The sequence below is a fragment of the Ascidiaceihabitans sp. genome (assembly GCF_039986515.1).
Lineage (GTDB): Bacteria > Pseudomonadota > Alphaproteobacteria > Rhodobacterales > Rhodobacteraceae > Ascidiaceihabitans.
Window position 1 is genome coordinate 1,075,638 of the sequence record NZ_JBDWQO010000007.1, and the last position, 57,050, is coordinate 1,132,687.

56 protein-coding genes (2 of these 56 cut by a window edge) are annotated in these 57,050 nt (G+C 55.3%); 24 read left to right on the forward strand and 32 right to left on the reverse strand.

Features of this window, described 5'->3' with window-relative positions; all coding sequences use genetic code 11:
* Nucleotides 1-1,375 carry the 3' portion of a calcium-binding protein gene (locus ABJL60_RS07965; protein ID WP_348288378.1) on the forward strand. The gene continues 416 nt to the left of window position 1, outside the view, so 1,375 of the gene's 1,791 nt are visible here — the last part of the coding sequence; its start codon lies off the left edge, out of view; it ends in the stop codon at nt 1,373-1,375.
* Between the two features lie 100 nt (nt 1,376-1,475).
* Complete coding sequence (locus ABJL60_RS07970) at nt 1,476-2,231, forward strand: lytic murein transglycosylase (protein ID WP_348288397.1); 756 nt, start codon at nt 1,476-1,478, stop codon at nt 2,229-2,231.
* Between the two features lie 73 nt (nt 2,232-2,304).
* On the opposite strand, the gene ABJL60_RS07975 is transcribed toward ABJL60_RS07970, so the two are convergent.
* Entirely contained in the window at nt 2,305-2,886 is a 582-nt protein-coding gene (locus ABJL60_RS07975) for a TetR/AcrR family transcriptional regulator (protein ID WP_348288380.1), read from the reverse strand.
* A 184-nt stretch (nt 2,887-3,070) separates the two neighbouring features.
* Here ABJL60_RS07975 and ABJL60_RS07980 point away from each other — a divergent pair, with 184 nt between their 5' ends.
* Together ABJL60_RS07980 and ABJL60_RS07985 are read left to right on the forward strand one after the other, a co-directional pair.
* Nucleotides 3,071-3,319: a hypothetical protein gene (locus ABJL60_RS07980; RefSeq protein WP_348288382.1), complete on the forward strand. Its 249-nt coding sequence runs from the start codon at nt 3,071-3,073 to the stop codon at nt 3,317-3,319.
* Nucleotides 3,320-3,609: 290 nt separating this feature from the next.
* Nucleotides 3,610-4,101 carry a glyoxalase superfamily protein gene (locus ABJL60_RS07985; RefSeq protein ID WP_348288383.1) on the forward strand — a complete coding sequence of 164 codons (492 nt, stop codon included), beginning with the start codon at nt 3,610-3,612 and terminating at the stop codon, nt 4,099-4,101.
* A gap of 28 nt (nt 4,102-4,129) precedes the next feature.
* On the opposite strand, the gene ABJL60_RS07990 is transcribed toward ABJL60_RS07985, so the two are convergent.
* A complete protein-coding gene (locus ABJL60_RS07990) occupies nt 4,130-4,873 on the reverse strand; it encodes a DUF3445 domain-containing protein (RefSeq protein WP_348373776.1) in 744 nt (247 codons plus the stop codon).
* 70 nt (nt 4,874-4,943) lie between these two features.
* Here ABJL60_RS07990 and ABJL60_RS07995 point away from each other — a divergent pair, with 70 nt between their 5' ends.
* From ABJL60_RS07995 to ABJL60_RS08020, 6 genes are all read left to right on the forward strand, one after another.
* Complete coding sequence (locus ABJL60_RS07995) at nt 4,944-6,161, forward strand: RHS repeat-associated core domain-containing protein (protein ID WP_348373777.1); 1,218 nt, start codon at nt 4,944-4,946, stop codon at nt 6,159-6,161.
* Between the two features lie 5 nt (nt 6,162-6,166).
* On the forward strand, nt 6,167-6,772 hold the full coding sequence (locus tag ABJL60_RS08000) for a hypothetical protein (RefSeq protein ID WP_348373778.1): 606 nt from the start codon (nt 6,167-6,169) through the stop codon (nt 6,770-6,772).
* Between the two features lie 82 nt (nt 6,773-6,854).
* A complete protein-coding gene (locus tag ABJL60_RS08005; RefSeq protein WP_348373779.1) occupies nt 6,855-7,133 on the forward strand; it encodes a type II secretion system protein GspG in 279 nt (92 codons plus the stop codon).
* Nucleotides 7,134-7,213: 80 nt separating this feature from the next.
* Nucleotides 7,214-8,557, forward strand: a complete 1,344-nt coding sequence (gene dddP / locus ABJL60_RS08010) for a dimethylsulfonioproprionate lyase DddP (RefSeq protein WP_348373780.1) — start codon at nt 7,214-7,216, stop codon at nt 8,555-8,557.
* Between the two features lie 491 nt (nt 8,558-9,048).
* Nucleotides 9,049-9,984, forward strand: a complete 936-nt coding sequence (locus ABJL60_RS08015; protein WP_348373781.1) for a hypothetical protein — start codon at nt 9,049-9,051, stop codon at nt 9,982-9,984.
* A gap of 962 nt (nt 9,985-10,946) precedes the next feature.
* Nucleotides 10,947-12,179 (forward strand): bifunctional alpha/beta hydrolase/OsmC family protein, encoded by a 1,233-nt coding sequence (locus ABJL60_RS08020; protein ID WP_348373782.1) that lies wholly within the window; start codon nt 10,947-10,949, stop codon nt 12,177-12,179.
* A 24-nt stretch (nt 12,180-12,203) separates the two neighbouring features.
* Here the strand turns inward: ABJL60_RS08020 and ABJL60_RS08025 are convergent, their stop codons facing one another.
* From ABJL60_RS08025 to ABJL60_RS08040, 4 genes are all read right to left on the reverse strand, one after another.
* The gene (locus ABJL60_RS08025) at nt 12,204-13,208 is read right to left on the reverse strand and encodes an ETX/MTX2 family pore-forming toxin (protein WP_348373783.1); all 1,005 of its coding nucleotides are present in this window, start codon (nt 13,206-13,208) and stop codon (nt 12,204-12,206) included.
* A 247-nt stretch (nt 13,209-13,455) separates the two neighbouring features.
* Nucleotides 13,456-14,055, reverse strand: coding sequence for a biotin transporter BioY (locus ABJL60_RS08030; protein ID WP_348290593.1), 600 nt, complete (start codon nt 14,053-14,055; stop codon nt 13,456-13,458).
* A gap of 79 nt (nt 14,056-14,134) precedes the next feature.
* Nucleotides 14,135-14,548, reverse strand: a complete 414-nt coding sequence (locus tag ABJL60_RS08035; RefSeq protein WP_348373784.1) for a DUF6314 family protein — start codon at nt 14,546-14,548, stop codon at nt 14,135-14,137.
* Nucleotides 14,545-14,886: a hypothetical protein gene (locus ABJL60_RS08040; RefSeq protein WP_348373785.1), complete on the reverse strand. Its 342-nt coding sequence runs from the start codon at nt 14,884-14,886 to the stop codon at nt 14,545-14,547. Before ABJL60_RS08040 ends, ABJL60_RS08035 begins: the two co-directional genes overlap by 4 nt.
* Nucleotides 14,887-14,968: 82 nt before the next feature.
* Here ABJL60_RS08040 and purB point away from each other — a divergent pair, with 82 nt between their 5' ends.
* The 5 genes from purB to ABJL60_RS08065 all read left to right on the forward strand — a co-directional run bounded on the left by purB (nt 14,969) and on the right by ABJL60_RS08065 (nt 19,871).
* On the forward strand, nt 14,969-16,276 hold the full coding sequence (purB, locus tag ABJL60_RS08045; RefSeq protein WP_348373786.1) for an adenylosuccinate lyase: 1,308 nt from the start codon (nt 14,969-14,971) through the stop codon (nt 16,274-16,276).
* A 271-nt stretch (nt 16,277-16,547) separates the two neighbouring features.
* The gene (locus ABJL60_RS08050) at nt 16,548-16,961 is read left to right on the forward strand and encodes a hypothetical protein (RefSeq protein WP_348373787.1); all 414 of its coding nucleotides are present in this window, start codon (nt 16,548-16,550) and stop codon (nt 16,959-16,961) included.
* 147 nt (nt 16,962-17,108) lie between these two features.
* Nucleotides 17,109-17,654, forward strand: coding sequence for a hypothetical protein (locus ABJL60_RS08055; RefSeq protein WP_348373788.1), 546 nt, complete (start codon nt 17,109-17,111; stop codon nt 17,652-17,654).
* A 109-nt stretch (nt 17,655-17,763) separates the two neighbouring features.
* On the forward strand, nt 17,764-18,843 hold the full coding sequence (locus tag ABJL60_RS08060; protein ID WP_348290605.1) for a FliG C-terminal domain-containing protein: 1,080 nt from the start codon (nt 17,764-17,766) through the stop codon (nt 18,841-18,843).
* 128 nt (nt 18,844-18,971) lie between these two features.
* Nucleotides 18,972-19,871 (forward strand): lysophospholipid acyltransferase family protein, encoded by a 900-nt coding sequence (locus ABJL60_RS08065; protein ID WP_348373789.1) that lies wholly within the window; start codon nt 18,972-18,974, stop codon nt 19,869-19,871.
* A 1-nt stretch (nt 19,872) separates the two neighbouring features.
* Here the strand turns inward: ABJL60_RS08065 and ABJL60_RS08070 are convergent, their stop codons facing one another.
* The gene (locus ABJL60_RS08070; RefSeq protein WP_108827971.1) at nt 19,873-20,565 is read right to left on the reverse strand and encodes a DUF1223 domain-containing protein; all 693 of its coding nucleotides are present in this window, start codon (nt 20,563-20,565) and stop codon (nt 19,873-19,875) included.
* 235 nt (nt 20,566-20,800) lie between these two features.
* Here ABJL60_RS08070 and acnA point away from each other — a divergent pair, with 235 nt between their 5' ends.
* Together acnA and ABJL60_RS08080 are read left to right on the forward strand one after the other, a co-directional pair.
* Complete coding sequence (gene acnA / locus ABJL60_RS08075) at nt 20,801-23,485, forward strand: aconitate hydratase AcnA (protein ID WP_348373790.1); 2,685 nt, start codon at nt 20,801-20,803, stop codon at nt 23,483-23,485.
* Nucleotides 23,485-24,186 carry an SDR family oxidoreductase gene (locus tag ABJL60_RS08080; RefSeq protein ID WP_348290610.1) on the forward strand — a complete coding sequence of 234 codons (702 nt, stop codon included), beginning with the start codon at nt 23,485-23,487 and terminating at the stop codon, nt 24,184-24,186. The genes acnA and ABJL60_RS08080 overlap by 1 nt, the downstream gene beginning before the upstream one ends.
* Nucleotides 24,187-24,446: 260 nt before the next feature.
* On the opposite strand, the gene ABJL60_RS08085 is transcribed toward ABJL60_RS08080, so the two are convergent.
* Nucleotides 24,447-25,016 (reverse strand): carboxymuconolactone decarboxylase family protein, encoded by a 570-nt coding sequence (locus ABJL60_RS08085; RefSeq protein ID WP_348290611.1) that lies wholly within the window; start codon nt 25,014-25,016, stop codon nt 24,447-24,449.
* A gap of 102 nt (nt 25,017-25,118) precedes the next feature.
* Between ABJL60_RS08085 and ABJL60_RS08090 the strand changes: the two genes are divergently transcribed.
* Nucleotides 25,119-25,691: a TetR/AcrR family transcriptional regulator gene (locus ABJL60_RS08090; protein WP_348373791.1), complete on the forward strand. Its 573-nt coding sequence runs from the start codon at nt 25,119-25,121 to the stop codon at nt 25,689-25,691.
* Nucleotides 25,692-25,713: 22 nt separating this feature from the next.
* Here the strand turns inward: ABJL60_RS08090 and ABJL60_RS08095 are convergent, their stop codons facing one another.
* From ABJL60_RS08095 to yajC, 10 genes are all read right to left on the reverse strand, one after another.
* Nucleotides 25,714-26,253, reverse strand: coding sequence for a DsbE family thiol:disulfide interchange protein (locus ABJL60_RS08095; RefSeq protein WP_348373792.1), 540 nt, complete (start codon nt 26,251-26,253; stop codon nt 25,714-25,716).
* Complete coding sequence (ccmD, locus tag ABJL60_RS08100; RefSeq protein ID WP_181364432.1) at nt 26,246-26,404, reverse strand: heme exporter protein CcmD; 159 nt, start codon at nt 26,402-26,404, stop codon at nt 26,246-26,248. The genes ABJL60_RS08095 and ccmD overlap by 8 nt, the downstream gene beginning before the upstream one ends.
* Nucleotides 26,401-27,132: a heme ABC transporter permease gene (locus ABJL60_RS08105; protein ID WP_108827966.1), complete on the reverse strand. Its 732-nt coding sequence runs from the start codon at nt 27,130-27,132 to the stop codon at nt 26,401-26,403. Before ABJL60_RS08105 ends, ccmD begins: the two co-directional genes overlap by 4 nt.
* Nucleotides 27,133-27,183: 51 nt before the next feature.
* Nucleotides 27,184-27,840, reverse strand: coding sequence for a heme exporter protein CcmB (gene ccmB / locus ABJL60_RS08110; protein WP_348290617.1), 657 nt, complete (start codon nt 27,838-27,840; stop codon nt 27,184-27,186).
* Nucleotides 27,837-28,457 carry a heme ABC exporter ATP-binding protein CcmA gene (ccmA, locus tag ABJL60_RS08115; RefSeq protein ID WP_348373793.1) on the reverse strand — a complete coding sequence of 207 codons (621 nt, stop codon included), beginning with the start codon at nt 28,455-28,457 and terminating at the stop codon, nt 27,837-27,839. Before ccmA ends, ccmB begins: the two co-directional genes overlap by 4 nt.
* Nucleotides 28,458-28,527: 70 nt before the next feature.
* A complete protein-coding gene (locus tag ABJL60_RS08120) occupies nt 28,528-28,881 on the reverse strand; it encodes an Mth938-like domain-containing protein (protein ID WP_348290621.1) in 354 nt (117 codons plus the stop codon).
* Between the two features lie 4 nt (nt 28,882-28,885).
* A complete protein-coding gene (locus ABJL60_RS08125) occupies nt 28,886-29,641 on the reverse strand; it encodes a sulfite exporter TauE/SafE family protein (RefSeq protein ID WP_348373794.1) in 756 nt (251 codons plus the stop codon).
* Nucleotides 29,634-30,599, reverse strand: coding sequence for a protein translocase subunit SecF (gene secF, locus ABJL60_RS08130; protein WP_348318717.1), 966 nt, complete (start codon nt 30,597-30,599; stop codon nt 29,634-29,636). Before secF ends, ABJL60_RS08125 begins: the two co-directional genes overlap by 8 nt.
* 2 nt (nt 30,600-30,601) lie before the next feature.
* Nucleotides 30,602-32,263, reverse strand: coding sequence for a protein translocase subunit SecD (gene secD, locus ABJL60_RS08135; protein WP_348373795.1), 1,662 nt, complete (start codon nt 32,261-32,263; stop codon nt 30,602-30,604).
* Nucleotides 32,264-32,308: 45 nt separating this feature from the next.
* Complete coding sequence (gene yajC, locus ABJL60_RS08140) at nt 32,309-32,587, reverse strand: preprotein translocase subunit YajC (RefSeq protein ID WP_108827959.1); 279 nt, start codon at nt 32,585-32,587, stop codon at nt 32,309-32,311.
* A 277-nt stretch (nt 32,588-32,864) separates the two neighbouring features.
* On the opposite strand from yajC, the gene serS reads away from it, so the two are divergent.
* A complete protein-coding gene (serS, locus tag ABJL60_RS08145) occupies nt 32,865-34,157 on the forward strand; it encodes a serine--tRNA ligase (protein WP_348373796.1) in 1,293 nt (430 codons plus the stop codon).
* Nucleotides 34,158-34,270: 113 nt separating this feature from the next.
* Here the strand turns inward: serS and ABJL60_RS08150 are convergent, their stop codons facing one another.
* Complete coding sequence (locus ABJL60_RS08150) at nt 34,271-35,365, reverse strand: DUF2235 domain-containing protein (protein WP_348373797.1); 1,095 nt, start codon at nt 35,363-35,365, stop codon at nt 34,271-34,273.
* A gap of 101 nt (nt 35,366-35,466) precedes the next feature.
* On the opposite strand from ABJL60_RS08150, the gene ABJL60_RS08155 reads away from it, so the two are divergent.
* A complete protein-coding gene (locus ABJL60_RS08155; RefSeq protein WP_348373798.1) occupies nt 35,467-36,171 on the forward strand; it encodes a TspO/MBR family protein in 705 nt (234 codons plus the stop codon).
* A 44-nt stretch (nt 36,172-36,215) separates the two neighbouring features.
* Here the strand turns inward: ABJL60_RS08155 and der are convergent, their stop codons facing one another.
* The 3 genes from der to ABJL60_RS08170 all read right to left on the reverse strand — a co-directional run bounded on the left by der (nt 36,216) and on the right by ABJL60_RS08170 (nt 39,871).
* Entirely contained in the window at nt 36,216-37,679 is a 1,464-nt protein-coding gene (gene der, locus ABJL60_RS08160; protein WP_348373799.1) for a ribosome biogenesis GTPase Der, read from the reverse strand.
* Between the two features lie 72 nt (nt 37,680-37,751).
* A complete protein-coding gene (locus ABJL60_RS08165; protein ID WP_348373800.1) occupies nt 37,752-39,125 on the reverse strand; it encodes a PQQ-binding-like beta-propeller repeat protein in 1,374 nt (457 codons plus the stop codon).
* A 62-nt stretch (nt 39,126-39,187) separates the two neighbouring features.
* Complete coding sequence (locus ABJL60_RS08170) at nt 39,188-39,871, reverse strand: hypothetical protein (RefSeq protein WP_348285113.1); 684 nt, start codon at nt 39,869-39,871, stop codon at nt 39,188-39,190.
* Nucleotides 39,872-40,211: 340 nt separating this feature from the next.
* Here ABJL60_RS08170 and ABJL60_RS08175 point away from each other — a divergent pair, with 340 nt between their 5' ends.
* The 3 genes from ABJL60_RS08175 (at nt 40,212) to ABJL60_RS08185 (ending at nt 46,054) form a co-directional block, all read left to right on the forward strand.
* Nucleotides 40,212-41,507, forward strand: coding sequence for an efflux RND transporter periplasmic adaptor subunit (locus ABJL60_RS08175; RefSeq protein ID WP_348373801.1), 1,296 nt, complete (start codon nt 40,212-40,214; stop codon nt 41,505-41,507).
* On the forward strand, nt 41,504-45,436 hold the full coding sequence (locus ABJL60_RS08180) for an efflux RND transporter permease subunit (protein WP_348373802.1): 3,933 nt from the start codon (nt 41,504-41,506) through the stop codon (nt 45,434-45,436). Before ABJL60_RS08175 ends, ABJL60_RS08180 begins: the two co-directional genes overlap by 4 nt.
* Nucleotides 45,437-45,601: 165 nt before the next feature.
* Nucleotides 45,602-46,054: a DUF302 domain-containing protein gene (locus ABJL60_RS08185; RefSeq protein WP_348373803.1), complete on the forward strand. Its 453-nt coding sequence runs from the start codon at nt 45,602-45,604 to the stop codon at nt 46,052-46,054.
* Between the two features lie 99 nt (nt 46,055-46,153).
* Here ABJL60_RS08185 and ABJL60_RS08190 read toward each other — a convergent pair whose 3' ends face one another.
* On the reverse strand, nt 46,154-47,998 hold the full coding sequence (locus tag ABJL60_RS08190) for an ABC transporter ATP-binding protein/permease (protein WP_348373804.1): 1,845 nt from the start codon (nt 47,996-47,998) through the stop codon (nt 46,154-46,156).
* Between the two features lie 126 nt (nt 47,999-48,124).
* A complete protein-coding gene (locus ABJL60_RS08195; protein WP_348373805.1) occupies nt 48,125-49,507 on the reverse strand; it encodes a LysM peptidoglycan-binding domain-containing protein in 1,383 nt (460 codons plus the stop codon).
* Between the two features lie 119 nt (nt 49,508-49,626).
* On the opposite strand from ABJL60_RS08195, the gene ABJL60_RS08200 reads away from it, so the two are divergent.
* Nucleotides 49,627-50,178, forward strand: a complete 552-nt coding sequence (locus ABJL60_RS08200; RefSeq protein WP_348373806.1) for a TIGR00730 family Rossman fold protein — start codon at nt 49,627-49,629, stop codon at nt 50,176-50,178.
* A 403-nt stretch (nt 50,179-50,581) separates the two neighbouring features.
* Here ABJL60_RS08200 and ABJL60_RS08205 read toward each other — a convergent pair whose 3' ends face one another.
* The 8 genes from ABJL60_RS08205 to ABJL60_RS08240 all read right to left on the reverse strand — a co-directional run.
* Complete coding sequence (locus ABJL60_RS08205; protein ID WP_348318719.1) at nt 50,582-51,181, reverse strand: superoxide dismutase; 600 nt, start codon at nt 51,179-51,181, stop codon at nt 50,582-50,584.
* A gap of 72 nt (nt 51,182-51,253) precedes the next feature.
* Nucleotides 51,254-51,691: a hypothetical protein gene (locus tag ABJL60_RS08210; protein ID WP_348290232.1), complete on the reverse strand. Its 438-nt coding sequence runs from the start codon at nt 51,689-51,691 to the stop codon at nt 51,254-51,256.
* A gap of 12 nt (nt 51,692-51,703) precedes the next feature.
* The gene (locus tag ABJL60_RS08215) at nt 51,704-52,156 is read right to left on the reverse strand and encodes a hypothetical protein (RefSeq protein WP_348373807.1); all 453 of its coding nucleotides are present in this window, start codon (nt 52,154-52,156) and stop codon (nt 51,704-51,706) included.
* Nucleotides 52,156-52,479, reverse strand: coding sequence for a hypothetical protein (locus ABJL60_RS08220; protein WP_348290228.1), 324 nt, complete (start codon nt 52,477-52,479; stop codon nt 52,156-52,158). The genes ABJL60_RS08215 and ABJL60_RS08220 overlap by 1 nt, the downstream gene beginning before the upstream one ends.
* Before the next feature lie 166 nt (nt 52,480-52,645).
* Complete coding sequence (locus ABJL60_RS08225; RefSeq protein ID WP_348373808.1) at nt 52,646-53,077, reverse strand: hypothetical protein; 432 nt, start codon at nt 53,075-53,077, stop codon at nt 52,646-52,648.
* Nucleotides 53,078-53,244: 167 nt separating this feature from the next.
* Complete coding sequence (locus tag ABJL60_RS08230; RefSeq protein ID WP_348373809.1) at nt 53,245-53,814, reverse strand: sarcosine oxidase subunit gamma family protein; 570 nt, start codon at nt 53,812-53,814, stop codon at nt 53,245-53,247.
* On the reverse strand, nt 53,807-56,821 hold the full coding sequence (locus ABJL60_RS08235) for a sarcosine oxidase subunit alpha family protein (RefSeq protein WP_348290223.1): 3,015 nt from the start codon (nt 56,819-56,821) through the stop codon (nt 53,807-53,809). The genes ABJL60_RS08230 and ABJL60_RS08235 overlap by 8 nt, the downstream gene beginning before the upstream one ends.
* Nucleotides 56,822-56,900: 79 nt before the next feature.
* A protein-coding gene (locus ABJL60_RS08240) for a sarcosine oxidase subunit delta (RefSeq protein ID WP_108827939.1) crosses the window boundary here: on the reverse strand, nt 56,901-57,050 show its 3' portion. The gene runs 180 nt beyond the window's last position; the window shows 150 of its 330 coding nt (coding positions 181-330); its start codon lies beyond the right edge, outside the window; the stop codon is at nt 56,901-56,903.

Genomic DNA, 57,050 nt, shown 5'->3' on the forward strand with positions numbered 1-57,050 from the left:
GCAGCCGCAAGCTGGGATCTATGCAAGCGGTCTTGATCTTCGGGTTGAGAACAGCGGTGACATCAACGGGCGCTTTGGCGTCAATCTGGAAGACGGGCATATCATAAACACCGGCGAGATTTCCGGCGCTATTTCTGGCATCACGGCGCGCGGCGATGCAAGTTCCGACGTGTTTATTTCCAACTCGGGCACCATCAGCACCAGTCAGGGCACGTCAATTGCATCCGGGCTTGGTGATCTTACGGTCAACAACACCGGCACCTTGCTTGGAACAGTCATCAATTCCGGCGGCACCTTCAGCTTCAATAACGCCGGCACACTTAGCGGATTGCTGTATTCGCAGAGCGGTGCAAACGTCATCGCGAACGGCGGCATGATCACCGGCAATATCTTTCTGAGCAATGTGGCCGACACCTTCGACAACGCAGGCAACACGCTTCAGGATTTGAACATGCGGGCGGGCAATGACACCTACACAGCATCAGGCACAGGACTTGTCGCAGGTGTTGTTTCAGGGGATTTGGGCAACGACACATTGATCGGGGCCAGTTTAGATGATCGCCTCGACGGCGGTGACGACAACGACTTGATCGCGGGCGGTGCAGGCGACGATGTCCTGAACGGCGGTGAAGACAACGACACTGTTCTGGGCGGCTCAGGCGATGATTTCATCGCAGGCGACGACGGTGATGACAGTCTTTCCGGTGGGTCGGGCAATGACGACATGAATGGGGGCCTAGGCGCTGACATCATGACCGGGAACGCAGGGGCTGACCTGATCGAAGGGGGTGCCGGTAACGATACGCTTTACGGCAACATCGGTGATGACACGATCAATGGCAACGAAGACACCGACATCCTCTATGCAGGTTCTGGCAATGACATCCTAAGCGGTGGCGACGAAAGTGACTTCTTGTTTGGAGGCATTGGCGACGATCAGTTGAATGGCAACAACGACAACGACCTGTTGCGCGGTGAAGCAGGCAACGACACGCTGATCGGTGGCGGCGGTGGCGACAAGCTGTTTGGTGGCGCAGGCGAGGATCTGATCATCGGCGGGGCGGGGCGCGATGTGATGCGTGGGAACGCAGGCGCCGACACGTTTATCTACCTGTCAGCCACAGATTCCACCACAACAGACGTCGACCGTATCCGCGACTTTGAACAAGGCTTGGACCGCATCGACATCTCAGAGGTCGAGGATTTTGTGTTTGTGGGCGACAGCGCCTTTTCCGGCACCGGGGCCGAGGTACGCTTTCAAACCACCGCCACAGGCTTGCGTTTCGAGATGGACGTGGACGGCAACGGCACCGTCGACATGCGCGTGAACATGAACAACGTCAGCACCATGACGGTGGATGATTTCATCCTATAACCTTTACGTGGCCGCGTAGAACGGTATCCTGAAAAAAGAGTATAGGAGAGTACCCATGTCCATTCTGCGCACAGCCCTTGTTGTAGCCGCCCTACCCCTGATGGCCACAAGCGCCCTCGCCGCCACATGTGGCAACACAGGCGCAGGCTTTGATGCGTGGAAAGCCGACTTTGCGCGTGACGCCAAAAAGGCAGGCGTCAAAAAGCGTGGTCTGGCAGCGTTGTCTTCGGCCCGCTACGCCACAGGCACGATCAAAGCGGATCGCAATCAAAAGTCGTTCAAATACTCGCTCGACAAATTTATGAAAGTGCGTGGCGCGACAACGATCGTGTCTCAAGGGCGCAAACGTAAAGCGGGCAATGCGAATTTCTTCGCAGCCCTTGAACGGCAATACGGTGTGCCAGCAGGTGTCATTCTGGCGATCCACGGTATGGAAACAGGCTTTGGCGGGTTCATGGGCGACAGCGCAGTGGTCTCGGCCATCACCACCCTCACCTATGACTGCCGGCGCTCGGACTTTTTCAAACCCCACGCCATTGGTGCGCTGAAACTGGTGGACCAAGGGGCCATCACTGCCAACACAAAGGGGGCGAAACACGGCGAACTGGGGCACACCCAGTTTCTGCCGGGCAACGCGTTAAAATATGGCGTCGATGCCAATGGTGACGGGCGTGTGGATTTCTACAACCAAACCGACGCGCTGGCCTCGACCGCGAACTTTTTGCGGCAAAAAGGCTGGAAACCCGGCAAGGGATACCAAGAAGGACAACCCAACTTCAAAGTGATCAAGCAATGGAACGCGGCGACGGTTTACCAAAAAGCCATCGCAATCATGGGCGCAAGGATCGACGGGTAACGCCGCACCACTCTTTCCTTTCGCATGAAGTACTTCGGGGGAGTCCGCAGGACGGGGGCTGGCCCCCTACCCCTCATTGTGCCAGTCCATTCAGCTGTTCTGTTAATGCTAGGGCGGCACTACGGATTTCTTCAGCCAAAGCAGGGTCGTCGATACTGCGGGATAAAACCATGCCACCCACACACAGCGCTGAAAGAGCCAACGCTGTATGGCGGTCTCCTGCGCTGTTGTGTTCAAACAAAAACACCATGGCCCGCAACAAGGTTTCGTAAGACTGACGCACAGCAGGTCCCGCGCGCGCCACATCGGAAGGCAGTGCAATCATGGGACACTGCCCCTCCAAATCCCCCAAATGTGCCGATGACAAATAGCTTTGCACCATGGCACGAACCGTGTCGGGGCCTGCATCGATAACACCGATGCCCGCCTCATCACGCCAGGTTTTGCCGCGCCCCTCCAAAAAGCTGGAAACCGCTTCAGCATATAGCTCATCCTTTGTGCGAAAATGATTGTAAAAGCCGCCACGCGTCAAACCGACCTCTGCCATGACCTGATCAATGGACACTTCGGAAAACCCGTGCCGGTTAAACAGCATACGCGCCGCTTCCACGATACGGGCACGCACTGCGATTTTATGGGCTGGACGGTAGGGCATGATGACCTCGCAAGAATTCGCATTCCAAGGAAACTAACACATCCCAAAAAATGTTCTTTAACATATTTTGGGAGCTGGCATGAAAGAGAAACCAAACATCAAAAAGGAAGACACTATGCCAGAATTTGCGCTTATATATCACGGTTCCCCTCAATTCTCTTCGGCTCAGGATGGACAAGACCACATGACCAGATGGAAAGCCTGGAGCGCAGGGTTAGGCGATGCGATGATCGTGCCGGGTGCCCCTTTTGGCCCGTCAAAGACGATCCAGTCCGACGGCTCAGTACAAGACGGCGCACCAGATCCTGCAGCAGGGTACACTGTGATCGAAGCGGCGGACATGGATGCAGCCATTGCGCTGGCCAAACCCTGTCCACATCTGGACGCAGGCGGTACGCTCGAAATTGCGCAAACCATGGACATGGAAATGTGATGCCTAGAAAGACGATAGAGATTGGAGCCTCAAGTTCTGAGCGTCTGCAATTTATACACCGATGCTTTTTACACTGAGCACTTTGGATCGGTGCCCTGTCTGCGTGTGACGGACAAACATGTTCCCGACGGGCGTGACACTTTGGACACGGCTTCGATTGCAAGGCTTGCAAAAAAGCGGAACAGCGCCTAACTGAGCGGCTAGGGTCCTGTGCCCCTGCCGTTCGCAACCATGGTGAAGCACGGGTGAAATGATCCTTCCCGACCTTACGTCGCCAAAGGACATCGGCAATGCGAACACCCGAAGATACCTCCGCGCGACATAAATCGGAGAACGACATGGAACAAAAACGTACAATGGCCTTGCCAACGCGGGCCACACTGAAAGCGCAAGCCAAACGCCTGCGCAGCGATCTGACAGCACAAGGCAAACCCACAACCCACGCCCAGGCGCTGGAAGCGATTGCGCATCAATGGGGTGCGCGGGACTGGAACACTTTGCACGCACAAGCCCCGGATACTTTGCAACGCAGCTTCACACCTGGTGAACGCATTTCCGGGCTTTATCTGGGACACGCGTTCCAAGGCACTGTGAAAGCCGCACAAATGGCGTCAACCGGCTTTTGGCGTCTGACAGTGGTGTTTGACGACGCCGTGGATGTGGTGGAAAGCCAGCACTTCACGGGTCTGCGAAAGCAAGTCAGTGCGACAATTGGGCCCCAAGGGCACACGGCCCAAAAAACATCAAACGGACAGCCCCACATGGTGCTGGATGCGTGGTGAAACGATGTAAGGTGGGGTTAACCCCACCTTACGCTACGTCCGCTTTATCCAGAACATAGGTGTGGATGGAAAACACCACAGCCTGTGTTTCAGGCAGGCGGAAAATGCACTGTCGTTCAGACCGATAATACTGCGCGTCCCCCGGCCCGTCGCGGATTTCGCGCGGGGTCACGACAGATCGCGGCTGATGCAGGGTCGGGTCGTCATACCAAAGCTGGTTAAAACGCCAAAGCGGGCGACCGACCTTGACCCCATCAAACATCCGCTGCACGCGCGCTGCCAAGTTGCCATCATACTCCGGCACCGGATCGTGAATGGCCGTCAGGGGCCGCCCCACCTTCTCCACAAGCCGCCAAGACGCCGGAAAACACAGGATCGCGCCCGTTAAGACATGCTCATTGCCTCTCTTCTGCAACAGGCAAAAATCCTCCTGCACCAACGCGCCCAATGTCAGCAAAGGCATGGTGCGCGACACGCACACCTTACGCCCATCAGGGCAGGTGACATGATCCCCATCAACCTCAAATCCAAGCCCCGGAAGCTGCCTTAAGATAGCCTCCAACAGCTCTTGCGCCGCAGGCAAAGCGTTTTCATCCAACCAATGCACTGCATCACAGCGCTCCGAAATCAAACGCAAGCGTTCCGCCATTTGCCCCGCATAAGCCTCATCAACGCACAGCCAATCACCATCAAGCAGGGGCTGAATCCCCGGCAAAGGACGCGCGGTGCGCATATCGGCGGGGAGACGGGTTTGCAGGATAGGAATGTTCATACTCGATCCTTCACACTCTCAAGCATCGAAAGCAACATGACCGTGGGCTTAAACGGCAAGAACAAGACCGTTGAGTGGCGAAAACCGCCCGCTCTCGGTCACGCTTGGGGTGAACACCTCTGGCTATGTCTACGGTGCAGATGGCACGCGGCTGATGAAGCTGGAACAGATCGGCACGCAGCCACAAAGCACGACGCTCTATGTCGGCGGTGTGGAAATCCGTGAGCCGGGTGTGAATGAGGTCGTGCTGGCCTATCCGCATGAAAACGTACGTCTCAAGTTCGCCAATGCGAACAGCACGCCCGAAGTCAGCTACCTGTTCCGCGACCACCTGAACTCGGTGCGTATGATCGCGGATGAGAACCAAGCCATCGAGGAACGCTCGACCTACAAACCCTTTGGTGAAGAAAACGAGACGATCTTGGCGTCATCGAAGGCCCAAGAAACCATCGGCTGGATCGGAGAACGACATGACGCAGGGGCTGGGCTGCAGTATTTGAATGCGCGGTATTACGATCCAGAGCTGGGGCTGTTCATCCAACCAGATTGGTTCGAGGTGACGAAGGCTAGGGTAGGGACGAATAGGTATAGCTACAGCTTCAATGATCCTGTGAATTTGAGCGATCCGGGTGGGAACTTTACTGAGTTTACTGAAGCGCAGATTGATGCGGCGCTTGCAGTCGCTGTTTCAACCGCTCGAACTGGAGCGAGGGCTGTTGCGGTAGCAGCAGGAGCGGCTGTGCTTGCAGCCGTTGCCATAGTCACACCAACTCAGTTGGCCGACAGTTCAATTGGCTACACACTGAGTGAAGATGAAGTAGCCGCAGGATGGACATACAATCCAAATACAAGAAACGTGGTGGACAAATCCGGAACCGCCGTGAAGGATGCTTGGGGTCATCACGTAAGAGATAGAAACTTTGGTAGAAAAGTGAGGGCAGCAAGCGGAAGGAAAGGTCAAGCGCATCATGTTGTAGAAATTGGCAATAAAAATGATGATGCCATAGCCGTAAGAGATATTTTGGATGGCTACCAAATAAACCCAAATGATCCGAGATTTGGGGTTGCTCTCCAAAACCATAAAGGAAGACACAAAAACAAGTACGCTCGGGCAGTTGCCACAAGATTGGTCGGCCTGAACACGAAACAGGAAATCGAGGAAGAACTGGAACAGATAGCGGCGGAACAAGCCGATATTGACGATGACATCTCGGCAGCAAAAGAGGCAGGAACACATGATGGAAATGATACAGCAACCACTTGGGCAGATGAACAACTTGAGGAATAAGAGCGGTGCCGCCAAAAGATCAAACATATTTTCGTGCTAGTTTCCAGTTTGACGAAGATGCGAATACTCTATGTGCAGAAGAGCCAAGACCCTCTTGGGGATTGTCACCGCATTACTTGACTGAAAGTGAGATATCGAAGTCTAAACATGGGCCGTTCAAACCAGAGTTGAGGCGATTGTATTGGGACAACGACGGTGGTTATGTACCGGACTTCATACCCCTTGACTACGGGGTATTGACGGCCGCACCGCATGTGTTTGATGCATTTGAATCCGCAATGAACCTAAAAGCCCAATCCGAAATTTTCGAGTCATATGTTGGTGAACAAACTTACGTGGTTTTGAAGCCACTTATTTTTTTGGATCTGATGAATATGGAAACTTCAACGTACCGACTGAGCTCCAAAGGAACCTTGATTAATCCCAAGTCTATAATCCTGAAAAGCGCACCACCGGAAGACATACATTATTTTGGCTTACTGCATAACGCTCGAGACATGCCATACATTTTTGTGTCTGAAGATTTCAAAAAAATATATGATGGCAATGGGTTTTCTGGGCTCAGATTTAAGCTATCTTGGCCGAACGTAGAAGGTTCAGAAAGCAAGTGAGGCCTTACAAAATTTGAAGAAGGACGCATCATACTAGCATTAAGAGTGTCAGCAAAAAACAAATCTGAAAGGCTTAGAGCATTTGGACATAAGCTACAAAGACTCTGGCATCTCCCTCCTCGAAGTCATGGTCGCTCTCGCCATCATCGCCATGGTCGCAGCCCTCGTCGCCCCCCGCGTCATGGGCAGCTTCGGACGTGCCAAATCCAAAGCAGCAGAAATCCAGCTCACCAACATCAAAGGCGCGTTGCAGCTCTATTACCTCGACGTCGGCCAATACCCCTCGGAAACCAACGGCCTCAGCGGCCTGCTCACCTGCCCGATCCGCCACAGATTTCGGCATAACACCCCGCAGCCCTAACCCAAAAACGCCCCCAAACGTCGCAAAACGGCAACCATACCCCCCAAATCCGCGCAACCGTGGACCAAAGGGAGGCCATCATGAACCAACACCACCGCGACACCCGCAAAATCGACCCCACACGCGGAAGCACCCTTGGCGACGGCACCCCCAACGACGCCGACCGGATTGAGATCGGCCCCACACAACTCGCCTTCAAAGAATGGGAAGCCGCAGGCCTCACCCTCCCCAACCTCGACAAAATGCGCCAATACCGCCACGTGCGCCTCACCCAACACATCATCGATCGCGGCTACGCAGGCCTGCTGATGTTCGACCCCCTCAACATCCGCTACGCCACCGACAGCACCAACATGCAACTGTGGAACACCCACAACCCGTTCCGCGCGGTGCTGATCTGCGCGAATGGCTACATGGTGATCTGGGACTATAAAAACGCGCCATTCCTGTCGTCCTTCAACCCGCTTGTGCGCGAGGTGCGTTCCGGCGCGGACCTGTTCTATTTCGATCGTGGTGACAAGATCGACTTGGCCGCAGACGCCTTCGCCAATGACGTGCGCGGCCTTCTAGAGGAGCATTGCAAAGGCAACACGCGGCTGGCTGTCGACAAGCCAATGGTGCATGGGCTGCGCGCCCTTGAGGCGCAGGGGCTGACGGTAATGGACGGCGAAGAGGTCACGGAAAAATCCCGCTCTGTCAAAGGGGTAGATGAAATTCTGGCCATGCGCTGCGCCAACCACGCCTGCCAGACCGCTGTGCAGAAGATGGAGGACTTCGCGCGGGCAAACGTCGGAGACGGCGTGACCTGCGAAGATGACATCTGGGCCGTGCTACATGCAGAGAACATCAAACGCGGCGGCGAATGGATCGAAACCCGCCTGCTCGCCTCCGGCCCCCGCACCAACCCATGGTTCCAGGAATGCGGGCCGCGGATCACCCAACAAAACGAGATCATCTCTTTCGACACAGACCTCATCGGCAGCTACGGCATCTGCATCGACATCTCGCGCTCATGGTGGATCGGCGACCAAAAACCCCGCCCCGACATGATCTACGCCATGCAACACGCCCATGAACACATCATGACCAACATGGACATGCTAAAGCCCGGCGTCACCATCCCGGAACTCACCGCGAACACCCATGTTCTGGACGCGCAATTCCAAGCGCAAAAATACGGGTGTTTGATGCACGGCGTGGGGCTGTGCGACGAATGGCCCCTCGTCGCCTACCCGGACAAAGCCGTGCCGGGCGCCTTCGACCACCCGCTTGAGGCAGGGATGGTGCTCTGTGTTGAAGCGGCTGTGGGGGCCGTGGGCGGAGATTTCACGATCAAGCTAGAGGACCAAGTGTTGATCACCGAAGACGGGTACGAGAACCTGACGACGTATGCGTTTGATGCTGACCTTATGGGACAAACCTAAAGCTCCCGCCTTTCAATCTACCCGCTCCCCTCCTAACGCAACAAAGGGCCGCGCCCGAGCCTGGGCTGTAGGCCGTCTTGCAAACTGTCCAGTGGACAGTTTGAGGCCGAAGGTGGTGATAGCCAAGGAAGCACGAAGTGCGCCCTCCCGGGGGGAGGCTCGGGCGCGGCCCGTGACGGGGTCACGGGCGAAGATGTGGGTTACAGCACTTGGCTGACCTTGATCAGTTCTCTCTTTGCCAATGCGCTGCTTCTCAAGGCGGACGCCTGATTGCGCACCAGATTTATGCACCATATCTATCGCCTGGTTTTTCTGGTTTTGAAAATGGTGCGTAGGTCATGAGTTTCGCACCAATCTTTGGTCATAGGTCGGAAACTGGAAGCTTGCTCTATTTGCACGCAGCGTCCCGTACAGGTTGTTCTTGCGCATCTAAGTGCGAGCATTAGAGTAGTCAAAGAAAACATATAACTTTTAAATTTATGAGCACCTGAATGGCGAAAAGAACTCGAAACAACATTGTCACGACCTCCTTTCACTATCTTGTTAAAACTGCGAAAAATGAAGATGACCCTGAAAACCCGATAGAGTCGGGGTTTACGCGCAACGAATTCCAGAGAGTTGTGGATCGGATCACTGATCTTACTCCATTAAATGAACGAGACGAAAATGTAATCGAGAGAATCAAAGCTGGAACCGACCTGCCATTTGGTGAGCATGAATTGGTCGATGAATCCCTACACTTTGGGCGTTTCGATGGAGCGTATTACGGGCAGCAGTTCAGAAATAACATGCTGGGGATCATTTCCGCCGACAGCCTTAATCTTAGGCCGTTTCACTACCTTATCACACAACTGCGTGATGGGAAGATCCTCATCGGCGTTACATATCACGGGCAGTTTGGCGACTATGAAGGCATGAGCAAATGTCTTATGCATATTCTCCGTGGCAACTATAACATTGACTCTCGTACTTTGCGCAGCTTGTCGGGTGAGATCGGAAATGGTGTTCCAGTGGAACTCAAACTTACATATCGACGCCCTGATGAGCGTCCAGAAAGGCAACATCTATTTGGTCGGTCAGGTGTGATTGCTATTAAGAACACCGAGTTCGGAGATGATTTCGCTGATCAAGTAGGCGCAGTAGCAGCCAGAGTTCGCGGCGATGTGCGGCACCGTAAGCAGATTCTTGCAGACATCGTGAACGACGGCGAGATGCTGGAACTTAATGACGAAGACATCATTGGATGCACTGCTGTTGTTCGGGAACAGGGGCGTACGCGCACGATCTACCTACTTGGGGAAAATAATTTCGCAACGAAGTTCCTGCTAGATGTGCAGTTCGATGCGAACGGCGTACCGCGGCAGAACCAAGTAAGAGACGAGATGGTACGAGTTCTACGTGAAAAAATAGTGCCGATGATGAACTAAGAAATGAAAGCACTCGTTCAAAAAAACTATGGCACCTATGTAGGTATCGCAACAGGGAGGAAAGAGAGACATTCTTTCCGCTTAGCGCTGTTTGTGTTTTTTGCAATCCTCTGTGCAATTTTCGCGAGAACTTCAATATATTCATCTTACTCAGTCTTAGTCACGTCGATCACCATCCTTACAGGATTTACCTTCACGGCGCTGTTTTCCGATCACACAATGGCGGATATTGGGCTGCCACGCCCACAAACCGAAAATGACCGAGCTGACCTGACACGCCTAGGAATATTGGGAGAGAATTTTAAGTTTCGTTCATCCTATTTTATCGCGTTGTCGATCATAGGTGCGGTGTTAATGACTGTAGCGTCATTGGAATTAACTAGCCCTAAGTTCCTATCTGGTTCAGTTGCAGTCCTTTGGCCAAATGTAACTGGTTTTTTGGGTCTCGATCCAAAGGTTTATATTTTGATCATTTGGAATATCGTTTCCACTATGATGATCTTGATTGTGGTATTCATATACCTAGAGTGTTTGTACACATTCTACAGATTGTCCGAGACGATACTATCGATTGTAAACCTTAGAAGAGCTTACATCAAACACTCGGAGAATAGCGCGTAAGCCCTTATATGCGATCTTACGTGTATCGCTAAGCCGCCTAATTTTCGCTGACTAGATGCCCCCTCTCGCCAAACCTTAACGCCCCCCAATCCCTACCAACCCGTTACCGCCCCAAAACCACCAAAAACGTACAAATATCCCCCCAAACTGTACGAAACGCCAAAATCACCCCCAAAACACCCCTCCAAAGCACCAAAAAACGTACAAAAATCACCCCCTTCTGTACAATAGGAGTCCCGACCCGCACCGCGCGCTGTGTTAACGCCTGCGTGAACGCACTGACACAGACCTTCACAAACCGCGCTGCGCCCCCCACACTAGGGGCAACCAAAGGACGCAAAATGCCCACCAAACGCATCACATTCCCCGGTCACGACTTTAATGGAAACGGGGGCGAAACCCTCGCCGCGCGCCTCGACATGCCCCCCGGCGCGCATCTGGCCACCGCCATCTTCGCCCACTGCTTCACCTGCGGCAAAGACATCCCCGCCGCGCGCCGCATTGCTGCCCGTTTGGCTGGCGCAGGCATCGCCGTTTTACGTTTTGATTTCACAGGCTTAGGCCACTCCGAGGGCGAATTTTCCAACACCTCTTTCACCTCCAACGTCGACGATCTGGCCGCCGCTGCCCGTTATTTACAGGGCGAAAACATGCCCCCCAGCCTGCTCATCGGCCACTCTTTGGGCGGTGCCGCCGTGCTCAAAGCCGCCACCGAAATCGAAGGCATCAAAGCCGTCGCCACCCTCGGCGCCCCCTTCGATCCCGGCCACGTGATTCACAATTTCGCCGACAGCCTCCCCGAAATCGCCCAACGGGGCGAGGCCGAAGTCTCCCTTGGCGGCCGCCCCTTCACCATTGGCAAAACCTTTGTGCAAGACGTGTCAGAGGCCAAGCTAAATCAAAGCGTTAGCAATATGAAAGCCGCACTGCTGGTCATGCACGCGCCACAAGACAACATTGTCTCTATCGACAATGCCGCCCAGATTTTCACCACCGCGAAACACCCCAAGTCCTTCGTCACCCTAGACGACGCCGACCACCTCATCACCCGTGCGGAAGACGCAGAATACGCCGCCGACGTCATCACCACATGGGCCACTAAGTATCTGAAACTAAAGCACCCTGCCCCACCCATCGGCGCACCCGAAGGCATCGTCAGAACCTGTGAAGCCGACACAAAAGGCTTCCTGCAAGACATCCACGCAGGCCCCGTCCACCACGTTCTTGCGGATGAGCCGCTCGCCTACGGCGGCACCAACAAAGGCATGTCGCCCTACGGCTTCCTGTCCGCAGGCCTTGGCGCATGTACCTCCATGACCATCCGCATGTACGCCCGCCGCAAAGGGTGGCCATTGGATCATGTCAGCGTCGATGTGAAACACGATAAGGTCCATGCGCAGGACGCCGATACGGGTGGCGCGGGCAGCAAAGTGGACGTGTGGAACCGGCGGATCACCCTGACCGGTAATTTAAGTCAGGATCAGCGTCAGAAGCTTTTGGAAATTGCGGACAAATGCCCGGTGCACAGAACGCTGGAACGCAGTTCTGATGTGATCACAGAGCTTGCCCCCTAAGGCGCAAGCCCTGCCACCGCGCGCTTACAGGTAGTCAAACGTGACTTGTGCGTCGTGCCCCGACACAAACACCGCCGTGCCTGTTGCTGTGCGTGACACAGGCCCCGCATGTGCAAACACGTCCGAGACCACGGACGTGAAATTGCCGGTAAACCGGTAAGACGTCACAGACATGCGCGCCACTACGGTTTGGTTGCCGTCCACCACAACGCGCGATTGAAAATCGAACCCTTTGGTGTTGGTGATGACACCGCCCACGTGAAATTCGACGCTGGTCTCGACACTTGCGGAAACTTCACCGTTCGCGACCAACGGAATACCCACACTGCCCTTTACTGTGCTGCCAACTTTGACACCGGCCGTAAAATCAAGCGACAGACTTTCGCTGAGTGACTCCGTGAAGGTGATGACCATCGTTTGGGCCTCAGACGTGTTGTTGACGGCTGTGCTGGTCGAAACCCCGTCCAGCGTCGTAAGCTGTGGCACATTCCATGCGTCGTATACGACGTCGGTCACAGCCTGATACAAAACAACGTCCGTTTTGTAGTAGAACTTGATGCTGGTGATCTGGTTGTCGGTTTGACTGGAGCTGATTGCCGTCAGGATCATGTCCTGAGGGGGAATGTCGTCTTCTTTGCTCGTGACGATCTGCCAGTCATCCGCGGTTGTTGGCGCCTCATTTCCGGGGGTGATATATTCGTTGCCCTTGGTGGTTTGGACATACATCGCCACAACGACATTCGACACCACACGCACCTGGATTTGGCGGATGCTGTCATTGGTAAAGGTCAGGGATGCATAGTAGGCGACACCGGAACTGGTTTCCCCAACATGGCTTTGAACACCATTGTTGAATTGGATCACCATGCCGCAAAAAGTATTGTTGCTTTTCAGGGTATAGAAAACGATGGCCTGAACATACTCCGCCGAGCGTTGATGCCAATTGTGCTGGCCGGTTGCACCCAATCGATTGGTCACTTGGTCGGGTTTATTGTACACGCGTTCTTGCGCAATTGTTTCGGCAGTCATCTGAAAATCCTTAATAAAAATGTGGAATCTGCAAGGAAAATACTTTGCAGGCTTTGGAAAAGGTCGTGATAAAAAGTGGTCGGTGTCGGGTTGTAAATTCAACCCCTCGTGGAATTATTCATACAATGAAGCAATTAAATTGTGAAGCTTTGCTTCAATACTTTGGGGCCACATTCCAGGATTGAAGAATAAAATGGGCGCGTGCAAAGTAGATGCACACGCCCAATTCATCGCTTGGTGTAAAAACTTAGTCGCGGGCGCGAGACACTAGTTTCCAGATCGTTGGAAACAGCGCTGCGGCCAAAGCCAGCTTGACCAAGTCGCCCACAAGGAACGGCGTGAGCCCCCAAGCTAGAATTGGTTTGTCCCAGCCATAAAGTGCGCCCAACCACAGCAGACCCGGCACATAGATCAACACGTTGCCCAACAGCATCGCCAGCGCCATTTTAGGAGCAGAACGATCCCAGCCCTGACGGGCCAAGCTGCCCAAAAGGACGGTCGCCAACACATAGCCCACCAGATAGCCGCCTGTGCCGCCCATCATATATTCAAACCCGGAGGCTTGCGCAGAGGAACCTGCAAACACGTCAAACCCAAGTGCCCCGACAATCATGTAGCCGATGATGGTCACAAGACCCAAACGTGCACCATACGCCGCGCCGATGCTAAGAACTGCGAAAGTGCCCATTGTGATCGGCACAGGCGACATCGGCACTTTTATCTTTGCTGCAACTGCCAAAAGCAGGATACCTGCCAAGACCAGAACAGCTTGTTTTGCAAGGCGAAGTGCCCCGTCATTCGCGCCCAAGACATCGCTCAGCACTTTGTTATTGATGGCAGAATTCATCTGCATGCACTCCTTGAATTGAAATCAGTGCGCGATTTCTGCCGTGCAGAGAGAGTTTCTGCAAGCGCATAATGAGGCCCTATGCGCTTGACCCCTTGCGGCTATAGTCCGTTATCATCAAATAGTCCTTGCGCGGCCCCAAGACCCGCCACGTCACACGCCAGCGCGGCCATTTTTCAAACAGATATGTCACGTAATAGTGGTCGGGATCACACCAATGCTCCGTCTCTCCGCCTGCGTTCGGGACGGAATGAAAAAACCGCCCGTCCTGAAAAAATACGTTCAGATCTTTGTCCCACACATAGCGCCGCTCTGACTGCATCGCCGTTTGCCCCGGGATCTGCAACTGCCCGCTTTCATGGTAGGCAAGCCCCCCGTCAGACCGCGCGAAACCACCTTCACCATTGAAAGCAGCCTCGGGTTGGCCCGATGGCATGATCCGCCGCGCGATCCGCCAGCGCCCTTCAAAATCGGCTAAAACCCGTGCGCTCATTCGCCCAAGTACATCCCGACCGTGATGTCGTCCCCCGCCCCGATGAACCGCAGCTTTTCGCCCGAACGATCCATGTGGTAGCACGCCCACAATCCTTGTGGCTGCCATTCGGAGCAATACTGATTGTTGTCCACGCGCCAGCTGCCCCAGCTTTCGCGTCCGCCCTGATTGTAAAGCGTCTTGCCCGATGCATAAAATGTCTGGCTGGCTTCGGCATAGACCAATGTGCGGTCCGTCAGTGCCGCGCTGATTTCGGTCCCTGTCATTGTGGTCCAGATCCCTTCCGCCTGACCGGACATGGGCAAAATCATCAAAGCGAGTGTGGCAAAGCGTGTCATCGCATCGTCCCTTGGTTGTCGTTTCCCGCCCATCAGTCTATGACGCCCTCGAACTGCCGGAAAGTCACAAAAAGGTGCGCCTATGATCCCTCGCTATTCCCGTCCCGAAATGGTTGCCATTTGGTCCCCTGAAACCAAGTTCAAAATCTGGTACGAGATCGAGGCCCACGCCTGTGAAGCCATGGCCGACATGGGCACAATCCCCCGTGAAAACGCGGACGCTGTGTGGAAAGCCAAAGACGTCGAATTCGACGTGGCGCGCATCAACGAAATCGAAGCTGTCACCAAACATGATGTCATTGCGTTTCTCACACACCTTGCCGAACACGTGGGCGCGGACGAAGCGCGTTTTGTGCATCAGGGCATGACATCTTCCGACGTGCTGGACACCTGTTTCAACGTGCAGCTTGTGCGCGCCGCAGACATTCTGATCGCAGGTGTCGAAGGATTGATGGGCGCCCTGAAACGTCGCGCGATTGAACACAAAGACACATTGCGCGTCGGCCGCAGCCACGGCATCCACGCCGAGCCCACAACTATGGGCCTGACATTCGCGCGCTTCTACGCTGAAATGGACCGCAATCTGGCCCGTATGCATGTCGCGCGCGCCGAAATTGCCACTGGTGCTATTTCAGGTGCTGTTGGCACATTCGCCAATGTCGACCCGCAAGTCGAAGACCATGTCTGCGCGGCCTTGGGCCTGAAACCCGAACCTATTTCCACCCAAGTTATCCCCCGCGACCGTCATGCCGCCTTCTTTGCAGCGCTTGGCGTTGTGTCTTCCTCTATCGAAAACATCGCCATCGAAGTGCGCCATATGCAGCGCACCGAAGTGCTGGAAGGGGCAGAGTTCTTTTCCATGGGCCAGAAGGGCTCAAGCGCTATGCCACACAAAAAGAACCCCGTGCTGACCGAAAACCTGACAGGTCTGGCCCGTCTGGTGCGTATGACGGTGATCCCCGCGCTGGAAAACGTGGCCCTGTGGCACGAACGCGATATCTCGCACAGCTCTGTTGAGCGCAACATCGGACCGGATGCGACGATCACGCTGGATTTCGCACTGGCCCGCATGACCAGTGTTATCGACAAGATGATCATCTTCCCACAGAACATGCTCGACAATATGAACAAATTCCCGGGTTTGGTGATGTCTCAGCGCGTGTTGTTGGCCCTGACCCAAGCCGGCGTCAGCCGCGAGGATGCGTATTCCATGGTGCAGCGCAATGCATTGAAAGTATGGGAACACCGTACCGACTTCCGCGAAGAGCTGCTGGCGGATGAAGATGTGTGCAAGGCTTTGTCTGTCGACGAGATCAACGAAAAATTTGACATGGGCTACCACACTAAACACGTCGACACGATCTTTGCCCGTGTGTTCGGCGACGTTTAGGCCCCAAACGTACACGATGCTGCCTTAAGCATCATTGAATTTTCCCGACTTGGGGAAGAATCACACGTCAATTCAACAAACCGCCTGCCCATATTAGCTGGGTGGGCGGTTTTCGTTTGCACGCCTGAATATTGGATTATGGCAACCTAATTCTCAAAAGCACATGCAACCTGCTCAAGAAAAAGTGAAACTACTACTGTGGGTTAGTGGATAAAAATCTGACCGCCCCGTACACTCTTAAATCTAGCGCACGTGTTTTCAGGGGATCAATTTGCCTGCTCAGTATCACATATACCCACAACTCCAGCTGAAGTTTGTCAGCATTTGGGGCAAAACTGAATTGGCCGAATTGATGGCCCTTGCCACGCGTTATAGCCTTGACCCCGACTTTGATTCCAAAAACAGAATGTTGGTCGATTTGTCCGATCTTCAGGATGCAAAGGCCACGTTTCGGGACGTGTTTGCCTTAAACGGGTTTTATGAACGTACCTTCGCAGCATCCGACACCCCGATGTCTGTCGCAATCAGCGCCCCCACCGGGTTGGGTTATGGGCTGGCACGTATGTTTTCAGCACTCACCTCTGGCAAACCCCTGATGCATGTCGAAATCTTCAGGTCCGTTTCTGACGCCGCGACTTATTTGAACATCGATCTGGGCAAATTAAGGGATACGCAGAACGCATAGGCCAAAACCATGTAGCCGTGCATTGCTATCGCTCCTTTCCACCCTAATTTTGCAAAAAGTCACTTTTTCATCACCCACACCGAATAAAGTCGCACGGTTCGGGGTTATTGAAGTATCGTCACAACAAGACCCTTGAGGAGAACACAAATGCGGACCTTTTTGATTGCAGCAGCTTTGACCCTTCCAATCAGCGTATCAACGCCCCTCTACGCTGCAGGTGGTGGCAACGAGACAGCGCCAAAGCCCACAAAAACCAGTAAAGACTGCAAAGGCGTTCGGGTCTGGGATGAGAAGAAACAACGCTGCGTGCGCCCGAAGAAAAGTTCGCTTGATGATAACGGCCTGTATGACGCGGTACGCGAACTGGCCTATGCGGGCCGCTACATGGACGCCCAAGGCGTCTTGGCCGCGATGTCCGACCAGAATGATGACCGCGTTCTGACCTACAAAGGGTTCACAGAACGCAAAATGGGCAACATCGACGTCGCCATGGTCTTTTATCAAGACGCCATTGATAAAAATCCCGGAAACCTTCTGGCGCGGTCTTACATGGCGCAGGGCATGCTGGATCAAGGCGACAAAATTGGTGCCATCGCCCAGTTGCGCGAAATTCAAGCGCGCGGTGGCGAAGGCACATGGGCCGAAGCGTCTTTGCGCCAAGCCATCGAAACAGGCGTGACGTACAATCACTGATCCTGATCCTGATCCTGATCCTGAAATCGGGGCTGAAAACCAGTTCTGATTTCAGGAAATCTTCATCTATTGCGGCCTAGATTGGAACAAATTCCAATTGAGGCCGCTTATGGATTTTCTTCCCATGGCTCCAATGGGCGATACGTCGTCCCTTGGTGGCACCCCTGCCCCCGGCAAACCGGATTTAACGCTAAGCCGCAAGGCAAAGGCCGCAATCGTTGTGCGGTTGCTTTTGAATGAAGGCGCCGACATTCCGCTGGAGGATCTTCCAGAAGAACTACAAGAACAGCTGACCAAGCAGATGGGTCAGATGCGCGTCATTGATCGTGACACCCTTCAACATGTTGTTCAGGAATTTGCAGAAGAAGTCGAACGCATCGGGCTTAGTTTTCCCGGCGGTATTGCCGGTGCGCTCAGCGCTTTAGATGGCAAAATCAGCCCCAAAACCGCAGCCCGCCTGGCCAAAGAGGCAAACGTGCGTGAAACAGGCGACCCATGGATGCGTATCAAGGATGTTGGCAGCGAACGCCTTGTGCCAGTGATGCAAGAAGAAAGCATCGAAGTCGCCGCAGTTTTATTGTCGAAGTTGGATGTGACAAAAGCCGCTGAAATTCTTGGTAAATTGCCTGGGCCCCGCGCCCGCCAGATCACGTTTGCGGTGTCGCAGACGGGTGGTGTAACACCGGACGCTGTAGACCGCATCGGGCGTTCCATCGCGGATCAACTTTCGGCGCTGCCTTTGCGGGCTTTCGATGAAGATCCCGTCGACCGCGTGGGTGCCATTCTGAACTCCTCGACCTCCATAACCCGCGACGATGTTCTGGAAGGTCTGGATGAACGCGACGAAGGGTTCGCCAATGCCGTTCGCAAAGCCATTTTCACTTTTGGCAACATCGCAGAACGTATTGCACCGCGCGATTTGCCACGGGTATTACGTGACATTGATCAAGCCGATCTGATCGCAGCGTTGGGTGGTGCTGAAGCCGCGGGCATGAAGGTGTCAGCCGACTTTATCCTCGAAAACATGTCCGGGCGTATGGCGGACCAATTGCGCGAAGAAATCGAAGAAGCTGGAAAACAAAAACCTGCAGACGTCGAAGCCGCAATGGGCAATATCGTTGCAACCATTCGTGCGCTAGAGGCCTCGGGTGATCTGTTGCTTATTTCACCAGACGAGGACGAAGAATAAGACACAAAACCGTCCTTGGCCCACGCATTCAAGACCAACGCATTAACGCCGTCGCTTGTGATTGCGCATGTGGCAAGCTATCTCTGACCCTTAGGGCGCTGTGCCCTGTTGTCACGCAATAGCAGGTCATGGCGAAAAATCCAAAACAGACTTTACCTTTGGGCAAACGGGCGGTGCTGTTTGCCACGAATGCCGTTGTTTACGGATTGATCCGTTTGGCCTTGATGCTGCCCTACGCCGTGCGCGTGCGCTGCGTGGGTGGGTTTATTTCAGGCGTTCTGGGACCGGTTGCGGGGTTTCGAAGTCGTGCGATGCAGCATATCGCACACATCTACCCGGACATGTCCCAAAGCGATCGGAAATCCTTGGCGTCCGCCTGTTTAAACAACTTTGGGCGCACCCTGATCGAAAACTATTCCACCAAAGACATGCTGTCGCGCATGCACGATCACGAGATAACTGGACCCGGATTTCAAGCCCTCAAAGAGGCCCGGGACGCCGGCCGGCCTGTCATTCTTGTTACGGGGCATTTTGGCAATTACGAGGCGACACGCGCGGCCCTTGTCAGTCAGGGTTTTGCCATTGGTGGGCTGTACCGCGACATGTCCAATCCCTATTTCAATGCGCATTACGTAAAAACCATGGAGGCCTTTGGCGGTCCCGTTTTCCCCCAAGGCCGCAAAGGCACGGCCGGGTTTGTGCGTCATTTGAAAGCTGGCGGACAGTTGGTGTTGCTGTTTGATCAGCACGTGTTTCACGCCCCTGTTATGGACTTTTTAAGCGAACCGGCGCGCACAGCCACATCCGCGGCAGATCTTGCTTTGCGCTTTGATGCCGCACTCATTCCGTTTTACGGAATTCGACAGGACGACGGTTTGGGATTTGAAACCACGCTAGAAGCACCAATTCCGCACAGCGACGCGCTGACGATGACGCAAGCCATGAATGATAGTATTTCGGCGCGCATACGGACCAACCCCGAACAGTGGTTTTGGGTGCCGCGCCGTTGGCGTCCTGATCAGATTTAGATCACCGCAGCCGCGCAGCGCCGACAATGGGACCCAGTTTGTCATGCTGCACCAGCACAACAATTGCAGCGTCCCCCGGCGCAGGGGCAGTCAACGTCAACGCAGACTGCCCGTTCCACTGGGCCAGCTCTTGCCAGTCCTGCGCAACATTTGCGTACTTCAATGTCTGACCCGCGTTTTCGCCACGCGTAATGCGGCTTTCCCGCAAGGGCTGATACCGCAACAGTTGCACGACATATGATCCCGCGGACTGTGCGTCTGCTTTGATTTGAACCGTATCGCCACTGCGGGTCAAGGATACTGCGACAGGCATAGGCTGTGCTGCATGCGCCGCAATCGCTGCAGAAAGCTTCATCGCTTTCGCGCCAACAATATCCGTTTGGCCGTTCACAATCATCTGGGGCGTGTACACAGACCGCCGCCCCCCGACACGGGCATATTTGCGCTGTCGTTTGGCGTAAGCAGGGTCTGCAAATTCGTCTTTCCAGCCGATATAGTCCCAATAGTCCACGTGCAACGCAATCGCGATCACATCATCGCGCACTGCCAGCTCATGCAACATGGCATCGGCGGGCGGACAGGATGAACACCCCTGCGATGTGAACAGTTCAACAACAACAGGGCTGTCCTGCGCCCAAACGGGTGTCGCAAAACTTAGGAATGCAGCAGCAAGACCGGACGCAATTTTCTTCATGACAGTAAAGAACCTATGATATGTTAACCTATGGCTATTCCCTTTCCGTCGAAATTACCAATCAAGGTTTCTTGAAAGAACCGTTATCGATGTTACAGACAGTTCACGTAAAATTCGGTACACAATGGTATACAAAATGCCACGGATACATGTTTTTAGGTTGATCCGCGCCCGATCCTAAGGCAAGACGCACCCAACACAGTGCCACATCTCAACCCAGAAGGGAGCGCCCGCCATGCCTATCGTTGTTGGTCAGGACACAGCCAAAACCCGCAAAACTCTTACAGTTGGTGATCAGTCGATTGCCTACTATTCGATTCCCGCTGCCACGGACGCCGGCCTTGGCGATTTTTCCAAGCTGCCCGCCGCGTTGAAAGTCGTTCTGGAAAACATGTTGCGCTTTGAAGACGGCAAGACTGTTTCCACCGACGACATCAAAGCTTTTGCCGAATGGGGCGCCAAAGGCGGCAAGAACCCTCGCGAAATCGCCTACCGCCCTGCCCGCGTCCTGTTGCAGGATTTCACCGGCGTTCCGGCTGTTGTGGATCTGGCCGCGATGCGTGACGCACTTGTGTCCCTTGGTGGCGATGCAGAACAAATCAACCCGCTAAACCCTGTTGATCTGGTCATCGACCACTCTGTGATGATCGACGAATTCGGCAACCCGCGTGCGTTCCAGATGAACGTGGACCGCGAATACGAACGCAACATGGAACGCTACACCTTCCTGAAATGGGGTCAGAACGCCTTTAACAACTTCCGCGTTGTGCCCCCCGGCACAGGCATCTGCCACCAGGTGAACCTTGAGTATCTGTCCCAAACCGTTTGGACGGATGCAGACCAAAACGGTGAAGAAGTCGCTTACCCTGACACGCTTGTCGGTACGGATTCACACACCACAATGGTCAACGGCGCCGCGGTTCTGGGCTGGGGTGTTGGCGGGATCGAGGCAGAAGCCGCGATGCTTGGCCAGCCAATTTCTATGCTGATCCCCGAAGTGATCGGGTTTGAGCTGACGGGCTCCATGATGGAAGGCACCACAGGCACCGACCTGGTGCTGAAAGTCGTTGAAATGCTGCGCGCCAAAGGCGTTGTTGGCAAATTTGTCGAATTCTACGGCGAGGGCCTGAACCGTTTGCCATTGGCCGACCGCGCGACAATCGGCAACATGGCACCCGAATACGGTGCCACATGTGGCTTCTTCCCCATTGACGGCGAAACGCTGCGCTACCTGCGCACAACAGGCCGCGACGAAGACCGCATCGCACTTGTCGAAGCCTACGCCAAAGAAAACGGTTTCTGGCGCGGCGATGATTACGCACCAATCTACACAGACACGTTGCATCTGGATATGGGCACAATCGTGCCTGCGATCTCTGGCCCGAAACGCCCACAAGATTACGTGGCACTGACAGACGGCAAAACTGCTTTCCACAAAGAAATGGAAGAGACCTTTAAACGTCCCATGGGCAAAGAAGTGGCAGTTGCGGGTGAAGATTACACGATGGAAAGCGGCAAAGTTGTCATCGCTTCGATCACGTCCTGCACCAACACCTCCAACCCCTATGTGATGATCGGCGCTGGCCTTGTGGCGCGCAAAGCCGCTGCGTTGGGACTGGATCGCAAGCCTTGGGTCAAAACATCGCTGGCCCCCGGTTCCCAAGTTGTGTCTGCCTATCTTGAGGCTGCTGGCCTGCAAGACGATCTGGACAAAATCGGCTTTAACCTTGTTGGCTATGGCTGCACCACCTGCATCGGCAACTCTGGTCCGATTCAAAAAGAACTGTCTGACGCGATTGCCGAAGGCGATCTGGTCGCGACCTCTGTTCTGTCCGGCAACCGCAACTTTGAAGGGCGTATTTCGCCTGATGTGCGCGCCAACTATCTGGCCTCGCCCCCCCTCGTGGTGGCTTACGCGCTGGCCGGGACGCTGGATATCAATCTGGCAACAGACGTGATCGCACAGGACAAAGACGGCAACGATGTTTACCTGAAAGACCTGTGGCCAACGACGCAGGAAGTCGCTGAATTGGTTGAACAAACCGTGACGCGCGAAGCCTTCCAGACCAAATACGCAGACGTCTTCAAAGGCGACGAAAAATGGCAGGCCGTGGAAACCACCGAGGCCCTGACATACGACTGGCCGCCACAGTCCACTTACGTACAAAACCCACCCTACTTCCAGGGCATGGGCGCTGAGCCGGGCAAGATCGCCAACATCAACGACGCCAAGGTGCTCGCGGTCTTGGGTGACATGATCACCACTGACCACATCTCACCTGCCGGTTCGTTCAAGGCGGACACCCCTGCCGGTCAATACCTGACAGAACGCCAAGTGGCCCCGCGCGAATTCAACTCTTATGGCTCGCGTCGCGGCAACCATGAGGTGATGATGCGCGGCACATTCGCCAACATTCGCATCAAGAACGAGATGCTTGATGGTGTTGAAGGCGGCTATACCAAAGGGCCCGATGGCACCCAAACGTCGATCTACGACGCGGCCATGGCGCATCAGGCCAACGGCACGCCGCTGGTGATCTTTGGGGGCGAACAGTACGGCGCTGGGTCCAGCCGGGACTGGGCGGCCAAAGGCACAGCCCTGCTGGGCGTCAAAGCGGTCATTTCCGAGAGCTTTGAACGTATTCACCGCTCAAACCTTGTTGGTATGGGGGTCATCCCGTTTGAATTTACCGGGGGCGACAGCCGCACATCTCTGGGCCTGACTGGCCAAGAAACGGTGTCCATCTCGGGTCTCGACACGATTGAGCCGCTGCAAGAAGTGCCGTGCACCATCACAATGGCCGATGGCACGGTGAAGAACATCACCCTCAAGTGCCGCATCGATACCGCGATCGAGATCGAATACATCGAACATGGTGGCGTGCTGCATTACGTGCTGCGCAACTTGGCGGCCGCATAATGCGGGTTGCCCTGATTACCGGCGGTGCGCGCGGCATAGGCCGCGCCATCGCCGAAGATTTGGGCGCAGACCAAAAGGTCGCTTTTACGTACAATACAACTGATCCCGGGCCGCTTTGTCATGAGCGGCCCGAATTTTTTGCAATTCACGCTGATCTGTCCAAACCGGAGCAAGCGCAAAAAGTCATCGAACAAACCATCGCACATTTTGGTCAACTGGATGTGCTGGTGAACAACGCAGGCGCCATCGCGATGAACGCGCCGGATGCTACGGACTTCGACGCGATAAACGACACATTCCAAGTCAATGTAACGGCCCCTATGGCATTGCTTGCCGCAGCCCTGCCCTACTTGAAATCAGGCTCAGCTGTGATCAACATTTCCTCAACGAATGCCGTGCTGCCGGCCATGGGCGCTTCTGCTTATTCCGCAAGCAAGGCCGCGCTTAACACTTGGACGCGGGCCATGGCCAAGGAGCTTGGATCAAAAGGCATTCGCGTAAACGGCGTCGCCCCCGGGGCCACGGAACTCACAGACACCCCGCGGCCAACAGAATTGATCGCCAAATTTGTAGAAATGACTGCACTTGGCCGCGTCGCACTGCCCCAAGACATCGCAAAAGCAGTGCGCTTTCTAGCCTCAAATGACGCAAGTTTCATCACTGGTGAGATTTTGAACGTAAATGGCGGATACAGGCTTTAAGTGTTTCTTCTTGCTTAAAATATCCCCGCCGGAGGCATCTTTTGGCGCAACAGAACACCAAAAGCTGTCAGCAATAGACGCCCAAACAGAAGCCCCACACGCCCGCGTTCACGAAGGGGCAACGAAGGTTGAACGCATTGCAGGGGCGCAACTGTCGGCACCACAAACGCAGCGGTGCCGACGATATCCAGGGATGTTACAGCAGCCTAGCCGGATCTAAGATGCGCCCGACGCTGTTTTCGCCCTTGTAGGTAACTGTCTTAAGCAGTGACAGGCGTTTTGCCACGGGTCCATGCCAGCGGCTTTACTGGTTCATCAAGCGGGGTCTCTGCGACATGATTGATGTAGTTCGACATCGTTTTTTGCGCGAGGCCAAGAATGACGTCTAGAACCGCACGGTGGCCGTAGCCCGCGTCAAAAAACTCTTTCATCTGTGCGTCCGTAACATTGCCCCGCCCGCGCAACATGCGCAGGGTAAACGTCCGCAGCGCTTCCAGCTTGGCAGATGGCAAGGCCGTTTCATCGCGTAACGCGTTAGAGATTTCGTCAGAAACCTTCATACGCTTCGCAATTCCGGTGTGGGCGGGAACACAGTAGTGACATTCGTGCTCAACATTGATGGCTTGCCAGACCACAGTCATTTCATCGGCGTCAAAGGCTGTTTCGGTAAAAAGCTTGTGCAGCACTTGATACCCTTCAAGCGCTTGTGGGCTTTCAGCCATAACTTTGTGCAGCCCCGGCAGACGCCCAAAGGCTTTCTGAGAGTTTTCAAGCAGCGGCTTTGACGCATCGGGTGCGCTGTCGATGTCGTGGGACGGGAAGTCGGTCATTGTGTTTCTCCATGCAAATGTGTCTTCAAGCCCGATTTACCCTTTATTGAACGATCACTCAACAATATAATTGAATGATCGTTCAGTGTTTAGTGATGACCCATGCCCAGAAAACCTTCCTATGACCGTGACGACTTGATCGAACGCGCCCGTGACATTTTCTGGCGACGTGGCTGGGCGGGAACTTCTCTTAAGGATCTTGAAAAGACGCTCGACCTCAGACCCGGAAGCTTTTATGCGGCCTTCGGTTCCAAAGATGCGCTGTATGAATTGGCCATGGACAAATATGCCAACGACGGAGTGATCCGGCTAAAAGAACTGGCCGACACGCTTGGTCCGCTTGAAGCGCTTAAATCGCATCCAAAACTGGTCATCCAGAACACCGAAAACGCGGCAAAAGCCTGCATGCTGGCCAAAACCTTTGTAGAACTGCATATCCACCGGCATCCGCTGGCCGCGCGCGCAAATGAACATCTGGCAAAAATGCAATCGCTTATCAGCGACCTGTTCACACAGGCGCAAGCCGCTGGCGAAATAGGGTCACAACATGACCCTGCGCAATTGGGCCGCCGATACCAGTCGGATTTGCTTGGTCTGCGGGTTTCTGCCGAACGCGATGATATTGATGCAGCTGCAATCGCTGATGAAATTTCATCAGGCTTGGACAATCTCTAAAAAGCGTTGCGCCCTTAGGTATTCATTTTGACAAGGCTTTGGTCAATTCAGGCAAAAAGCGGTTTTCATAGTCACTGCCAACCAAAGGCCCTGCAAAGCGATACAAAACGGTGCCATCCGCGTCCAAAATAAAGGTCTCGGGCGGGGCTGTGACCCCCCAATCGATGGCGGTGCGCCCCGCCGGATCAAAGGCCACCCCCACAAACGGGTTGCCATCGTCCGTTAGATAAGACGTCGCATCGCGGGCACTGTCTTTGAAATTCACACCGACAATCGGCATTCCGCTGGCCTGCATGTCCAGCAACGTCGGATGTTCCGCGCGGCATGGCGGACACCAGCTGGCCCAAAAGTTCACCAATGTGACTTCACCGCGCACCAAATCGTCTGCTGCCACTGCGGGGAATTCCCCTAACGCCTCTTGCGTGATCGCGGGGGCCTTTTGCCCCACCCGCGTACTTTCCAGATCGTCAGCACCTTCACGGAACATGCCAAAAGCAGCTAGTGCCACAAAGCCTGCAAAAATCAACGGCGGGGCAATCATCAAAGGCGACACTTTAGCCATTTTGCTTGGCCCTTTCTTCGACCGCATCCAACGCACGACGGGCTTTGCGTCCTTGCCGCAAAGTCATCCACAGCAATCCAAGTAATAGCGCCAAAGAGCTGCCATAGGCTGCCAGAACCGTGGTTGCGTATTTTCCCAAATCAGGAATCATGATTGCCCCTCTCGTGCCATCAACGCGCGGGCGCGGCGCAACCGGATTTCCGTGCCGGTACGGTACAAAACAAGCGTCACAAACAACAATCCAAACCCAACCATAGCGATCAGCAATGGCACAAAGAAGACATCCGAAACCGTTCTCTCACCTGTTGCAACAGGGATGGATGTGCCTTGGTGCAGGCCCTGGTTCCAAAAGTTCACAGCATAGCGCGACAGCACAGCAAAGACGGATCCCACAAGGCACAGAACAGATGTCAGGTCTGCGGCAGAATCCGGGTCTTCGATCGCCGCCCAAAGGGCCATGTAGCCCAGATAAAACAGAAACAGGATCAAAAACGATGTCAGGCGTGGATCCCACGCCCACCATGTGCCCCACATAGGCTGCCCCCAAATCGCACCCGTCACCAAAGCAATGACCGTCATGATCATCCCAACAGGTGCTGCCCCCTTCGCCGCCAAAGCGCTGACATGATGGCGGCGCACCAACCAGATAAGGGAGGCAATCAGCATCATGAACCACGCATTAATCGCCATCAAAGCCGACGGCACATGGATATAGATGATCTTGACTGTTGATCCTTGACGAAAATCGTCAGGCGTAAAGAAAAAGCCCCACACAAGTCCAGTGCACACGCATGCAATCGACGCCACCCACAGCGTTGGCAGCACCTTCTCGCTGAGGCGCAGAAACTTGACCGGATTGGCGTATTCCCAAAGTGACATGTCTTATTCCTAATCGTTGAAACACACAGTCTCAATTAAAATGCAACGTCTTCACCGAAGGTTGACGCGTAATACTGCCGCACTTGCAAATGGCATCAAAGCCAGAACGCCACATGTGATCCCCGACACCATCAAAAGCGGCGTGTCCAGCGCCATGCCATCCGCCCCGCGGCGTGCAACCTCTGCCCCGAAAATCAACGTCGGCACATAGAGCGGCAGAACAAGCAGCGACAACAACAGTCCGCCACGTTTGATCCCAACGGTGATGGCGGCCCCGAATGTGCCGATAACAGACAAGGCGGGCGTGCCGATCAGCAAAGCGACTGTGATCCAGAAAAACCCCTGTGCAGGCAGGCTGAGCAACACCCCCAAGACAGGTGCCGCCAGAACCAAAGGCAACCCTGTGGTGATCCAATGCGCCAGCGCTTTCACACTGACCACGGCCTCAAGCGGCAAAGGGGCCGTTGCCAGCAAATCCAGCGACCCGTCTTCAAAATCCAAGGCCAAAACACGGTCCAATGACAGCAAACACGCCAGCAAGGCCCCCAACCATAAAATCCCCGGTGCGACACGGCCCAACAGCTCTGGGTTTGGGCCAATCGCAAAGGCTGTCATCACCACAACGATCAGGAAAAACGCAAGCCCCAGCCCAAAGCCACCTCCGGCCCGGAACGCCAGCTTTAAATCACGGATCAGCAGCGCTTTCATAAAAATGCCTCGTCGCTGGCGCCGCTGCCTGTCCCCGCCACAGCCGCAAAGGGCGTCACATCCAGCACGTCAGCATCCTGCAATCCCAAATCGATATGCGTGGCGATCAGGGCCATACCGCCTTGCGCCAGATGTGCACGCACCGCATCGGCAAAAATCACCACTGACGCTGCATCCAGTGAAACCGTAGGCTCGTCCAGCACCCAGACTTTGCGCCCCGTCACCAACAAACGCGCCAACCCCAATCGCCGTTTCTGACCCGCCGACAACGTGCCTGCCAAACGGTCCCGCAAATCACGCAAATTGAACATAGAAAGCGCCGCTTCCACATCATGCTGCCCGAACACATCCGCCCAAAAGCTTAGGTTTTCAGCCACACTTAACATGGCCTTCAACCCGTCCGCGTGGGCCGCATATGCAATCTGGTCTTCCGCGCCGTCGATGTCGCCCTGCAAAGGGGACTGAAGACCCGCCACTGTGCGCAAAAGCGTCGTTTTACCTGCCCCATTGGGACCACGCAAAATCAAAGCCCGGCCCGGGGTCAGCTGGAAAGACAGCGCCGCCAGAATAGGCATGCCACCACGGGCAATGGTCAGATCAGTTACGGTCAGCGTCATGGGCTACGGCCTAACGCATTGCAGCGCTTCACGAAACCCCGTCTTCACGAAACCCCGCATCGTCGGGAATTCAAACAGGCAGCATCGCAAGCGCAATCCGCCGCCCTTCGCTCAGCAGCACATTATAGGTCCGTGCCGCTGCGGGTGACGACATCGCTTCGACGCCGATGCCTGCTGCTTCCAATGGGTCACGCACGCCCGTTGGGATATGCGCGACATCCGCGCCAGTGCCCACAAACAACACATCAACTTGGCCAGCCAAAGCCGCAAGACTGTCTACGTCGGCATATCCGCCCCAAGGGGCAACACCGGCTCCACTGACAAGAACAGCGCCTTCATGCACTTCACCGCCGATGCGAAAGAAGCCGGGACCGTAGCCTTCGATGGGTTGCGCATCATTGTATGTGACTTCGTTCAAACGCATCGTTTTATCCTTTCCAAAGGGGCAAGCCCAAAATAGCAGAGGCCGCAATAACGATATAGGCCACCGTGCGGAATTGTCCTTCGGCCTGCGGATTAAACAGCCGTGCACCCACCATATTGGCAATGATGTAGGGGCCAATCAACACCACGCCAATAACGACAGCCTTTAGGTCCAACCACCCAAGTGCCCAGAACGCGGGCAACATCACCAGATCCATGCCGAACAGATACAGCAGGAAATTTGCCCGTATCACGGCAATTGGCTTGGACGACGCCATGTAAAGCATAATGACTGGCGGTCCGGGCAACCCTACAAACCCGGTTGAAAACCCACCCAAAAGACCGGTGCCAAATATCATCCGTGGCCCCATAGGCCCCGTGTACCGCCACCCCGTCAACAAAATGCACAGCAACACCAAAACGATACCAGACACAGCCCATCCAAAAGCATCCGGTGACACCACGCTTAATGCAAAAAGCCCCAAAGGCAGCGCTACGATTGCGCCCAAGACAAGACGCGCGGTTTCGCCCAAATGCCCCGTTTGTAAGGCATTGCGCAGGTTGGGCAGTGGCCCAAAGAACTCGACCGTCATCAGAAAAACAAGCGCAGAGAACGGTGACAAAACAGAACTGGCTGCAGGCATAATGATCATCGCAGACCCAAAACCGGAAAAGCCGCGCACGACCCCCGCCGCCAAAATCGACAGTACCAACCAAAACAGCCCTTCGGTTTGAAGGGCTGTTTGAAAGGCATCAAGCATCGATATTTGCGTATTGTCCACCGCCATCGTTGGTCTTGGTCCAGTCGCGTTTGACGCCAAGATACAGCAGGATCGTGGAGGCCACAAAGACCGACGAATAGGTCCCCACGATCACCCCCCAGATCATGGCAAAGACAAAGCCACGGATCACATCCCCGCCCAGCACATACAGCGAAATCAACGCCAGCAAGGTGGTGACAGAGGTCATCACAGTCCGGCTCAGGGTTTCGTTGATCGAGATATTCAGCACCTCAGCCAGCGGTTTCTTCTTATACTTCCGCAGGTTTTCACGCACACGGTCAAAGACCACAACAGTATCGTTCAGCGAATAGCCTACGATCGTCAGAAGGGCCGCAATAATGGCCAGATCGAACTCGATCTGCAGCTCTGAAAAGATACCGATGGTCAACACCACATCATGCACAAGCGCCGCAACCGCACCCAAGGCGAACTGCCATTCAAAGCGCAACCAGATGTAGACAAGCACGGCCCCAATGGCGAGCACCACGGCGATGGCCGCCGTTTGGATCAATTCGCCCGACACTTTTGGGCCAACGGATTCAACAGACACGAACTTGATGTCTGGTACCGCTTTCTGCATCGCAACTTCGACCCGCTCGATTGTGTCCACCGCAACGGCTTCTTGGCCTTCTTGGGCCTGAATGCGGATCATCGACACGTTCTGGTCTGCGTCAAATGTGGGGTCGAACACTTCTGTGATGGACACATCACCCAGTTCCAACGCCTCCAGAGACGCGCGGTACAAACCGATGTCCACAGGCTGCGTGCTTTCGGTGCGGATCGTGGTACCGCCGCGGAAATCAATCCCGAAATTCAATCCCTGAAAGGCATAGGACGCAAAGCCCACAACCATCATCAACATTGAAATGCCCAACCACAGCTTCCAGCGGCTGAAGAAATCAAAATTTGTATTCTCTTTGACCAGTTTGAGACGCATGTTCAGACCTCGATTGTCTTGGGACGTTTGCGCTCAAACCACATCACCACCAAAAGGCGTGTGACGTAGATGGCGGTGAAAACGGATGTCAGGATGCCAAGACCAAGCGTGATAGCAAAGCCGCGCACAGGACCAGAGCCCATGGCGAACAGGATCACAGCTGTAATGAATGTTGTGATGTTGGCGTCGATAATCGCACTTAAGGCTTTTTCATAGCCCAACTCGATGGCGCGGGCGGGCCCTTTGGCATTTTTCAGCTCCTCGCGGATACGTTCAAACACCAGCACGTTGGCATCCACAGCCATACCCACCGTCAGAACGATACCCGCAATCCCCGGCAAGGTCAGCGTCGCGCCGATCATGCTGAGCAAGCCAAAGATCAGGCCGACGTTGATGATCAACGCAATGTTGGCGAAGATCCCGAACAACCCATAGCTGAGCGCCATAAAGACCAGCACGGCGATAAAGGCGACCATGGTGGCCACTTTGCCCGCATCAATGCTGTCCTGGCCCAGTTCCGGCCCGATTGTGAGTTCTTCCAAAAACGTCAGTTCCGCAGGCAAGGCCCCTGCCCGCAACAAAACAGCCAGATTGGTGCTTTCTTCCAGCGTAAAGTTCCCGCTGATGATGCCAGAACCACCCGGGATATGGTCGCGGATGTTCGGGGCGCTGACAACTTCATTGTCCAGAACGATCGCAAACGGGCTGCCGATGTTCTCTGCTGTATAGTCGCCAAAAATACGTGCGCCCGAAGTATTGAACCGGAACGATACCGCAGGGCCACCGTTCTGATCGAAGGAAGGCTGCGCATCCACCAGATCTTCACCTGACACAACAGGCGCTTTTTCCAGAATGTAGAATTGGCCTGTGCCATCGATAGACGGCACAATGATATTGCCCACACCCGGTTCAGCGGATGCGTCGCTTGCGATGCGGACAACCGGATTAAAGGTCAGGCGCGCAGTGGTGCCGATGATAGCTTTCAGTTCTGCTGCTGATCCGATGCCGGGCACCTGGATCAAAATCCGGTCACGCCCTTGCCGTTGGATCGTCGGTTCGCGTGTGCCGACCTCATCGATACGGCGACGGACAATTTCCAGCGATTGCTGCATGGTCCGTTCATCGGTGGCCGTCTTTTCGGCATCCGACAGGCTTACAGTGATGGTGTCGCCGTTGGCGGAAATGTCGATATCGTTGGCCCCGACACCCGAAAGGCTTTGCACGGGCCGCGCCAATGTGCGCACCAACTGCAATGCCTGTGCCATGTTTTCAGGATTGCCGATTTTGACGCGCACTTCATCTGCGGGGGATGGTTGCTGGTCGATACCGCCGATAACAGCGCGTTCAGTACGCAAAAGCTGGCGGATTTCCACCCATGTGGCGTCCATCCGCGCCTCATACACCTGTTCCACTTCGACTTCAGCCAGAAGATGCGCACCGCCACGCAAATCAAGTCCAAGATTGACAAGGCTGGATGGCAAATAGTCAGGCCATTGCGCTTTCAATTCTTGCTGCGACGGGGTGTCTTCGCCGTTCTCGATGGCTTGCACCGCGTCATTGTGGTTTTCAACGCGGGTGTAGAACCCGTTTGGCGCAGCCATAACCAACCCGAACAGGCACACGGCCCAGATCAGCATGCGTTTCCAGCCATCAAATTGCAGCATTATCGTGCCCCGTCAGTGGGTTGAAAAAAAAGGGAAGCGGTCGCGTTACTTGGCGGGTTCGGTCTTGGACAAGACTGTCACGATGGTATTTTGCACCACACGCACCTTCACACCATCGGCGATTTCGACATCCACTTCGTTGTCGTCTTTCACTTTGATCACCTTACCGATCAAGCCACCCTGGGTCACAACCTGATCTCCACGGCGCAACGCCTGCACCATTGCTGCGTGTTCTTTAACCTTTTTCTGCTGGGGGCGGATCAGCAGAAAATACATGATCCCGAAGATCAAAATGAGAGGGATAAATTGGCCGAGAGATTCCATGAGGTCTGTCCTTGAGTGAACGCGTTCCAAAAGGACGCTGATTTTGGCAGAACCTATGGTCTGGACTGCCAGTTTGCAAGACAGGTTGCGATGGTATTTGGGACATGGGTCATATGCTTTAAAACAAGGTCCGTTTCACACAAAAGGATGTCGCGTAAAATGTCCCGAAAGCTCACCTTGGACCCAGAGCATTAGCGTGGTGTTAACCACATCTGGCCCACCCTGCGTCAATCGGGCATAACGCTTTTTAAACCGACTCGCACCAAGGACAAATCCAATGCACGACATCAAAGCCATCCGCGAAAACCCAACGGCCTTTGACGCCGCATTGTCCCGCCGCGGGGATGCGCCTTTGTCGGCCTCGCTTTTGGCTTTGGACGAAGCGCGGCGCGGCAAGATTTCGGCCGCAGAAACCGCACAAGCGGACCAGAACAAAGCCTCCAAGCAAGTGGGCGCTGCCAAGGCCAGCGGCGACGACGCGGAATTTGAACGCTTGCGTGCTTTGGTGGGGGAAAAGAAAGCCGAAGTCGCAGCCATGCGCCAAGAAGCAGATGCACTGGACGCCGAACTGACAGATGCGCTGGCGCGTATTCCGAACCTGCCCGCCGACGACGTGCCTGATGGGGCCGATGAAGACGACAACGTCGAGGTCTCAAAATGGGGCACCCCGAAAACCTTTGACTTCAAACCCAAAGAACATTTTGAAATTGCAGGCATCGCGCCCGGCATGGACTTTGAAACAGGTGCTAAAACATCCGGCGCACGCTTTGTGATGCTGCGCGGTGCCGTGGCGCGCGTGCACCGCGCCCTGGCCCAATTCATGGTCGATACCCATGTCGACGAAAACGGTCTGGTCGAACATCAAACCCCCGTTCTGGTCCGCGACGAGGCGATGTATGGCACGGATAAATTGCCGAAATTCGGCGATGATAGCTATCAGACAACCAACGGCTGGTGGTTGATTCCGACATCAGAGGTGACATTGACCTATTCGGTGTCCGGTGACGTTCTGGACGAGGCCGCCCTACCCCTGCGCATGACAGCCTACACCCTGTGCTTCCGTTCCGAGGCCGGATCGGCAGGCCGCGATACCTCGGGGATGCTGCGCCAACACCAGTTCGAAAAAGTCGAAATGGTGTCCGTGACTTTGCCCGAGCACAGCGATGACGAACAAAAACGCATGCTGCGCTGCGCCGAAGACCTGCTGGAACGTTTGGGCGTGCCCTACCGCACCGTGGTCTTGTGCACAGGCGACATGGGGTTCGGGGCGCGACGCACCTACGACATTGAAGCATGGTTGCCCGGGCAGGACGCCTACCGCGAAATCTCGTCCGTCTCAACCACTGGCGACTTTCAGGCGCGCCGCATGAATGCGCGCTACAAACCCGCGGACGGCGGCAAACCACAGTTCGTACACACGCTGAACGGATCAGGTTTGGCCGTGGGCCGGTGTCTGATCGCAGTGCTGGAAAACGGCCAGCAAGAAGACGGCTCCGTTGTGCTGCCGGACGTTTTGGCACCTTATCTGGGTGGCAAAACCACCATCGGTGCAGACGGTGTTTTGACCTGAAAAACCGCGACATTGGCAAGCCCCGCATGGCCCAACACAGGCCGCGGGGTTTGTCCGTTCCCCGGATCGACACCACCACGAAAACACCCTTGCCTCATACACGCAGCGCTTTGTTACAAAAAGCGCCGCAAGCTTGCAGGTTGATAATCGGTGCGCCCACGCACACGCGCCAAAGCCGATGCATGCACGTCCCATGGCTGCACGGGACCAGACCGCCAGCGCTTCATAGCCCCCCAACTGTGGTCTATTTCATCCGCATCGATCAACGCATCCGCAGCCGTGGGCGGAAAAGGCACCGCAGGATCAAGCGCCAAACCTCCAGCGCCTTGCAGCACCCATTCCAAAGGAAACGCACATAGCGCTTGTGCCTCCTGACTGCTGCCCCCGATGATACGGTGATTGCCGGCAAACCATTTCTGTTGGTAAGGCCGCAACGGATCTGTCCTGCCGCCATTCAAACCCGGCTTATGCGCGCGATCATCCAGATTGTCCCACGTTGCAGGCTTGAACAAGGGGCGCCTTTCATCCAGCGCCAAAGCCTGTCGCGCACTTTTGACCAGACTGGACAAAGCCATATCATGAAAAGTGTATTGCCGGTTCCAAAGGGTCGCGGCGGGGCCAAACACAGACGGTGGAATGCCGCGTGCACCAACCGTATCCAGCACACCAACATAGTTGATACGCACCAGATGTGATTGGTCCTGACGCCACTTCAAATCATCGTCCGAGGTCGCAAAATCCGGAGACACCACACGACGTTCGGCCCAAATGTGCGGCTCATCCGGCGCATTTTCAGGACCACGCTTACGGTACAGTTGAAAGGCCGTGTTGATGCCGTCTTCCGACGTGTCGCGCACAATGCCGCATTTTCGGATCATGCCCGCAACAGAACGCGCCGTGTAAGCCCCCCGCGAGAACCCGAACAAATAGATTTCGTCGCCGGGGCGGTAGAACAGGGCAATCGCCTGATAGGCTTCTTTGACCTTTCCGTCCAATCCCCACCCAAACGCGCCGCCACCATATTTTTTCAACCACTTGCGCAGCCCCCGATCAAAGCGATCTGACGATCCGATCCCCTGAAAATAAAAAACCTGTTGGTGACGTGCGGGATCGTTGATCAACGCTTGGCTCAGCTTTCGCACGCTTGTGGGCTCTGCAATGGTTGGCGAATTCCACGTGCCATCACAAAAAATAGCGATTTTTTTCATGTGCGCCCCGTTCCTTGCCAATTCCAGCCAACGGTCTAAGTTTACGAGTGAACTAGATGATGTAAATGCAGGTTATCCATACCTTTTTTGAAAGAGCCCACATGCCAAGACGCAACGCGATTTTTGTATTCCTTTTGACATTGGCCTTTGTGTTAAGCCCGTTTTGGGTGCCCGGGTTCGGGGGCTTTGATCCCGACCGCTTTCCAGTGCCCCAAAACGATCCACCGGTGCAACCCGAAGGCTATGCATTTGCAATCTGGGGGGCGATTTACCTGTGGCTTCTTGCGGGGGCGGCTTATGGTGTTTGGCGCCACCACGACGATCCCGCATGGGATGCTATGCGACCTGCTTTGGCGGTGTCCATGGGCGTGGGGGCTGCATGGTTGCCTGTGGCGATCAGAAGTCCCATTTGGGCCACGGTGCTGATCTGGGTGATGCTGGTGTCGGCGCTGGTGGCAATGTGGCGCAGCCCGCGCGATCAGGCCGTTTGGGCCAGCTGGCCACTGGGGCTGTATGCGGGATGGCTCAGTGCAGCAAGTATTGTGGCATTGGGCTTGATGGCGGCAGGGTACGGGTTCACAACGCAAAGCACAGCGGCATGGGTTTGCATCGGGTTGGCAAGCGTTTTGGCTTTTGTGGTGCAATGGCGTTTGGCGCGGGCACCGACGTATGGCATCGCTGTGGCTTGGGGCTTGGTTGCTGTCGCGGTTCAAAACGATTTTAGGTTTGACAGCGTGGCCATTCTGGCACTGCTGGGGGCTGCGGCTTTGATCCTGCCAATCATTCGCGCCTGCCGCACCATTTAAGACAGGGTGGTAAGGTGCACCTTGGTGCACCCCACATTTACATCTTATTTGCGACGCCCGTCCGTATGTTTGCGCAGCTTGGACGGTGGCGCCTTTTTACGGCCCTTATACGGGTTGGCATCGTTTTGACCCCGCATATACAGACGAATAGGGGTGCCTGGCATGTCAAAATCCAAACGCAACCCGTTCACCAGATAGCGGCTATAGCTTTCGGGCACTTTGTCGGGATGTGAACACATCACCACAAACCCCGGAGGGCGTGTCTTGGCCTGTGTCATGTAGCGCAGTTTGATCCGTTTGCCTTGGGGCGCGGGGGGCGGGTGCGCTTCGACCATGCCCGTCAACCAACGATTCAATTGCGCAGTAGTGACACGGCGGTTCCAAACATCATAAGCCCGCATAATCGCATCATGCAGCCTGTCCAGCCCACGGCCCGTTTTGGCAGAGACCGTAATCAACGGCGCACCACGCAACTGGGGCAGCAAGCGTTCAAAACTTTCCTTTAGGTCTTTCAGCTTGCTTTGTTTTTCGTCTTCGATGTCCCATTTGTTCACCGCTACGATCACAGCGCGCCCTTCGCGCTCTGCCAGATCCGCAATACGCAAATCCTGTTGTTCAAACGGAATGGCCGCATCCAGAAGCACCACAACAACTTCGGCAAACTTCACCGCGCGCAACCCGTCACCAACACTCAGCTTTTCAAGCTTTTCCTGCACCTTGGCCTTTTTGCGCATGCCGGCGGTGTCGAATATCCGCATCGGCGTGCCGTTCCAATTCATACGCAGGGAAATAGCGTCGCGGGTGATACCGGCCTCGGGACCCGTCAGCAGGCGTTCTTCACCCAAAATCTGGTTGATCAGTGTGGACTTGCCCGCGTTGGGACGTCCGACAACCGCCACCTGCAAGGGCTTTGCGTTGGTGGGCATAGGCACGTAATCGGGATCATCTTCGTCTTCGTCAACGGTGACATCGGTCTCTGGCGTGTCACTGGCCGCGTCCGCGCGTTCTTCAAATGCATCCGCCAAAGGTTGCAATTGTGAATAGAGGTCGTTCAACCCCTCGCCATGTTCCGCAGACAATCGGATCGGTTCGCCCAAACCAAGCGAATAGGCCTCGATAACGCCCGCATCCGCCGCGGCCCCTTCGCCTTTGTTGGCGGCCAAAATCACATGGTCGGCGCGCTTTCGCAGAATTTCAGCAAACACCTGATCCGTAGGCGTGACCCCTGCCCGTGCGTCAATCATGAACAAGCAAATGTCAGCCATATCAACGGCTTTTTCGGTCAGCTTGCGCATCCGGCCTTGCAGGGATTCGTCCGTGGCCTCTTCAAGACCGGCCGTGTCGATCACGGTGAATTTCAGGTCCGCCAATCGTGCAGCCCCTTCACGCAAATCGCGTGTGACGCCGGGTTGGTCGTCAACCAAAGCAAGCCGTTTGCCAACGAGACGGTTGAAAAGCGTCGATTTGCCCACGTTTGGGCGCCCGACAATAGCGAGGGTGAAGGACATGTGTCCGCTCCGATTACAACAGTGGCCTGACAGATTTCAGGCCCAGACCGCAGCCTTTAGACTAGATCGCGCTTAACGGAAAGCATGCAGTTGACCGTTGCGCCCCACAACGTAAAGGGTGTTGCCTGCCACAACAGGTGCTGTGGTCGCGCCGCTGGGGATTTCAACACTGCCCACAAGACTGCCATCGCGCGGGTCATAGCTGCGCAGTTGGCCGTCGCCCGACGCGATAATGATGCGCCCGCCTGCAAGAACAGGCCCGTGATTGGCAAAGACCTCGGAACGGCGTTTGGGTTTGTCTTTGACAAAATTCGGCAAACGCACAGCCCACACACGGGCACCGTCAGATTTTTCAAGGCGCACCAGTTCGTTGGTGTCCGTGATCGCAAAGACGCTGTCGCCCGCAGCCCAAACCGGCCCCACGGCACCATCACGGGCCGCCCAGATGCTGCGTCCGCTTGTGGCGTCCAGCGCCACAATGCGCCCCGCTTGGTTGCCTGCATATAGCACGCCATCAAATATCATCGGTGTGCCTGTGACATCATCCACCTTCGACAAGGCACGTCCGGGGCGTTCGCCCAGCACAGATGCGCCCCAACGGCGCAGGCCACCGCGCCGGAACACCGCTTGCACTTCACCGGACCCGAAGGCGAAGATCGTCAGATCATCCGTCACCACAGGCGCGGGCGCCCCCAAGATGTTGGACACCGCTTCAGATGCGCCAATTTGCCATGCGATACGGCCTGTGTCGGCTTCAATCGCCCAACCTGTGTCGTCACCCGATGTCAGATAAACAAGATTGCCAGCCACAGTCGGGCGCCCCGAACCGGTGGCGTCCAGTTGCTGCGACCATTTCACAGCGCCAGATTTCGCGTTCATCGCCACCAATTCGCCAAATCCCAACGACACGTAAAGCGTGCCATCATGCACCGTCACACCGCCACCTGTGCCATCGCCTTCGGAATCGCGGGCGGGTCGGATGTCTTGGCTCCAAACAGTCGCGCCAGATGTGTTGGTTGCCGTCACAACGGATGAAGCATCAAGCGTGTAGATCAACCCGCCACTGACCACGGGATCAGCGGTAATTCGGAATTTGCGGCTGTCGCCTGCACCGATGCTGCTGCTCCAGATGTTTGTCAAAGATGTGCCAAGGGCGGGATGATTGGTGCGATACTGCGGCGAACCGGCGCTTTGCGCCCATGCCGTGTTGCGTGTTTGTCCGGGCAACGAAATGGCACGCGACTGGTTTTCGACAACTGCGGCGTCTGCGCTTGTATCTTGTTCTTGCAAAACGGATCGCAGGTTTTCACGTTTGCCCGGCAAGATAATTTCAGGTTCGCTGCATGCAGCCAAGACCAGACTTGCAGCAATCGTCAAAGGCAAAAGAGCCTTCTTGGGTGTCGTCCAATGCGGAGACGTGGCCGAAGGAGAATACATTTTCGTCATTACTCTGCTCGCTCTTTTGCGGTCTTGCTGTGCCTTACTGGCTTGTCGTTTGGGTAAAGTGATCAGTTTTCCAACGGCGGCGCTTGCACCGCGCTTAGATCTGGTTCCCCACCCAAGGCCACAATCACCTGTAGGGCGCGTTGTTGCAAGTCTGCTGTGCTTTCAGCGTCTTCAACAATGGATTGCAACTTTGCGATGGCTGCATCTGCGTCGCCTTCCTGAATATCAATCAACGCCAGTTGTTCTTCTGCCAACAGGCGCAGCGGCCCACCGGGAATAGCCAAATCACCGTAACCGCGACGGCGATCTTCGACTGTGGCCGTTTCGGCCATTAGGCCCAAGGCTTTGTATTGTGCGACCTGCCGGTAGATCAAAGCCACGCCATTGTCGTTGACAACCGATTGCAACGTGTCGATGGCGGCCTGAACATCACCTGCTTCCGCTTGGTTGGATGATTTCAAAAAGGACACAACTGCTTGGGCCGTGGGGTCAGTAGCCTCAATGCCTTCGATCTGCGAGATGCGTGTCGTGGGATCAGCTTCCGCCAATGCCCCCAAAAGCCCGTCACCAATGGCTTCTGCGGCCGCGCGCTCCTGCGCCTTTTGATATTCAGACCATGCCACCCCGCCAATAATCAAAGCGAGAACAGCGGCCACAACCCAGCCATACCGGCGCAGCGTTTTGACCATCTGGTCGCGGCGCAGCTCTTCTGTGACTTCTTCGATAAAACTGTCAGTGTCGCTCATGTGTCCCCCAAAAGCGGCGCGATGCCACCCGATCTTTTGCCCCTCTTATCGCGCCACGTAAGCCAAGCCAAGTGTCAGTTGCACTGTTGATCTTTGTTGCGAACATTGGCCCCTTCATAGGTTCGTGCATTAGCCCGTGCATCGCCCCGTAAATGCACCCCTTTAAGATCGGCGAATTGGCCGCAGGTGCCCCCCGTTGCACAGCAGTTCAAAAAAAAATAATCTGAACTGGTTAGTTTAGCGTATCCGAGTCACTACATGATCCAAGACGTACACACGCAACAAACACAAAACGGGCATGCCAATTACGGCGCTCAAGCGGTCCAACACGAGGCATAACATGCGTATTTTCCCGGCAATCATGGCCATTGTGGTCGGTGTGATCTTATATTTTGCCATCATCGACAGACAAACAGCCATCACGTTTTTGCAAGATCAAGGGCTGATTCCCCCCCACGGTCAGGAAGAAACAGCCCCAGAAACGGCCGTCGCAGACACGCCCAAGCCCGAAGCCAGTGCCAATTTGATCAAGGTTGTGGCCCGTCATTCGCAAGCCCAGAAAATTGACAGCGCCGTGATCCTGCGCGGCCAAACCAGCGCAGACCGCCAAGTTGACGTGCGCGCGGAAACCTCGGCCACCGTCACGTCCGAACCCTTGCCAAAAGGCACATTCATCGAAGCGGGCCAACTGATGTGCGAACTGGATCCCGGCACCCGCGAGGCGTCGCTTGCCGAAGCTCGCGCCCGTTTGACCGAAGCCAAATCACGCCGCGCAGAGGCTGAAAGCCGCGTGCCCGAAGCCCGCGCGCGCCTGATCGAAGCCCGTGCACGCCTTGAAGAAGCCCGCGTCAACCAGAACGCCGCCGTCAAACTCAGCGCCGATGGATTTGCTTCAACCACACGCGTGAAAAGCACCGAAGCCGCTGTTGCTGCTGCAGATGCAGGTGTAGAAGCTGCAAACTCCGGTCTGAGTGCCGCACAATCAGGCATTGAGTCTGCGGACGCCGGCATCGAATCTGCGCAAGCCTCCATTGCTGCGGCTGAAAAAGAAATCACGCGACTTCAAATCAAAGCGCCTTTTGCGGGTCTTCTGGAAAGTGACACGGCTGAACTGGGCAGCCTTTTGCAGCCCGGTTCGCTGTGCGCCACGGTCATTCAGCTGGACCCCATCAAACTGGTGGCTTTTGTGCCTGAAACCGAAGTGGACCGTATCCATGTTGGTGCGATGGCAGGCGCCCGTTTGGCCGCTGGCGGCGATGTGCAGGGCAAAGTCACGTTCCTGAGCAAATCAGCGGATCCCACCACACGCACCTTTCGCGTCGAAATCAAAATTCCCAACCCTGACCTGAAAATCCGCGATGGCCAAACGGCTGAAATCCTGATTGCTGCCGACGGGGCCAAAGCACACCTGTTGCCTGGATCTGCGTTGACCCTGAACAACGAAGGCACTTTGGGCCTGCGCACACTGAATGACGACGCAGTGGTGCAATTCATGCCTGTGTCTTTGTTGCGCGACACCGTGGACGGTGTCTGGTTGACCGGATTGCCTGATACCATCGACGTCATTCTGATCGGTCAGGAATACGTCACCGCTGGCGTTCGCGTGGCCCCCACCTTCGAGGAGCTTAGCCAATGACAGGTCTTGTCGATTGGGCCGCAACGCGCGCCCGAATGGTTGTTGCGTTCATCTTGCTGTCGCTTCTGGTCGGAACCGTCGCCTACATTAGCTTGCCAAAAGAGGGCGAGCCGGACATCGAAATCCCAACCCTGTTTGTGTCCCTGCCCTTTCCCGGCATTTCCGCCACCGACAGCGAGACCCTGCTGGTCAAGCCCATGGAAAACGAATTGGGGGATCTTGACGGTCTGAAAAAGATGACCGGCACGGCGGCTGAAAACTACGCCAACATCATCCTTGAATTCGAATTTGGCTGGGACAAAACAAAAGTCATGGCAGATGTCCGCGACGCCATGTCCAAAGCCGAAGCCAGCTTTCCCGCAGGGGCAGAACAATACACTGTCGGCGAATTCAACTTTTCCGAATTCCCCATTATCATTGTTAACCTGTCAGGGCCGGTGCCGGAACGCACAATGGCCCGTGTCGCCAAAGAACTGCAGGACAATGTCGAAGGCATGGACGCGGTTCTGGAAGCTGTGATCGCGGGCAACCGTGAAGAGATGCTGGAAGTCATCATCGACCCATTGCGTCTAGAAGCCTACAACGTCACCGCATCAGAGCTGATCAATGTCGTCCGTAACAACAACCAGTTGATCGCAGCAGGCGAAGTCAGCACCGAACAGGGCAGCTTTTCCGTCAAAATCCCGTCGTCCTTTGACGAACCCCGCGATGTTTACAACTTGCCCGTAAAGACCAACGGCGACCGCGTGGTCACTTTGGGGGATTTGGCAGACATCAACCTGACGTTTGAAGACCGCGAAGGCACCGCCCGCTTCAACGGCGAAGACACCATTGCGTTGCAAGTTGTAAAACGCAAAGGCTTCAACCTGATCGACACAGCCACAGCCGTCAAAGCGCTGGTTGATGAAAAAAGCGCAGAATGGCCCGATGGCTTGCAAGCTGCTGTAACAGTTGGCACGTCAAACGACCAAAGCCGGCAGGTGGATTCCATGGTGCAGCAACTTCAGGGCTCTGTTCTGACGGCGATTGCCTTGGTCATGATTGTGGTTTTGGCAGCCCTTGGCATCCGCGCCGCACTTTTGGTCGGTTTCGCCATCCCGACCTCGTTCTTACTGTGTTTTGCATTGCTTGCTGTTATGGGCATTTCCATCTCCAACATCGTCATGTTCGGTCTGATTTTGGCCGTGGGCATGTTGGTTGACGGGGCCATTGTGGTGGTGGAATTCGCCGAGAAACGACAGTCCGAGGGCGTCGGCCCCATGGAGGCTTACACAGACGCTGCAAAGCGCATGTTCTGGCCTGTTGTGTCATCAACCGCGACAACACTGTGCGCGTTCTTGCCAATGTTGTTCTGGCCAGGCGTGCCGGGCCAGTTCATGGGCATGTTGCCTGTGACGTTGATTTTCGTTCTCAGCGCATCGCTGATTGTGGCCTTGATTTATCTGCCGGTGATGGGTGGAATTTTGGGGCGGATGGAGCGCGGCCTGACCGGGGCGATGGACAAGATGTCACGCATCCCTATCTATTTTCAGATCCCAATGGCTGTGCCCGGCTTTGCGATTATGGGCGGGCTCGTTTTGATTGTCTTGATGGCTGTCACAGGCAACCTTCCAGAAGGTGACCCAAACGCTCCACCCCCACCCATCATTCAATACATTCAATCATTGTTTTCGCAGATGGACGGAACGATGATTTTGCAAAGCGTAATTCCAACTTTTGCAAAGGTTTTTGGCGTCATACTTGGTATGGCTTTTGCGTTGGCGTTGATCGTAGGTATCGCAATGATCCTCTGTCTGGCCGCATTGGCTATGCTTCCCAAATTAGGGCGCGGTGGACATTGGATTTCTGCGAAATTGCTAAAACAACGCGAAGGCAAGGTCAAATCCGGCTACAAGCGGTCCTTCTTTGGCCATGTGATGGAAGCCATCGCAGGCAACCCCGTCATGCCAATTGTTATGGTGGGCGTGGTTTTTGTCTTTGTTGGCACCACGCTGATCTATTTCACAAATAACAACAACGGTGTGGAATTCTTTGTTGAATCCGAACCCGAACAAGCCATCGTTTACGTGCGTGCACGCGGCAACATGTCGTTGGAAGAAAAGGACGCTTTGGTCAAGCAGGCCGAAGACGTAATCTTGCAACACCCCGGCATCGAAACGGCGTTTGCGTTTGCAGGTCAAGGCGGGCTGAATGCCAACACAGGCGGTGCGCAGGCCCCCAAAGATACAGTCGGGCAAATCCAGCTTGAAACGATCCCGTGGGAAAAACGCCCCGATGCCCGCGAGGCATGGTTCACCCTGCCGTTCACCGACTATGTGGTGACACGCGAAGTCAAAGATGTGGCCTTTGACGGTGATACGGTTCTGGCGGAATTGACCACGCAATTGGGCCAAATTCCCGGTATCAAAGTGGACGTTTTAAATCTGGCACAAGGGCCGGCAAGCGGAAAACCCATCCATCTGCGGGTGCGCGGCAACAATTGGGACGATCTTTTGGCCTCGACATTGCTGGCGCGCAAAAAGTTTGATGCAACCCCCGGCTTGATCCTTGTAGAAGACACCCTGCCCCTGCCCGGCATCGACTGGCAGATCGACGTGGATGTGGAAAAGGCAGGCCGTTACGGCGCGGATGTGGCAACGGTTGGTGCGATGGTTCAACTGGTGACACGCGGCATTTTGCTGGACACGATGCGGGTGGATACTTCGGATGAGGAAATCGAAATTCGTGTGCGTTTGCCGGAAAGTGACAGGGTGCTCAGCACTTTGGATACGCTGAAAGTGCGCACGACAGACGGATTGGTGCCCTTGGCCAACTTCATCACACGCATTCCTGTCAAAAAGCTGGCAGAGGTGAACCGTGTCAATCAGGCCCGATATTTCGATGTGAAGGCGGATGTGGTACCGAATGTTTTCAAGGCGGTTCGCACGACGCAGGTCGATGGCGCAGAGGTCGAGGAGATCATGGCCACGTTTCAGCTGGACAGCACCGGGAACATCAAGGACCTAGACGGTAAGCTCTATTCGTTTTTTGATCGTGCCCCTGCGATTGCAGTTGGTGAGCTTCAAACGCTTCTGGACGCGGGCGAATTGAGAATCCAACCGGTCAACGCCAACGAACGCATTGCAGAGCTGACCAAATGGCTGGACACTAAACCGTTCAGCGACGGGCTGGAACATGAATGGACGGGCGATCAGGAAGATCAGGCTGAATCTGGCGCTTTCCTGTCCCGCGCGTTCCTGGGCGCTTTGGGTCTGATGTTCATCATTCTGCTTGCGCAGTTCAACAGCTTTTACAACGCGATTTTGGTGCTTGCCGCGGTGATCTTGTCAACGGCCGGAGTGCTGATTGGGATGATTGTCATGAACCAGCCGTTCTCGATCATTATGACCGGTACGGGGATTGTGGCCCTTGCCGGAATTGTGGTGAACAACAACATTGTTCTGATCGACACCTATCAGGAATATGAACGCTACATGCCGCGTATCGAAGCGATCATTCGTACAGCACAAGACCGAATTCGACCAGTGTTGCTGACCACAATCACCACAATGGCGGGGCTTGCACCGATGATGTTCGGCCTGTCGCTGAACTTTGCCGATGGTGGGTATACCGTAGATAGCCCGACAGCCCTGTGGTGGAAGCAGCTAGCGACGGCTGTGGTCTTCGGGCTTGGTATTGCGACAGTACTGACCTTGATGGTGACACCGTCCTTGTTGGCGATGCGGGTCTGGGCCAGCACCTATGTTTTGTGGTTTGCATCGCTTTTGGCAAAACTGTCGCTGGGTCGGGCCAGCCGTTCTGCGCGCGATTGGGCACTGCAGCGCGATGCGAAACGCAAAGGGGCCTCCGAGCTGTTGTGGGATTTTGATGATCCGCCCAGCCCATCCAAGGCAGCGGGTCTGCCACCCGTGATGAAGGCGGCAGAGTAGGCCTGAAATCCAAACACACCGTTAGAACAAACAAAAGCCGCCCAACACAACGGGCGGCTTTTTGCTGACATATCGGCTCACTTTTGCGTGGGGTCGGACGCGGCGACGGGACAAGCCATCTGTTTCATGTTCTTTTGCCTCCGATCACATTGGAAAGGATATCCCATGACATTGACGAAACTCGCAGGCGCCGCCAGCATCGCCGTGGCCACGGCCCTGCCCGCCGCAGCAGAGCTTGTTCACAAAACCAGCCCACATTCTGTCGAGATTACGATTGACCGGTTGGAAGCGGCTGTCACAGGCGCCGGTGCGACCGTGTTTGCCCGTGTGGATCATGCCAAGGGTGCTGCTTCTGTAGGGTCTGATTTGCGCCCCACACAGATGTTGATGTTCGGCAATCCAAAGCTGGGCACGCCTGCAATGCTTGCAGATCAAGCGGCAGGCCTGGATCTGCCCTTGCGTGTTGTGGCATATGCTGATGGCGAAGGCGTTGTGCACGTGGTCTACCATGCCCCAAGCAGTTTGGCCGCAACGCATGCGATAGCAAAAGACGCGGAGGTTTTGAAAAAGATGACGGGCGCTTTGGACAAACTGACGAACGCAGCCATCGCAGAGTAAGCCCCAGCACAAAGGCTTACACAAAGGGGTGTACCAAGGTGCACCTTACGCGACAACATCGTAAGGTGCGGCTTGCCGCACCCTACCCTGCGCTAAAAACTATACTTCATCGGCTTGCTGGCGGTGCCACAGCTGGGCGTAGCGCCCGTCTTTGGCCAGCAGCACGTCATGTGTGCCCCGCTCAACCACCTCACCTTTTTCCAAAACAATGACCTGATCCGCCTCGGCGATGGTACTCAGCCGGTGCGCAATGGTCAAAACCGTGCGTCCACGGCCCGCCTGCATCAACGCATCTTTGATGTCTTGTTCGGTTTCGCTGTCCAATGCCGACGTCGCTTCGTCCAACAGCAAAATCGCAGGATCTTTCAGCAACGTACGTGCGATGCCCACTCTTTGCTTTTCGCCGCCCGACAGTTTCAGTCCGCGCTCGCCCACCGGCGTCTCATATCCCTCGGGCAAGCCAATGATAAAATCATGGATTTGCGCCGCTTTCGCAGCAGTCTCGATTTCGGACTGGGTGGCACCGGCACGCCCGTAAGCGATGTTGTAGCGTACAGTGTCATTGAACAGCACCGTGTCCTGCGGCACAACGCCAATGGCGCTGTGCAAACTGTCTTGTGTGACATCGCGCACATCTTGCCCGTCGATTTTCAAAGCCCCATCGCCCACATCATAAAACCGGAACAACAACCGTCCAATGGTGGATTTGCCCGAACCCGTTGATCCAACAATTGCCACCAATTGCCCAGGCTCCGCGGTCAGGCTGACGCCTTTCAAAATCGGGCGGGCCGCGTCGTAGCCAAAATGCACATCTTCAAGGGCGATCTGCCCCCCCTGCACTTTCAAAGGTTTGGCATCCGGCGCATCCTCTACATCCTGAGGTTGCTCAAGCAGATCGAACATTTCGCCCATGTCGACAAGCGCCTGCCGGATTTCGCGGTATACTGTCCCCAAAAAGTTCAACGGCATCGTAATCTGGATCATATACGCATTGACCATGACAAAATCGCCCACAGTCAGTTCACCCCGTTCCACTCCCATGGCGGCCAGCACCATGACCAGAACAAGACCGGATGTGATGATAAAGGATTGTCCAAAGTTCAAGCCTGCCAAGGAATACGACGTCTTTAACGCTGCAGCCTCATAGCCTTCCATCGCTTTGTCGTATCGCGCCGCTTCGCGCCCTTCGGCACCAAAGTATTTCACCGTTTCATAGTTCAGCAGGCTGTCGATGGCCTTTTGGTTGGCATCGGTGTCCTGATCGTTCATTTCCTTGCGCAGCTTCACGCGCCATTCCGTCACTTTGAACGTAAACCACACATAAAGCGCAATGGTCACTGCAACCACAGCCAGATAGGATATATCGAACAAATACAGCAAGATACCGCCAATCATCAGCAGTTCCAGAATAAGCGGGCCGATGGAAAACAGTAAAAAGCGCAACAGGAATTCAACGCCTTTCACACCACGTTCAATGATGCGGCTAAGACCGCCGGTTTTGCGCGTGATATGGTAGCGCATCGACAAACGGTGAATATGTTCAAAGGTTTCAAGCGCCAACGAACGCAACGCACGTTGCGCTACTCGTGCAAAAATCGCATCCCGCAACTGCTGAAAGCCGTTGGTCATCAAACGCCCGAACCCGTAAGCCACCGTCAAACCGATCGCCCCCAACGCCAAAACAGACACACCACCTTCTGCCAACGCATCCACAGCCCACTTGTAAAAGAACGGCGTCGTGACCGAAATCACCTTGGACAGCAGCAACGCCAGCATCGCCAGAACAACGCGCTGTTTCACCCATGGCTTGTCCGCAGGCCACATATAGGGGGCCACTTTGCGAATGGTACGCATGCCAGAGCGGCGTTCGGCGTCGGCCAATGCGTCTTTTTGCGGGGAAGTATCGGGGTGCGAATTGGTCTGCGCAGAGGTGTCAGCCGACATGAAGGCTCCTTGGAACGTGAGGGCCTTACATAGTCCGCCAAAGCCCCAAGGGCCAGCGCACAGGTGCATTTATTCCAAAGCAGCCCTAAAAACGGACCCAAAAACGGCCCGGCGCACTAAATGATTTTACGGATCTTCCGGCAGGTCAAAAATCTGCCCTGGATAAATCAGATCAGGATTTTTGATCGCGTCGCTATTGGCTTCCAGTACACGCACGTAAAGCGTGCCATCGCCATATCTGTCGCGTGCAATCGCCCAAAGCGTGGCCCCTGTTTGCACTGTTATCGCAGCAATGGGTGCGCGGTCATCACTTTGTGCGGCAGTCAGAACCTGAGGGTCTTCGCGCTTGAACGGCGTTTCAACCCGGCTTGTGACAGCCCCTTCATCGTCTACCTCGTCCACACGCAACGTGTAGACACCGGTGTCGACGTCGGGCAAATCCCCCCGCCAACGTCCCGCCCCGTCCACATTCAATGTCGTGACCGGGGCGTTGTTCAAATACACACGCACAGCCTGTGCACGCGATTGTGCCCGCCCACTTAACAACACGTCACCCACGTCCGAATAGCTGATTGTATCGATGGCGACGTTTGCCATGACCTCGGGGGCGGAGGACCGGTTCAGAACTTCAACGCCGTCTTCATCCGCTTTCAGCACAGCAATCTGCGTTTCTGGTTCAGGTGTCGGTTCGGGTGCCAGTTCGGGTGTCGGTTCGGGTGCAGGTGTTGCCACAGGATCTGCTTTGGCAACCGGCACAGATGGGATCGCAGCTTCAGGTGTTGGTGTTGGTGTCGGTGTTGGTGCAGGCTGAACTTCGGCTGTTTCCAGCGGGATTGCGGGTTCAATCGCAGGCGCAGCTTCGGGTTCCGGTTCAGGATTAGCTTCCGGTTCCGGTGTCGCGACAACCTTTGCCACCGCCGTGTCCACCTTTGCCACCGCCGTGTCCACATTTGCCTTAGGCGTTGGTGCAATAATGATTTCATCCGCGGATGCCAGCGTCTTTTCACCCTCGATTTGCAACAAGGTTAACAAGCGCGGCTTGTCGCTGACATCCAAAATGGCAACAACTGCAAAGGCACCGTTGCTTTCCGTCGTCGCCCGCGCCGCTTCCACACCGTCAACCAACAAGGCAACGGTGCTGCCCGGCGCAGCCCTGCCTGCAATCACAGTCAGCCCGTCATTCTCTGTACGCACCTCGTCAAAACGTGGCGGAACAGGGTCAGAGACCACGACCTCGGCACCAACCGCAGCGGGCTGTGAAGCTTCGGGTTGGGGCGCTTCGGCATCCACGACGTCCGGTTTCGGATCAACCGCCACGACAGGTTCTGCTGCTGCGGGTGCCTGCACTTCTGGAACAACTGCGGCTTCTACCACAGGCGTGGTTTGCACAGGTGCCGTTTCGTTTTGGGTAAACATCCACGCCCCGCCGCCCACAACGCCAGCCACCACAATGACCCCTGCCGCCAAGGTGCCCGCTTGTCCGCCTGCCAATGCCGCTAACTTACTCATGCGTCCTCAAACCCGCCCCGCAAGGCGTCCAGATCAATTGAGGTTACATAACAAGCAGGGTATCACGGGTCAAAACCCGCATGATCACAATGCAACGATTTTCAGTGAAGGAAACCACTATGCCCATCAAATCTGTTTGTGTTTATTGTGGATCGCGCATGGGCAACGACCCTGCATATGGCGCGGATGCACAGGCCTTGGGTGTGGCATTGGCCCGCAACGGCTGGCGTTTGGTCTATGGTGCGGGTGACGTGGGATTGATGGGCACAGTGGCCCGCGCCGCCCAAGATGCAGGCGCCGAAACATTCGGCGTCATCCCCCAGCACCTTGTGGATTGGGAAGTCGGCAAAACTGATCTGACGACTTATATTGTCACCGAAACCATGCATGAGCGTAAGAAAGTCATGTTTATGAATTGCGATGTCGTCGTGGTTCTGCCCGGTGGTGCCGGATCACTGGACGAGCTGTTCGAGGCCTTGACATGGCGCCAGTTGGGCCTGCATGAAAAGCCAATTTTTCTTTTGAATACAAACGGGTATTGGGATCCCATGATCCAGCTTATGAACCATGTGGTGGCGCAGGGTTTTGCAGACAAAAGCCTGTTGGACTTTATGACAATCGTGCCCGATGCGCAGGCCGCTGAAGCTGGGCTGGCCAAAACACTGGCCTGAGTAAAAACAACGCGACCATATGCGCTGAGCCTAAAGATGCGGGTGGTTTTACAACAGGTCGCGCGGCGGTGACGACCAGAGTCCTATTGAGGTAAAATCGCTGACTGTAGGGATTACCCTGACCGCGACGCCTGTACGTAACGCATGGAACCTGTGCAAGAAACACGCCACACCGGACCCCATCCCGCTACATCTGCTATGCGGCGCTTTCCACCCCACGACATGTGGCGATTTGGCAACAAAAAAGACCCCACCAAATACATGATGGGGCCTTTTGTTTTCGAAAATTACTCGGCTTCAGTCAACCAAGCGCACCCATCACATGCGGGAGGCGACGTTTTCCCAGTTGACCAAGCCTGACGCAAAGCGGCGGGCGGAGGTGACTGGGAGAACCACCTTTCGATCACATGCGAGAGGCTACGTTTTCCCAGTTCACCAAGTTGTCCATAAAGTTGGTCAGGTACTTGGGACGCGCGTTGCGGAAGTCGATGTAGTAGGAATGCTCCCATACGTCGCAGCCGAGCAAAGCGGTCTGACCAAAGCACAGCGGGTTCACGCCGTTTTCGGTCTTGGTCACTTTCAGCCCGCCATCGGTGTCTTTCACCAACCAGCACCAGCCTGAACCGAACTGGCCTGCGCCTGCGGCTGCGAAGTCCTCTTTGAACTTATCGACCGATCCGAAGCTGTCTTTCAGGGCCGCTTCCAGTTCGGAGGGCATGGCGGATTTGCCTGGGCCCATCATTTCCCAGAACTGGTTGTGGTTCCAAAGCTGCGAGATGTTGTTGAAAATGCCGTTTTGGGCGACAGCGTTTGCATCATAGGTGCCGACAATGATCTCTTCCAGCGTTTTGCCGTCCCATTCCGTGCCTTCAATCGCCTTGTTGCCGTTTGTGACATAGGCGTTGTGGTGCAGGTCGTGGTGGTATTCCAACGTCTCTTTGGACATGCCGGCATCTGCCAGTGCGTCGTGGGCGTAGGGAAGATCAGGAAGTGTAAAAGCCATTGCGGGGCCTCCTATATTAAATTTCTGTCTCTCCACTGACATGAAGCGCGATGGCCTGCAAGATCAAGGGTGTCAGCGTAAAACTTTCGGCAGCTTGCCGTCTTTTCGAACGCTGCAAGTCCCCCGCCCCGTCCAGTTTTGTGGTGTGTTGGTGGGGTTGGCGCTGACCTTTACCGCACCGGTGCTTTTGGTAATGACAGCCGTGTAGCTGAAATTCGGAACCCTTTGGTTCAGGTTGTCTTTGGCATTCTTGACCTGCCAACGCACGCGCAATTTACCGTTACGCTCGACCACGGACGCGGCCATCGGTTTTTGAAAAAAGGTCAGAATGATATGGTCGACAACCGACACTTTGCCTTGACCGTCAAAGATCACAGCAAGTTTGGCGGGCACCCAATCAACACGGGGGTCTCGATTGTTAATGTCGCAGTCGTACATCAAGGGTTGGGCCACAGCACATACGGGTGACAACAGGGCTGCAAGGCCGATACCCAAAACAGTCTTTTTCATTCTTTCATCTTTCTATTTCGTGCGCCGAGTACACCGACCGCCACTGCGCAATCCTGAATCGAATTGCCGCGGCTTTGCCGTCAGTTGGATTTTGCCATTGGCCTTGCTGATCGAGGCACGGTAGTCGAAGTCACCATAGGTGCCCCCGCCCTCTTTTTCGCCACCGGACAATGTCCATTTCACGATCAACCGCTTTGCGTCATTGCGTAAAACCTGCCCCTGCAAGGCGACTTTGTTGTAGTGCAGGATCAGGGGGTCCACGACCTGAACCGCGCCGCTGCCATCATCCACAAAGCCAATCGTGCTGGCGATCCAGCCCTTTGATCTTGCGTAATCGCTTAGCTTACAGTCCCAAAGGAACCCTGCCGCAGCGGCAGGTACTGCGCTGGCGCACATCAAGGCCATGGCCACTGCCACAGGTTTCAAGCCTTTAAAGACCCCGTCTTTCCGCAAACGAGACTGCATTATTTGACAACCTTGCAGCGTCCCTCGCCGCTGATCACATTGTCGCCGCCGTGCAAGATGCCGTTGACCGTGACCTTTCCCGATTTCGTGTTCAAAAGCGCCGAATATGTCAGGCTTAACTTACCGGCATTGACGCTTGATGCGCCCTCAACATCCCATTTGTAACGCCACAACGTATCTTTGCGTTTCGTCACCCGCGCCGCAATCGGGGAATCGTAGGCGTTTTTGATCACGCCGTCATACACGAAACCTGTCACGTCTTTTGGAACCAAAGAAAAGATCATGCGATCCCCCATCCAGCCGCCACGACCTTTATTGTGCATGTCGCAATCATAGGTTTGTGCAAACGCGCCTGACGCTGCCACGCAAAATGCTGATGCCGCACAGAATTTTTGAAAACCAGATGTAGAAAAAAACAATGTATACCCTCAAAACTGACGCCAATATGCGTCATATTAGGGTGATCCTCCACCGGGCTGCAACCGCAAATTATGACTTTGGATCTGGAATTCTATCCCAAGGCGCACAGGTTCCCGACGCACTGCCCGGCGTCAGAAAAGAGCTTTCGCTGACGCCGCTGTAATTGAATTTGAAGGTCTTCAAGTTCAGCGTCATTTTGAATTTCACATTGGTGCTGCGCCCACTTATGTCTGTGGCGTCTATCAACGCCCAGTTCAGTTGCAGCCGTTTTGATGTTGGGCGCGAAACCTCTGCCAAGGCCGGCCCCTCCATGACGGACAACGTGTATTCATCCAACACCCGCGCTTTCAGACTTTGCGTGTCGATGGATACAAATACAGCTTCCGGCACCCAATCCTTGGACGATGGATTACGCGACAGGCACGCAAGATCAACGGCATACGCCGGGGCAGCAATCAATGCCGCGCCCAAATACAAAGCAATTCTGTAGCCAGTCCGCATGGTGATCTATCTCAGATTTTTTAACGCCAACACGACCTTAGCACGTAACGATGAAACCAATCCAGCCCAATGCCGTTTCAGTCCTTCACCCAACTTCGGAGCAGCATTTGGATTTGCAAATCCGGTCTTTCAGGAACCATTGTTACACGGTCCCCGCCTTTGTCTGTTTAGAAATGCCCCACTTCAGAACCCGGCTGTGCCGCCACCGTCAACACATCAAACAGATACTGAGCGTTTGAGCGGAAGCATATGATTTGGAAAACGTCCTCTTCCGGCATCCAGAAGGCTGCGGGAATTTGGGCGATCCGTGTGCGGCGAAACATACCGGCGGTGAACGCGGCAGGACGCAAATCAACCGGGGCGACCTTGGCCAGCACTTCACGGGCATTCGCGCCGCTCAGACGCAGACATGCGCGTGCATCCGACACATCAACAGCCAGCGCATGTGTGGCCCCCAATGTCTTGTGCATAGCCGCCAAAGTGTCTGCGACCGCATCGTAGGGGCACAGGACCATCAATTCATCCGGGCTCATCCAGACGATGCCATGTGCGCCGTCTGTGTTGGCCTGTCCGGTCTCTGGCAATGCCACTTTTGTGACGCTGGTTGCGGCCTTTTTGACTTTTGCGTCAGACAAATCACCACGCAGAGTGATCATGCCCTGCAGACCGGCATCCGCAACAGTGGCGATGCCGGCCGCATCGCTGGCTTGGTTCAAAGCGCTGATAGGATTAGACATTTTGCTTTGCTCCTTCGGGATCAAAGAACACAGGGTTCACGATTTTAGCGGTATAGTCTTTGCCTTCGGTGCCGGGGAAGGTGATGATGTCACCCATCCGTTCCGGCCCGTTCAAAACCAGTCCCATAGCGATGCCTTTTCCAAGGTTCGGAGAATGGTAGCTGGACGTCACGCGCCCGATCATGTTGCGCTGACCGTTGGCGTTTGTGCCTGCGCCCACGGCATATGCCCCGTCTGGCAGTGTTGATCCATCAGTGGTTTCCAGCCCCACCAGACGCCAGCGTTTGTCGCTGACCATGTGGTCGCGTTCCTGTGCACGTTTGCCAAGAAAGTCTTCTTTCTTTTTGGAGATCGCCCAATTCAGCCCAAGGTCTTGCGGAATGACCGTGCCGTCGGTTTCGTCCCCGATCATGATAAAGCCCTTTTCGGCCCGCAGAATGTGCAGACATTCTGTACCGTATGGCATCACACCCAAAGCATCACCGACAGCCATCAAAGCATCCCAAAAGGCTTGTCCCTGACTTGCAGGCACCGCAATCTCATAGCTCAGTTCGCCCGAGAACGAGATACGGTAAGCCCGCACATCAAAGCCGCCCAACGTGCCGTCTTTCCATTCCATGAACCCAAGCGCATCCGCGCTGACATCCATGCCGCCCAAGGCCTCCAAAGCCTTGCGTGCATTTGGTCCGACAACCGCGACTTGCGCGTATTGTTCGGTGACGTTGGCGACATAGACGTTCCAGTCCCACCATTCGGTCTGCAGCCATTCTTCCATGTGGCCATGGATACTTTCGGCGCCGCCTGTGGTGGTATGGCACAGCCACGTATCGTCATCGATCCGCGCAACCACGCCATCGTCGATCAAGAAGCCGTTTTCGGAGCACATCAACCCGTAACGGCATTTGCCGATTTTTAGATTGGACATCATGTTGGTGTACATCATGTCGAGGAACTTGCCTGCGTCCGGCCCTTTGACGATAATTTTGCCAAGGGTCGAGGCGTCCAGTAGCCCCATGTTGTCACGTGTGTTCTTGGTTTCGCGCATCACCGCGTCATGTACGCTTTCACCATCCCGTACATAGGCGTAGGGGCGGCGCCATTGGCCAACGGGTTCCCAATCGGCGCCGTTGCTGTCGTGCCAATCGTACATTGGTGTGCGACGCACAGGCTGGAACACATGGGCTTTCGCTTCGCCTGCGATCGACCCCATTGAGATGGGCGTGTAGGGCGGGCGGAACGTGGTGGTGCCGGTTTGCGGAATAGGTTGGTTCAAACTGTCAGACAGGATCGCCAAGCCGTTGATGTTGCTTAGCTTACCTTGATCAGTCGCCATGCCAAGCGTGGTATAGCGTTTGGCATGTTCGACGCTTTCGAAGCCTTCTTGTGCTGCCAATTGAACGTCGGACACTTTCACGTCGTTTTGGTAATCAAGCCATGCTTTGGACCGCAGCTTATAGCCCGCGCCTTGCGGCATCAACCAAACGGGCATCATCGGTGCCTCATCGTCGGTCACCGCCTCAGGTGCCGCGCTGGCTTTGCCGCCATGTCCGGCGTCTTTTGCCGCAGCAATCCCTGCGGATCTTGCGTCCGACAGGATCGCCCCAAGGTCCATTTCGCCATTTGCGCTGCCAGCAGCCGTTACAAAGCCCTGCCCCTTGTCGCCAATTGGCGCACGGGCCGGATCGGGACGGAAGCTGGCTTGTTCTGTGTCCCATGTCAGTTTGCCACCGCAATGTGACCACAGGTGCACAACCGGCGACCAACCACCCGACATCGCCACCACATCGCATCCGATTTCTTCCAGCACAGCACCTTCACCGGCCTGCGAACACACAGCAACGCCAGTCACGCGTTTGCCGCCCTGCACCATGGATACGCCATGTCCGGGCATCACCCGAATGCCAAGCGCCTTGGCCTGCACCATCAACGCGCTGTCCTGGGTCAGGACCCGCGCATCCAGAATGGCAGGCACATCAAGGCCTGCATGTTTCAGCGCGATTGCCGTGCGGTAGGCATCGTCATTGTTTGTGACAACAACTGTGCGGTCGCCAAGCGACACGCCAAAGTTCACCGCATAATCGCGAACAGCACTGGCCAGCATGACACCCGGAATGTCATTGCCCGCGAAGCTCAGCGGACGTTCGATCGCACCGGTGGCCGTCACGATATGACCTGCGCGAATACGCCACAAACGCTGACGCGGACCTTGTTTGGCGGGATCGTGATCTGTCAGGCGCTCATAGCCCAACACATAACCGTGGTCGTAGACCCCCGACCCCATTGTGCGGGTGCGGATTTTGACGTTGTCCATCGCCTCTAGTTTGGCCACGATCTGGGTCACAAAGCTTTCGGTGTCTGCGCCGTCAATTTCGCCGCCATCGACAGGGGCACGCCCGCCCAAATGCGCCGTTTGCTCCAGCAGCAGAACGTCTGCACCGGCTTCTGCTGCACTTAACGCCGCTTGAAGGCCAGCGACACCGCCGCCCACAACCAGAACATCACAAAAGGCATAGAAATGCTCGTAAGTGTCGACATCGCGGTCTTTTGGCGCGGCCCCAAGGCCTGCGGCGTGACGAATGAACGGCTCATACACATGTTTCCAAAGCGGGCGCGGGTGAATGAACATTTTGTAGTAGAACCCCGCCGGCATAAAGCGGCTGAGTTTGGAGTTCACAGCACCGACGTCGAATTCCAGGCTGGGCCAGTGGTTCTGGCTTTTGGATGTCAGACCGTCGAACAATTCTGTGGTGGTGACGCGTTGGTTTGGCTCGAACTTGCCGCCTTCGCCCAAATTCACCAATCCATTGGGCTCTTCCGCGCCCGAGGCCACGATGCCACGCGGCCGGTGGTATTTGAACGACCGGCCCACCAGCATCTGGTCGTTGGCCAGCAAGGCAGACGCCAATGTGTCGCCCTCAAAGCCACGCAGCGTGCGCCCATTGAAGGTGAAGTTCATAGCGTTTGTTTTGTTCAGCAGGCGGCCGCCTGTCGCGAGACGAGTGCTCATGTTTTTGACCCTTTCATCTGGGAGACAGATCTGATGCCTCCGGCGGGGATATTTTTAGGAAAAAGACAAAGGGCGCGGATCATGAAAATGCCCCCCAAGACCAGCCGGGCCGCTTGGCGCTGATGGCGTCACATAGGGCTTTGGGTGGTTCATAGGTTTGGGCAGAATACGTCCCGAACACTTCCAGCGTCATTGTGCATCGCGCGGCATGAAACCATTTCCCGCAGCC

Bases quoted from the DNA above. Each gene is read 5' to 3' on its own strand.
- ABJL60_RS07980 (WP_348288382.1), top strand. From the start codon at position 3,071: ATGACCAGATGGAAAGCCTGGAGCGCAGGGTTAGGCGATGCGATGATC.
- ABJL60_RS08120 (WP_348290621.1), bottom strand. From the start codon at position 28,881: ATGCGTTTGAACGAAGTCACATACAATGATGCGCAACCCATCGAAGGC.
- ABJL60_RS08105 (WP_108827966.1), bottom strand. From the start codon at position 27,132: ATGTCACTTTGGGAATACGCCAATCCGGTCAAGTTTCTGCGCCTCAGC.
- ABJL60_RS08180 (WP_348373802.1), top strand. From the start codon at position 41,504: ATGACAGGTCTTGTCGATTGGGCCGCAACGCGCGCCCGAATGGTTGTT.
- der (WP_348373799.1), bottom strand. From the start codon at position 37,679: ATGTCCTTCACCCTCGCTATTGTCGGGCGCCCAAACGTGGGCAAATCG.
- dddP (WP_348373780.1), top strand. From the start codon at position 7,214: ATGAACCAACACCACCGCGACACCCGCAAAATCGACCCCACACGCGGA.
- ABJL60_RS08200 (WP_348373806.1), top strand. From the start codon at position 49,627: ATGCCCATCAAATCTGTTTGTGTTTATTGTGGATCGCGCATGGGCAAC.
- ABJL60_RS08125 (WP_348373794.1), bottom strand. From the start codon at position 29,641: ATGCTTGATGCCTTTCAAACAGCCCTTCAAACCGAAGGGCTGTTTTGG.
- ABJL60_RS07975 (WP_348288380.1), bottom strand. From the start codon at position 2,886: ATGCCCTACCGTCCAGCCCATAAAATCGCAGTGCGTGCCCGTATCGTG.
- ABJL60_RS08175 (WP_348373801.1), top strand. From the start codon at position 40,212: ATGCGTATTTTCCCGGCAATCATGGCCATTGTGGTCGGTGTGATCTTA.
- ABJL60_RS08150 (WP_348373797.1), bottom strand. From the start codon at position 35,365: ATGAAAAAAATCGCTATTTTTTGTGATGGCACGTGGAATTCGCCAACC.
- yajC (WP_108827959.1), bottom strand. From the start codon at position 32,587: ATGGAATCTCTCGGCCAATTTATCCCTCTCATTTTGATCTTCGGGATC.
- purB (WP_348373786.1), top strand. From the start codon at position 14,969: ATGATCCCTCGCTATTCCCGTCCCGAAATGGTTGCCATTTGGTCCCCT.
- ABJL60_RS08085 (WP_348290611.1), bottom strand. From the start codon at position 25,016: ATGACCGACTTCCCGTCCCACGACATCGACAGCGCACCCGATGCGTCA.
- ABJL60_RS08165 (WP_348373800.1), bottom strand. From the start codon at position 39,125: ATGACGAAAATGTATTCTCCTTCGGCCACGTCTCCGCATTGGACGACA.
- ABJL60_RS08195 (WP_348373805.1), bottom strand. From the start codon at position 49,507: ATGAGTAAGTTAGCGGCATTGGCAGGCGGACAAGCGGGCACCTTGGCG.
- ccmD (WP_181364432.1), bottom strand. From the start codon at position 26,404: ATGATTCCTGATTTGGGAAAATACGCAACCACGGTTCTGGCAGCCTAT.
- ABJL60_RS08155 (WP_348373798.1), top strand. From the start codon at position 35,467: ATGCCAAGACGCAACGCGATTTTTGTATTCCTTTTGACATTGGCCTTT.
- ABJL60_RS08025 (WP_348373783.1), bottom strand. From the start codon at position 13,208: ATGACTGCCGAAACAATTGCGCAAGAACGCGTGTACAATAAACCCGAC.
- ABJL60_RS08235 (WP_348290223.1), bottom strand. From the start codon at position 56,821: ATGAGCACTCGTCTCGCGACAGGCGGCCGCCTGCTGAACAAAACAAAC.
- ABJL60_RS07985 (WP_348288383.1), top strand. From the start codon at position 3,610: ATGCGAACACCCGAAGATACCTCCGCGCGACATAAATCGGAGAACGAC.
- ABJL60_RS08070 (WP_108827971.1), bottom strand. From the start codon at position 20,565: ATGAAGAAAATTGCGTCCGGTCTTGCTGCTGCATTCCTAAGTTTTGCG.
- ABJL60_RS08170 (WP_348285113.1), bottom strand. From the start codon at position 39,871: ATGAGCGACACTGACAGTTTTATCGAAGAAGTCACAGAAGAGCTGCGC.
- secF (WP_348318717.1), bottom strand. From the start codon at position 30,599: ATGCGTCTCAAACTGGTCAAAGAGAATACAAATTTTGATTTCTTCAGC.
- ABJL60_RS08210 (WP_348290232.1), bottom strand. From the start codon at position 51,691: ATGAAAAAGACTGTTTTGGGTATCGGCCTTGCAGCCCTGTTGTCACCC.
- ABJL60_RS08030 (WP_348290593.1), bottom strand. From the start codon at position 14,055: ATGAATTCTGCCATCAATAACAAAGTGCTGAGCGATGTCTTGGGCGCG.
- ccmA (WP_348373793.1), bottom strand. From the start codon at position 28,457: ATGACGCTGACCGTAACTGATCTGACCATTGCCCGTGGTGGCATGCCT.
- ABJL60_RS08190 (WP_348373804.1), bottom strand. From the start codon at position 47,998: ATGTCGGCTGACACCTCTGCGCAGACCAATTCGCACCCCGATACTTCC.
- ABJL60_RS08040 (WP_348373785.1), bottom strand. From the start codon at position 14,886: ATGACACGCTTTGCCACACTCGCTTTGATGATTTTGCCCATGTCCGGT.
- ABJL60_RS07990 (WP_348373776.1), bottom strand. From the start codon at position 4,873: ATGAACATTCCTATCCTGCAAACCCGTCTCCCCGCCGATATGCGCACC.
- acnA (WP_348373790.1), top strand. From the start codon at position 20,801: ATGCCTATCGTTGTTGGTCAGGACACAGCCAAAACCCGCAAAACTCTT.
- ABJL60_RS08230 (WP_348373809.1), bottom strand. From the start codon at position 53,814: ATGTCTAATCCTATCAGCGCTTTGAACCAAGCCAGCGATGCGGCCGGC.
- ABJL60_RS08225 (WP_348373808.1), bottom strand. From the start codon at position 53,077: ATGCGGACTGGCTACAGAATTGCTTTGTATTTGGGCGCGGCATTGATT.
- ABJL60_RS08055 (WP_348373788.1), top strand. From the start codon at position 17,109: ATGCGGACCTTTTTGATTGCAGCAGCTTTGACCCTTCCAATCAGCGTA.
- serS (WP_348373796.1), top strand. From the start codon at position 32,865: ATGCACGACATCAAAGCCATCCGCGAAAACCCAACGGCCTTTGACGCC.
- ABJL60_RS08035 (WP_348373784.1), bottom strand. From the start codon at position 14,548: ATGAGCGCACGGGTTTTAGCCGATTTTGAAGGGCGCTGGCGGATCGCG.
- ABJL60_RS08060 (WP_348290605.1), top strand. From the start codon at position 17,764: ATGGATTTTCTTCCCATGGCTCCAATGGGCGATACGTCGTCCCTTGGT.
- ABJL60_RS08080 (WP_348290610.1), top strand. From the start codon at position 23,485: ATGCGGGTTGCCCTGATTACCGGCGGTGCGCGCGGCATAGGCCGCGCC.
- ABJL60_RS08185 (WP_348373803.1), top strand. From the start codon at position 45,602: ATGACATTGACGAAACTCGCAGGCGCCGCCAGCATCGCCGTGGCCACG.
- ABJL60_RS08090 (WP_348373791.1), top strand. From the start codon at position 25,119: ATGCCCAGAAAACCTTCCTATGACCGTGACGACTTGATCGAACGCGCC.
- ABJL60_RS08215 (WP_348373807.1), bottom strand. From the start codon at position 52,156: ATGCAGTCTCGTTTGCGGAAAGACGGGGTCTTTAAAGGCTTGAAACCT.
- ABJL60_RS08020 (WP_348373782.1), top strand. From the start codon at position 10,947: ATGCCCACCAAACGCATCACATTCCCCGGTCACGACTTTAATGGAAAC.
- secD (WP_348373795.1), bottom strand. From the start codon at position 32,263: ATGCTGCAATTTGATGGCTGGAAACGCATGCTGATCTGGGCCGTGTGC.
- ABJL60_RS08205 (WP_348318719.1), bottom strand. From the start codon at position 51,181: ATGGCTTTTACACTTCCTGATCTTCCCTACGCCCACGACGCACTGGCA.
- ABJL60_RS07970 (WP_348288397.1), top strand. From the start codon at position 1,476: ATGGCCACAAGCGCCCTCGCCGCCACATGTGGCAACACAGGCGCAGGC.
- ABJL60_RS08220 (WP_348290228.1), bottom strand. From the start codon at position 52,479: ATGCACAATAAAGGTCGTGGCGGCTGGATGGGGGATCGCATGATCTTT.
- ABJL60_RS08095 (WP_348373792.1), bottom strand. From the start codon at position 26,253: ATGGCTAAAGTGTCGCCTTTGATGATTGCCCCGCCGTTGATTTTTGCA.
- ABJL60_RS08065 (WP_348373789.1), top strand. From the start codon at position 18,972: ATGGCGAAAAATCCAAAACAGACTTTACCTTTGGGCAAACGGGCGGTG.
- ccmB (WP_348290617.1), bottom strand. From the start codon at position 27,840: ATGAAAGCGCTGCTGATCCGTGATTTAAAGCTGGCGTTCCGGGCCGGA.
- ABJL60_RS08015 (WP_348373781.1), top strand. From the start codon at position 9,049: ATGGCGAAAAGAACTCGAAACAACATTGTCACGACCTCCTTTCACTAT.